Raw genomic sequence first — 55,459 nt, forward strand, 5'->3', positions numbered from 1 at the left:
TGCTCGGCGCGACGCTCGTCGGTCCGGACCGTGACTTCGCGGGCGTCTCCACGGATACGCGCGCCCTCGAGCCCGGCCAGCTGTTCGTGGCCCTGCGCGGGCCGAACTTCGACGGGCATGCCTTCGTCGCGGAGGCCCAGCGGCGGGGGGCTGCGGGCGCCGTCGTCGATACGGCGCCGTCGGCTGAACTGCCGTGGCTGGGCGTGGCCGACACGCTCGCGGCCCTGGGCGGAATCGCCGCCGACTGGCGCAGCCGCTTCGACGTGCCGGTAGTGGCCGTGACGGGCAGCTACGGCAAGACCACCGTCAAGGAGATGATGGCGGCCATCGCCCGGTCGCGCGGTGAGATCCTGGCGACCCGCGGCAACATGAATAACGAGATCGGCCTGCCGCTGACACTGTTCCGCCTGGATCGCCAGCATCGTGCCGCGATTCTCGAGCTGGGCGCCAACCATGGCGGCGAGATCGCGCGCATGGCGGCGATCTGTCGTCCTTCGGTGTCGATCGTGACCGCCGCCGGTCCCGTCCACCTCGAGGGCTTCGGCAGCGTGGAGGGCGTGGCGCGGGGCAAGGGCGAGATATTCGCCGGCCTGCCGGAGGACGGCGTGGCTGTGATCAACGCCGACGATCCGTTCGCCTCCCTGTGGCGCGAAATCGCCGGGTCGCGCCGCCAACTCACGTTCGGTCTCACGCCGGACGCGGAGTTCCGTGCGGAGGCCGTGCGCCAGTCGCTGGACGCCGCCGGCCCGGTGCTCGAGTTCCGCATGGTGACGCCCGACGGCACGGCAGACGTGCGCATTGCGCTCCCCGGACGGCACAACGCGTTCAATGCGCTCGCGGCTGCCGCCGCGACCTGGGCGGCCGGCTGGTCGCTGGACGAGATCGTCGCGGGGCTGGCGGCCGTGGCCGGGACGAAGGGCCGGATGAGCCTGCGCAAGGCGCGCAGCGGCGCGTTGCTGATCGACGACACCTACAACGCCAATCCGACCGCGCTCGAGGCAGCGATCGATTACGCCACGGCGTTGCCCGGCGACACCTGGCTGGTGCTCGGCGACATGCTCGAGCTGGGGCCGGAGGCGGCCCAGTTGCATGCCGCCGCGGGCCGGTACGCGCGAGACCGGGGAGTCGCGCGCCTCTATGCGCTCGGCCCGGAATCGGCCGCCGCGGTGGAGGCGTTCGGGGCGGGTCGGCACTTCGAAGATGCGGAGGCCCTGGCGGACGCCCTCGAGGAAGACCTGCCAGGCGATGTGAACCTGCTGGTGAAGGGCTCGCGTTCCATGCGCCTGGAAGCCGTCGTCGAGCGCCTGGCCGCCGAGGAGGTCCGCTAGATGTTGTTGTATCTCGCAGAGTACCTGGCGCGCTTCGAAAGCGGCTTCAACGTGTTCCAGTACCTCACCTTCCGCGCCATTCTCGGTGCGCTGACGGCGCTGGCGATCTCCCTGCTGGTCGGTCCCTGGATGATCCGCCGGCTGACCTTCCACCAGATCGGCCAGCAGGTGCGCAGCTACGGACCCGAATCCCACCTGCCCAAGGCGGGCACGCCGACCATGGGCGGCGCGCTGATCCTGGTGTCGATCACGATATCGACCCTGCTCTGGGCGGATCTCGCCAATCGTTTCGTGTGGATCGTGCTCGGCGTGATGATCGGCTTCGGCATGATCGGTTTCGTCGACGACTACAAGAAACTGGTGGTCGGCGACAGCCGCGGGCTCGCGGCGCGCTGGAAGTACCTGTGGCAGTCGGTCGGGGCACTGCTCGCGGGGATCGCGTTCCTCTCCACCGCGGTGGATCCGTCGGTCGAGCAGGCCCTGATCTTCCCCTTCTTCAAGAACCTGGTCCTGCCGCTCGGCGTGGTCGGCTACCTGGTGCTGGTCTATTTCGTCATCGTCGGCTCGAGCAACGCCGTGAACCTCACGGACGGGCTGGACGGTCTCGCGATCATGCCCACCGTGCTGATCGGCGGCGCGCTCGGGCTGTTCGCCTGGGTCACCGGCAACGCGGTGTTCTCCAGCTACCTCGGCATTCCCTTCGTGCCGGGCACCGGCGAGCTGCTGGTCTTCTGCACCGCGCTCACCGGGGCCGGGCTCGGTTTCCTCTGGTTCAACACCTACCCCGCGCAGGTCTTCATGGGCGACATCGGCGCATTGTCGCTCGGTGCGGCGCTCGGGACCGTCGCCGTGGCCGTGCGGCAGGAACTGGTGTTCTTCGTCATGGCCGGAGTGTTCGTGCTCGAGACGGTCTCGGTGATCCTGCAGGTCGCGTCTTTCAAGCTGACCGGGCGACGCATCTTCCGCATGGCGCCCATCCATCACCACTTCGAACTCAAGGGCTGGGCCGAGCCGAAAGTCATCGTGCGCTTCTGGATCATCACGGTGGTGCTCGTCCTGTTCGGCCTCGCGACGCTGAAGGTCCGATGAACACGCGCACCGCCACCCGCTCCTCCGCGAAGCCTTCCGCCGGCGCGCCCGTGCTGCTGGTCGGGCTCGGCGCGACGGGTGCGTCGTGTGCGCGTTACCTGGCCGGGCTCGGGCAATCGGTCCGCGTGGTGGACAGCCGCGCGACGCCGCCCGGACTGGCCGGGCTGGGCGAGCTCAGGGAAAGACTCGACCTGCGGCTCGGGAGCTTCGATCCGCGTGCCCTCGACGGCGTGGCCGAGGTGGTCGTGTCGCCGGGCGTTTCGCTGCAGGAGCCGCTGCTCGTGGAGGCGCGCAAGCGGGGGCTGTCGCTGCTCGGCGATATCGAGATGTTCGCCCGCGTGGCGCCCGCACCGATTGCGGCGATCACCGGCTCCAACGGCAAGAGCACCGTCACGACGCTGGTCGCGGCGCTGGCCGCGGCCGGGGGACTGGACGTGCAGGCGGGCGGCAACCTCGGCATCCCCGCGCTGGACCTGCTGGCGGACGAGGTGCCCGACCTGTATGTCCTGGAGCTGTCCAGCTTCCAGCTCGAGACCACCGACTCGCTGCGCCCGCGTGCCGCCTGCGTGCTCAACCTCTCCGCCGATCACATCGATCGCCACGGCAGCATGGCGGCTTACGCGAGCGCCAAGGCCCGCATTCTCGTCGGCGCGAGCACGGTGGTGCTGAACCGGGACGATCGCCTCGTCATGGCGATGTGGGACGGGCGCACGCCCTGCATCCGCTTCGGTCTCGGGGCGCCGGCCGAGGGCGAATACGGCCTCGTCGAGACCGCGGCGGGCGCGGTGCTGGCACGCGGCGAGCGGCTGTTGATCCCCGCCGAGCGCCTGCGGATCCGCGGACGGCACAACCTGGCGAACGCGCTGGCCGCGCTCGCCATGGTCGAGGCGCTGGGCATCGAGCCGGGCGACGTGCTCGAGGCCCTCGCCGGGTTTCCCGGGTTGCCGCATCGGGCCCAATGGGTGGCCGAGCGGCGCGGCGTGGCCTTCGTCAACGACTCGAAGGCGACCAATGTCGGCGCCGCCGTCGCGGCCATCACGGGGACCGAAGGCCCGGTGGTGTTGATCGCCGGCGGCGACGGCAAGGGGGCGGACTTCAGCCCGCTGCTGGACGCGGTCGAGGGCCGGGCGCGCGCCGTGGTGCTCCTGGGTCGCGATGCGCCGCAACTCGAGCGCCTGCTGGCCCCGGCCTGCCCGGTCGTGCATGCGGACGGCATCGAGGCTGCGGTGACGGCGGCGGCGGAGCTGGCCGAGCCGGGCGACACGGTGCTGCTGTCGCCGGCCTGCGCCAGCACCGACATGTATCGCGACTACACGGAGCGCGGCGACCGCTTCGCGGCCGCCGCCCGGGCCTTGCCGTCATGAGCGCCGTCATGACACATGCCGCGCCCCCGGGGCTGCGCACCGATCCCTGGCTGGCGGGCAGCGCGCTGGTCCTCGCCCTGCTCGGCGTGGTGATGGTGGCGTCCGCCTCGATCACGATGGCCGACCAGGTGCACGGCCAGCCGTTCTATTTCCTCGTGCGCCAGTCGATCTATCTCGCGCTCGGCCTGTGCGTCGCGGCCTTCTGCATGCTGGTGCCGATGCGCGCCTGGGAGCAGGGCTCGCCGCTCCTGCTGGCGCTGGGGATGCTGCTGCTGGTCGTCGTGCTGCTGCCCGGCATCGGCCACGAGGTCAACGGCGCCACGCGCTGGTTGCGCATCGGGCCGCTCAACCTGCAGGCCTCGGAGCCCGCACGGCTGTTGCTGTTGATGTACCTGTGCGGCTACGTGGCGCGGCGTCGCGGCGCGCTCGAGTCCGGTCTCAAGGGGCTGCTGTTCCCGATGGCGGTGGTGACGCTGGCGGGCGTGCTGCTCATGCTGCAGCCGGATTTCGGCGCCACGGCCGTGCTGTTCGCCACCGCGATCGGCGTGTTGTTCGTAGGCGGCATGCGCTTCGGTTACCTGATGCTCATCGGGGTGGCGGGCTTCACATCGCTCGCGCTGCTGGTGCTCACCTCCGAGTACCGCATGCGTCGGTTGACGGCCTTCCTGGATCCGTGGGCGGATCCGTGGAATTCCGGCTTCCAGCTCACCCAGTCGCTCATCGCGATCGCCCGCGGCGAATGGCTGGGTGTCGGGCTGGGCGGCAGCGTGCAGAAACTGTTCTACCTGCCGGAGGCGCACACCGACTTCGTGTTCGCGGTGTTCGCCGAGGAGTTCGGCCTCGTCGGCGTGTTCCTGATCGTGGCGCTGTTTGCGGTGCTGGTGGTGCGCGCCTATGCCATCAGCGCGGCCGCGGCGGCCGCGGAACGCGTGTTCGCGGCGTGCCTGGCCTTCGGCATCGGCACCTGGATCGGCCTGCAGGCCTTCATCAACATGGCGGTGAACATGGGCCTGCTGCCGACCAAGGGGCTGACATTGCCCCTGGTCAGCTACGGCGGCAGCAGCCTGCTGGTCACCGGGGCAGCCATCGGCCTGCTGCTGCGCATCCATTACGAACTCCAGGCGGACGGCTATGCCGGACGCCGCAAGCGGCGGTCCAGGTCATGAGCGGCCGGGTGCTGATCATGGCGGGCGGCACGGGCGGACACGTGTTCCCGGCGCTGGCCGTGGCCGACGCCTTGCGGGCGCGCGGCATCGAAGTGGTGTGGATGGGCACCCGTCTCGGGCTCGAGGCGCGCGTGGTGCCGGAGGCGGGGATCCGGGTCGAGTGGATCGCCATCGCCGGCCTGCGCGGCAAGAATCTCCTCACGCGGCTCGCCGCGCCGTTCCGCATCCTGCTGGCGGTGGCGCAGGCCTTGCGCATCATGTTGCGCGTCAAGCCGGCCGTGGTGCTCGGCATGGGCGGCTACGCGGCGGGTCCGGGGGGAGTCGCCGCCTGGCTGACGCGCCGGCCGCTGGTGATCCACGAGCAGAATGCGATCGCCGGGACCACCAACCAGATCCTCGCGCGCCTCTCGAGTCGCGTCCTCGCCGCGTTTCCCGGCGCGTTCCCCGGCGGGGTCTCGAGCATGGTCGTCGGTAACCCGGTGCGCGCGTCGATCGCCGCGCTGCCCGGTCCGGACCGGCGCCTCGCGGACCGCACGGGGCCCGTGCACCTGCTGGTGCTGGGTGGCAGCCAGGGGGCCCTGGCCCTGAACCAGACCGTGCCCGAAGCGCTCGCGCACCTGCCGGAAGAGCAGCGCCCGCTGGTCCGCCACCAGGCGGGGCGCAACACGCTGGAGGTCGCTCGCGCAGCCTATGCACGTTTCGGGGTCGCCGCGGAGGTGAGCGAGTTCATCGACGACATGGCGGCGGCCTATGGCTGGGCCGATCTCGCGATCTGTCGTTCGGGTGCGCTGACCGTTTCCGAGCTGGCGGCGGCCGGCGTCCCCGCCGTCCTCGTGCCGTTCCCGGCCGCGGTGGACGACCACCAGACCCTGAACGGCGGCTACCTGGTGGCGGCCGGCGCCGCGGTGCTGGTGCCGGAGTCCCAGCTCGATCCCGACCGTCTCTCGCATGTGCTGGCGGGCCTCTTGGGCGACCGCGGGCGGCGCCTGGACATGGCGCGGCGCGCACGCGGCGCGGCGCGTACCGAGGCGCTCAGCACCATCGAGCGGGTATTGCTCGACGTCGGCGGGCTGGCCGCGGAGGAGGCGCGATGAAAAACCGCATGCGCCGCGTCAATCGTATCCATTTCGTCGGCATCGGCGGCTCGGGCATGGGCGGCATCGCCGAGGTGCTGCTCAACCTCGGCTACGACGTGCAGGGTTCGGACCTGAAGTCCGGCCCGGTCGTGGAGCGCCTGGCTTCGCTCGGCGCGCGCGTGATGATCGGCCACAGTGCGGCGCACCTGGAGAACGTGGACGTCGTGGTGGTGTCCAGCGCGGTATCCGCCGACAACCCCGAGGTCACGGCGGCCCAAGAGCGCCGCATCCCGGTGGTGAAACGCGCCGAGATGCTCGCCGAGCTGATGCGCTTCCGTTACGGGATCGCGGTCGCGGGAACCCACGGCAAGACCACGACCACGAGCCTGGTCGCGAGCGTCCTCGCCGAGGCGGGCTTCGACCCGACCTTCGTCATCGGCGGCCGGCTGAACAGCGCCAACACGCACGCGCGCCTCGGCGCCGGCCGTTTCCTCGTCGCCGAGGCCGACGAGAGCGATGCCTCCTTCGTCCACCTGCAACCCATGCTCGCCGTGGTGACCAACGTCGAGGCCGACCACATGGCGACCTACGGCGGCGACCTCGAGCAGCTCCACCAGACCTTCGTGGATTTCCTGCACAACCTGCCGTTCTACGGCCTGGCCATCGTGTGCGTGGACGACCCCGGTGCGGCCTCGCTGCTGGCGCGTGTGCCGCGCGCCGTGCTGACTTACGGCTTCGATGAGCGCGCCGATCTGCGCGCCACGAATTTTCGCCAGGAAGGCCGCGTGTCGCGTTTCACCGTGACGCGTCCGGGCGGGGCCGCGCCGCTGGAGGTCGAGCTCAAGCTCGCCGGGCGGCACAACGCGCAGAATGCGCTCGCGGCGATCGCGGTGGCCCAGGAGCTGGAGGTCGAGGACGCCGCGTTGCTGCGCGCGCTCGCCGGCTTCGGGGGGATCGACCGGCGCATGCAGGAACTCGGCGAGATCGCTGCGGGCGAGGGCACGGCCCTGCTGGTGGACGATTACGGTCACCATCCGACCGAGCTCGAGAAGACGCTCGAAGCGATCCACGGCGCCTGGCCGGGTCGCCGCGTCGTCGTGGCTTTCCAGCCGCATCGCTACAGCCGCACCCGCGACCTCATGGATGACTTTGCGCGCGTGCTCTCCGGCACCGACGCGCTGTTGCTCTGCGAGGTCTATGCCGCGGGCGAGGATCCGGTGTCGAATGCCGACGGCCGGGCGCTGGCCCGCGCGATCCGCTCGCGCGGCAAGGTCGAGCCGGTGTTCGTCGAGCGGGTCGAAGACCTTCCCGAGGCGCTGGTCGGGGTGCTTCGCGCGGATGACCTGCTGGTGACCTTCGGCGCCGGCAGCATCGGCGCGGTTGCAGCGCGGCTGCCGGAGCAGCTGCCGCCGGGAGCCTCGTCGTGATGGCCGTGTTGCGCACGCCACCGCCCCATGCGCCACGCGGCGAGCTGCGCCATGGCGAGCCGATGTCCCGGCACACGTCCTGGCGGGTGGGCGGACCGGCCGACACCTGGTTCCGTCCCGCCGACCTCGACGACCTGGCGGCCTTTCTTGCCGCGCTCGATCCTGCCACGCCCGTTCACCTGGTCGGCCTCGGCAGCAACCTGCTGGTGCGCGACGGCGGGGTGCGCGGCGTCGTGATCGGCACGCACGGCGTGTTGTCCGGAATGGCGCGCTCCGGGGAACGGGGGATTCGCGCGGAGGCGGGCGTGCCCTGCGCGAAGATCGCGCGCAGCTGCGCGCGCTGGGGGCTCGGCGCCGGGGAGTTTTTCGCCGGCATCCCGGGGACGCTCGGCGGCGCCCTGGCGATGAACGCCGGCGCATTCGGCGGCGAGACCTGGGACTACGTGGTGGCCGTGGAGACGCTGGATCGTGCCGGGGTCCGCCGCCGGCGGGCACGCGACGAGTACGCGACCGGTTATCGCAGCGTGCAGGGGCCGGCCGGCGAATGGTTCATCGCCGCGGAGCTCGCATTCCCCGCGGGGCGCCCGACCACCCAGGCCTCCATCCGCGAACTGCTGGTGAAGCGCAAGGCCACCCAGCCGATCGGCGAGCCGAGCTGCGGTTCCGTGTTCACCAACCCGCCCGGCGACCATGCCGCGCGGCTGATCGAGGCCGCGGGGTTGAAGGGCTGTCGCATCGGCGGCGCCGAGGTGTCGCCCAAGCATGCCAACTTCATCATCAACACCGGGACGGCCACCGCCGCCGATATCGAACGGCTGATGGCGCATGTCGCCGCCGAGGTGGAGCGGCTGCATGGCGTGCGGCTCGAGACCGAGGTGCGCGTGATCGGCGAACCCGCGACCGATGCGCCCGGCACGCCTGCCGCGCCGCGCGCCGCGGCCGGCAAGATCGGCGCGTCCGGGGAGGGCTCGTCATGAGCCGGGTCCCGGTTACCGCAGCCGCGGACTTCGGGCGCGTCGCCGTCCTGCTGGGCGGGACCTCCGCGGAGCGCGAGATCTCGCTGCTCACCGGCGAGGCGGTGCTCGCCGCGTTGCGCAGACGCGGCGTGGATGCCGAGGGGGTCGATCCCGCGTCGGGCCTCGAGCCGCTCTTGAGCGGCGGTTTCGATCGCGCCTGGATTGCGCTGCACGGCCGCGGCGGCGAGGACGGCCTGATGCAGGGCGCGCTCGAGACCCTCGGCATGCCCTACACCGGCAGCGGCGTGCTCGGCTCGTCGCTGGCGATGGACAAGCTGCGCAGCAAGCAGCTGTTCGTCGCCTGGGCGCTCGCCACGCCGCGCTGGCGGGTGATGCGCGCGGCCGACGAAGCGGCCTCCGTGGTGGCGGAATTCGGCCTGCCGTTGATCGTCAAGCCGGCCGGCGAGGGGTCGAGCGTCGGCATGAGCAAGGTGACGGAAGCCGCCCGGCTGCCTGCGGCATGGGCCGAGGCAAATCGTTGGGCGGGCCCGGTGCTGGTCGAGGAGTGGGTGTCGGGCGAGGAATACTCGGTGGGCGTGCTGCAGGGAGACACGCTGCCGGCCGTGCGCATCGAGACGCCGCGCGCCTTCTACGACTACGAGGCGAAGTACTTCTCCGACGAGACGCGTTACCACTGCCCCTGCGGGCTCGATCCGGCGCGCGAAGCGGATTTCGCGCGACTCGCGCGGCTGGCGTTCGAAGCCGTCGGCGCGAGCGGCTGGGGTCGCGTCGATTTCCTGCTGCCGGCCGACGGCGTGCCGCGATTCCTGGAGGTCAACACGATCCCGGGCATGACCAGCCACAGCCTCGTGCCGATGGGCGCGCGGCAGGCCGGTATCGATTTCGACGAACTGGCCTGGCGCGTGCTGGAAACCAGTTTTGGCCGGGCGACGGCCGGGGAGGGGACGCATGGCACGCGCGGCTAAGTCCACCCGCCGGTCCCGGCGCACCGCCAGGCCCCGTTTCGAGTGGCGGTGGCCGGCCCTGCCCGCGTGGCCGTGGCGCCGGCTCGCAGGCGGCACCGTTATCGCGGCCGCGCTCGTGGCCGGGACCTGGGGCCTGGCGCTGTTGCTGGACCGTCCCATCCGCGCGGTGACCGTGCACGGACCGTTCGAGCGGGTCAGCGTGCTGCAGGTCGAAGCGGCGGTCGGCAGCCTGCGCACGGCAGGGTTCCTCGGCGTGCGGCTCGAGCAGTTGCGCGAACAGATCGTCGCCATCGACTGGGTGGACGACGCGATCGTGCGCCGTCGCTGGCCGGCGGAAATCGAGATCACCGTCATCGAACAGGCCCCCGCGGCGCGCTGGGGCGACAGCGGCCTGCTGAACACACGCGGCGAGCTGTTCGTGCAGGACGCGCGGCATGTCCCGGCGGAATTGCCGCGCCTCTCCGGGCCGGAGGGCAGCGAGGCCAGTGTGGCGCGGAAATATCTCGATGCCCGGGCGACGCTGGCCGCGACCGGCTTCCGGCTGCGGGTGCTGGAGCTGGACGAGCGCGGCTCATGGCGCATCGAGCTGAGCAACGGTGTGGAGCTGCGCCTCGGACGGCAGTCCTTCGAGACACGATTGCGGCGCTTCGCCCGCGTGGCCGCGCCATTGCTCACACCCCGGGTGGCCGAAGTCGGCTACGTGGACCTGCGCTACAGCCGCGGCTTCGCCGTCGGCTGGCGCGAGCGCGGCGCCGCGGCCGCAAGCAGCGAGGGACCTACGCACGATGGCTAAGCGCAACGCCAGGGAAACGATCGTCGGACTGGATATCGGCACCTCCAAGGTGGTCGCGATCGTCGGTGAACTCATGGAGGAAGGCGGGCTGGAGATCATCGGCATCGGCAGTCACCCCTCGCGCGGGCTGAAGAAGGGCGTGGTGGTCAATATCGAGTCCACCGTGCTGTCGATCCAGCGCGCGGTGGAGGAGGCCGAGCTGATGGCCGGCTGCGAGATCTCCGAGGTCTACGCGGGGATCGCGGGGAGCCACGTGCGCAGCCTCAACTCGCACGGCATCGTCGCCATCCGCGAGCGCGAAGTGACGCCGGGCGACGTGGACCGGGTGATCGACGCCGCGCGGGCGGTGGCCATTCCGGCCGACCAGAAGATCCTGCACATCATCCCGCAGGAATTCCTCATCGATCACCAGGAAGGGATCCGCGAGCCGATCGGCATGTCGGGCGTGCGCCTCGAGGCGAAGGTGCACATGGTCACCGGCGCCGAGTCCGCCGCGCAGAACATCATCAAGTGCGTGCAGCGCTGCGGCCTGACCGTCGTGGATATCGTGCTCGAACAGCTCGCCTCCAGCCACGCGGTGCTGTCCGAGGACGAGAAAGAACTCGGCGTCTGCCTGGTGGACATCGGCGGCGGCACCACCGACATCGCGGTGTTCTCCGGCGGCGCGATCCGCCACACGGCGGTGATCCCGATCGCCGGCGACCAGGTGACCAACGACATCGCGGTGTCCATGCGCACGCCGACGCAGTACGCCGAGGAAATCAAGATCCGCTATGCCTGCGCGCTGTCGCAGCTGGCGAACCCGGACGAGACCATCGAGGTGCCGAGCGTGGGCGACCGGCCGCCGCGGCGCCTCGCGCGCCAGACGCTGGCCGAGATCGTCGAGCCTCGCTACGAGGAGCTGTTCACGCTGATCCGCAACGAGGTCGCGCGCAGCGGCTTCGACGACATGATCGCGGCCGGCGTGGTGCTCACCGGCGGCAGTTCGAAGATGGAAGGCGCCATCGAGCTGGCGGAGGAAGTGTTCCACCTGCCGGTGCGCCTCGGCGTGCCGCACGGCGTGACCGGGCTGGCCGACGTGGTGCGCAACCCGATCCACGCGACCGGCGTCGGGCTGTTGAAGTACGCGCTGCACGAGATGCAGCACAAGCAAGGAGAGTCGCCGATGAGCGGCGGAATCAAGGACGTCTGGGCCCGCATGAAAGCGTGGTTCCAGGGCAATTTCTAAGTAACACAGGGGCGGGGTTCATCCCCGAGGAGAGCGGTAATGTTCGAACTGGTAGACGGATACAACACGAACGCGATCATCAAGGTGATCGGCGTGGGCGGAGGCGGCGGCAACGCCGTGTCCTACATGATGGAATGCGGCATCGACGGCGTGGAGTTCATCTGCGCCAACACGGACTCGCAGGCGCTGAAGAACTCGCGGGTGAAGTCCGCGATCCAGATCGGCTGCAACATCACCAAGGGGCTTGGCGCGGGGGCGAACCCGGACCTCGGGCGCCAGGCGGCGATGGAGGATCGCGATCGCATCCAGGAAGCCATCGAGGGCAGCGACATGCTGTTCATCACGGCGGGCATGGGCGGCGGCACCGGCACGGGCGCGGCGCCGATCGTCGCGCAGGTGGCCAAGGAGCTCGGCATCCTGACGGTGGCGGTCGTGACCAAGCCCTTCGGCATGGAGGGCCGCAAGCGCCTGGACATCGCGGAGAACGGCATCACCGAGTTGTCCAAGTACGTGGACTCGCTGATCACGATCCCGAACCAGAAGCTGCTCACGGTGCTGGGCAAGCAGACCACGCTGCTGGACGCCTTCAAGTCGGCCAACCAGGTGCTGCAGGGGGCGGTGCAGGGTATCGCCGAGCTGATCACCCGGCCCGGCCTGATCAACGTCGACTTCGCCGACGTGCGCACCGTGATGTCCGAGATGGGCATGGCGATGATGGGCACGGGGCGCGGCACCGGCGAGGACCGGGCGCGCGAGGCCGCCGAAGCGGCGATTTCCAGCCCGCTGCTGGAGGACATCAACCTCGAGGGTGCCAAGGGCATCCTGGTGAACGTCACGGCGGGGATGGACCTGTCGATCGGTGAGTTCGACGAGGTCGGCAACGTGGTCAAGGAAAGGGCCTCCGACGACGCCACGGTGGTGATCGGTACGGTCATCGATCCGTCCATGGAGGGCGAGGTGCGCGTCACGGTCGTCGCCACGGGGCTCGGCGGGGTGGTGCGCCAGCGCGAACCCGAGTTGCGCGTGGCCAGCAGCACCCGCCGCCAGCCGCGTGTGCGGCAGGGCGTCGGCATCGGACCCGTGAACTACAACGAGCTGGACGCGCCGCCGGTGGTGAGGCGGCGTGCCGAGGAGGTCGAAGAGCAGGAAGTCGAGGCGCCGAAGCGGGCCGTCGGCCAGAGCTTCGACTACCGGGCCGACCCCGAGATGCTCGATATCCCGGCTTTCCTGCGCCGCCAGGCCGACTGAGACCGGTACGATGCCTCCCGGGGGAGCCCCGCTCTTCCTCCCCCGGGAGGCGTCCGTTTTAGCATTTTGTGAAAATTATGTTACCTTGTCTCGTTAGTTTGCCCTGAGAAGCGTAACGGCTGGCTGCCTTACGCTCCTTTCATGTGGGCGCACCGAACACGACGGGGCCGTAGCGGCCCCGGCGCTCCGGCCGGGCCGGGCGCGACACGGAGAGGCGTGATGCTGAAACAGCGGACCCTGAAAAACACTATCCGGGCGACGGGCGTCGGCCTGCACACCGGCGAGAAAGTCCTCATGACGCTGGGACCGGCCCCGGTCAATTCCGGCATCGTGTTTCGCCGCAGCGACCTGGACCCGGCCCCGCAGATTCGCGCGGACGGCATGCTGGTCGGCGAGACCACCCTCGGGACGACCCTCGTGCAGGACGGCGTGCGCGTGGCCACGGTCGAGCACCTGATGTCGGCTTTCGCCGGCCTCGGCATCGACAACGCGACGGTCGAACTGTCCGCGACGGAAGTGCCGATCATGGATGGCAGCGCCGGGCCGTTCGTGTTCCTGATCCAGTCCGCCGGGATCGCGGAACAGTCCGCCGCCAAGCGTTTCATCCGCATCCGCCGGCCGGTGGAGGTCCACGAGGGCGACAAGTGGGCGCGTTTCACCCCCTTCGACGGCTTCAAGGTCAATTTCGAGATCGAATTCGATCACCCGGTGTTCAAGCGCCATGCCCAGACTGCCTCGATGGACTTCGGCACGACCTCGTTTCTCCGCGAGATCAGCCGCGCGCGCACCTTCGGCTTCATGCGCGACATGGAGTTCCTGCGCTCGATGAACCTCGGTCGCGGCGGCAGCCTCGACAACGCCATCGTGCTCGACGACTACCGGATCCTCAACGACGACGGGCTGCGCTACGAGAACGAGTTCGTGCGCCACAAGATTCTCGACGCCATCGGCGACCTCTACCTGCTCGGTCACAGCATCATCGGCGAGTTCAGCGGCTACAAGTCCGGGCACGGCCTGAACAACCAGTTGCTGCGCGAACTGGTGCGCAACGAATCCGCCTGGGAAGAAGTGACCTATGCGGACGAGCGCGACGCGCCCTTGAGCTTTGCCGCCGCCGCGGCCTGAGCCTGATCGCCGCGGCTCGGCGGGCGGGCCGGACCTCGATCGCCGCAGCTCAGCGCGTCGGCCGGACCTTGACGTGCACGCGGGTCACGGCGCCGTCGTAACGCGGCGCGAGGCGCGCGACGAGCTCCGGGGCATGAAAACGAATGCGGGTCGCCCAGGCGGCGCTGTCGGCCAGGATCACGACGGTATGCTCGTGCAGGACGGCGCCGGTGACGTGGGCCGCCAGTTCATCCGGCAACAGGGTACGCACGCGGGCATCGAGCTCGCCCGCCTCCCGGGCCCTCAGGACGAGCTGCGACAGGTCGTTTCCGGCCAGCAAGTCCTTGAGCTGCTTGGGTTCTCCGCGAGTGATGTGGTTTTCCCCGAGTTGAGTGAGCGGTGATTTTGCGGCATAGTGGCTAAGCTTGTAAAAGGCAAAGGCGTCGAGAGGCGCCGGCGCAAAGCCACCGGTCTGAGGTTTCCGGTCCTGGTGGGCCGGACTGGCGACAGCGGAGCTGCCGAGCATGACTGAACGAAAAACCAGCAACATACCTGGCCGAAACCGGTTCGCCGGACGCCCGTTGCCTGTCGTCCCGTCCCCCGGGAGGCGGTCGTGAACCTGCTGGTATTCACTTCCCGCACCGGACGCACCCGCCAGGTTCCCCTGAGCCCGCGACCCGTGCTGCTGGTTTCCCTGGCTGTTCTCGCGCTCGTGTTCGTGGCGGGCCTCCTGGCCGGCCGCATTTCCCAGCCCGAAGAAGAGCCGGCGATCATCGCCGAGCTGCGCGCCACCCTCGAGGCCCAGCAGGACGAACTCGCCGCCATCCGCGACCAGTCCGGACGCAATCTCGACGCGCTGGCCATCCGCCTCGGCCAGCTGTCCGCCCACATCACCCGCCTGGACGCCCTCGGGCAGCGCCTCGTGACCATGGCGGATCTCGAGGACGGCGAGTTCAATTTCGGCTCCATGCCGCCGCAGGGCGGGCCCGACCCGGTCGAGGACGCGGCCTCGCTGCGCTCCGGCGAGATCTCCGTGCTGCTCGACGAGCTCGAGTACCAGATCGCGGATCGCACCCGCCAGCTCGACGTACTCGAGGCGCTGCTGTTCAACCGCCGCCTCAACGATGAAGTCCGCCTCGAGGGGCGTCCCATTCGCGGCGGCTGGACCTCTTCGGGCTACGGCTATCGCACCGATCCGTTCACCGGCAAGCGCGCCTTCCACAGCGGGCTCGATTTCGTCAGCCCGGCGGGCAGTGACGTGCTGGCGATCGCCGCGGGCGTCGTCACTTTCTCCGGCAAGCGCGCCAACTACGGTTACCTGATCGAGATCGATCACGGCAACGGCCTCGTCACCCGCTACGGCCATAACACCGAAAACCTGGTGACGGTCGGCGACGCCGTGAAGAAGGGCGAGGTGATCGCCCTGGTGGGTTCGACCGGCCGCTCGACCGCGCCCCACGTTCACCTGGAAGTGATCGAGAACGGCCGGCACGTCAATCCGCGCCAGTACCTGAAGTGACGCCGCGAGGCGCCGACGCGCGCGGTTTCGGCGGCCGGCAGTTTCCCCCTTGGGCTCGAGGCCGTAAAATACGCGGTCTTTGAGCGTCGGCGGCGCCCGTCGCCGCCAGCCACAGAATCTTTTCACGGGCGCCCGCGCCGCGAGCGTGCCCCGAGGTATCCAGCAGTGCGCAATCTGTTCGCAGGGATTTTCGGCAGCCGTAACCAGCGACTGCTCAAGAGCTATTCGAAAAACGTCAAGCAGATCAACGCGCTGGAGGAGACCGTCAGCGCCCTGTCGCCGGAGGACATGAAGGCCCGCACCGCCGAGCTGAAGGCCGAGGTCGAGGCCGGCAAGACGCTCGACGCCGTGCTGCCGGAAGCCTTCGCCCTGGCCCGCGAGGCGGCGAAACGGGCCCTGGGCATGCGCCATTTCGACGTCCAGCTGATCGGCGGCATGGCGCTGCACGAGGGCAAGATCTCGGAAATGCGCACCGGCGAAGGCAAGACGCTGGTCGCGACCCTGCCGGCCTACCTGAACGCCCTGTCCGGCAAGGGCGTGCACATCGTCACCGTCAACGAGTACCTCGCGCAGCGCGACGCCGAGTGGATGGGACCGGTGTACGAGACGCTCGGCCTCACGGTCGGCGTCATCCGCTCCAACCAGGATCCGGCCGAGAAGCATGCGGCCTACGGCGCCGACATCACCTACGGCACGAACAACGAGTTCGGTTTCGACTACCTGCGCGACAACCTCGCCTTCAGCCTCGAGCAGCGCTCGCAGCGCGGCCTGAACTTCGCGATCGTCGACGAGGTCGACTCGATCCTCATCGACGAGGCGCGCACCCCGCTGATCATTTCCGGTCCGGCCGAGGACAGCACCGAGACCTACCTGAGGGTGAACCAGCTCGTGCCGCAGCTCGAGCCGCAGGTCGAGAAGGAAGGGCCCGGCGATTTCAGCGTCGATGAGAAAGCCAAGCAGGCCTTTCTCACCGAAGAGGGCCACGCCAAGGTGGAGGCCCTGATGGCCTCGGCCGGGCTGATCCAGCCGGGCGAAAGCCTTTACGACGCGCGCAACATCATGCTGATGCAGCACCTGGCCGCCGCCCTGCGCGCGCATTTCATCTATCGCCGCGACGTCGAGTACATCGTCAAGGACGGCGAGGTCATCATCGTGGACGAGTTCACCGGCCGCACCATGCCGGGACGCCGCTGGTCGGACGGCCTGCACCAGGCAATCGAGGCCAAGGAAGGGGTCAAGGTCCGCCAGGAGAACCAGACGCTCGCCTCGATCACTTTCCAGAACTTCTTCCGCATGTACGAGACCCTGTCCGGCATGACGGGCACGGCCGACACGGAGGCCTTCGAGTTCCAGCAGATCTACGGTCTCGAGGTCGTGGTGATCCCGACCCACCGCCCCATGATCCGCGCCGACCACGCGGACCTGGTCTACCTGACGAAGAAAGACAAGTTCGACGCCATCCTCGACGACATCCGCGACTGCCGTGAACGCGGCCAGCCGGTGCTCGTGGGCACGACGTCCATCGAGACCTCCGAGCTGTTGTCCAGCGTCATGACCAAGGAGAAGATCGGCCACGAGGTGCTCAACGCCAAGCAGCACGCCCGCGAGGCGGAAATCGTGGCGCAGGCGGGGCGGCCCGGCGCGGTGACCATCGCCACCAACATGGCGGGGCGCGGCACCGACATCGTGCTCGGCGGCAGCATCGTCGCGGACCTGGACGCGGCCGGGGACGACCCGGAGAAGCAGGCGAAGGTCAAGGAAGAATGGCAGGCGCGTCACCAGCAGGTGATCGACGCCGGCGGGCTGCACATCATCGGCACCGAGCGCCACGAGTCGCGGCGCATCGACAACCAGCTGCGCGGCCGCTCAGGGCGCCAGGGCGACCCGGGTTCGAGCCGCTTCTACCTGTCGATGGAAGACAACCTCATGCGCATCTTCGGCGAGCCGGAGAAGACCAAGGCGTTGCTCTCGCGCGTCGGCATGAAGGAAGGCGAGGTCATCGAGAGCCGCATGCTGAGCCGCCAGATCGAGCGGGCCCAGCGCAAGGTCGAGGCGCACAACTTCGACATCCGCAAGCAGCTGCTCAAGTACGACGACGTCGCCAACGACCAGCGGCGCGTGATCTACGGCCAGCGCACGGAGCTGATGGAAGCCGAGGAGATCGGCGATTCCATCGCGGGGATCCGCGAGGAGGTCGTCAACGATCTCGTCGAGCGTTTCGTGCCCGCGAACAGCGTCGAGGAGCAGTGGGATATCGAAGGCCTGGAGAAGCAGCTCGACATCGACTTCGGCTTCACCCTCGACCTCGCGGCCTGGATCAAGGAGGACCCGGACGCGGATCCCGAGCGCATCGCCGCGCGCGTGCTCGAGGAGGCGGACCGCCGCTACGAGGAGAAGGTCGAGAAGATCGGGGACAAGGTCATGCGGCAATTCGAGAAGGCCGTGATGCTGCAGCAGCTCGACGTGCAGTGGAAGGAGCATCTCGCGGCGATGGACTACCTCCGCCAGGGCATCCACCTGCGCGGCTACGCGCAGAAGAACCCCGAGCAGGAGTACAAGCGCGAAGCCTTCCAGATGTTCAGCGACATGCTCGACCGCGTGAAGCGCGACGTCATCAGCATCGTGTCGCGCGTGCAGATCCGCAGCCAGGAAGAAGTGGACGCCATCGAGCGCCAGCGTCGCGAGGCGGCCGCCATGAAGCTGCAGCTGCAGCATGGCGAAGCGCAGTCCGCCACCGGCGGCCCCGGCCCAGGTTCGGCCCCTGGCGCTGGCCCCGGTCCCGTCGCCCAGCGGGCCCGCCCGCCGGCGGCCGGCGCCGAGGCGGCCGAACCCTTCGTCCGCCCGGAACGCAAGGTGGGCCGCAACGAGCCGTGCCCCTGTGGCTCGGGCAAAAAGTACAAGCACTGCCACGGGCAGCTGAACTGAGCTCCGCGCGACCGCGTATCCACGTGGTGGCTGCCGTCCTGGCCAGGGCGGACGGCCGCGTGCTGATCGCCCAACGGCCGGCCGGCAAGCCCATGGCCGGCGCCTGGGAGTTTCCCGGCGGCAAGCTCGATCCCGGCGAGGAGCGCTTCGCCGGGCTCGCGCGCGAGCTCGACGAGGAGCTCGGCGTGCAGGTCGAGGCTGCGCGCCCCCTGATCCGCTACGTGCACAGTTACCCGGAGCGGGACGTCGATCTCGACACCTGGCGGGTGACGCGCTGGCACGGCGAGCCGCGTGGGCTCGAGGGCCAGGCGCTGGACTGGCGCGCGCCGGACACGCTGGCGGCTAGGGACACGCTGGGCGCCGGGGACACGCTGGCCACGATGGGACTGCTGCCGGCGGACGCGGCAATCGTCTCGGCGCTGCGCCTGCCCAGCCTGCTGTCCGTCACGCCCCCGGCCGCGCCCGATGGGGAGGCGGCGTTCCTCGACGCGCTGGAGACGGCAGCGGGAAGCGCGCCGTTGATCTGCCTGCGCCGCCCGGACCTGGAGCCCGCGGCCCTGCTCGAACTGGCGGCCGGTGCGGCATGCCGGATCGAGGACACGGGCGCCCGGTTGCTGCTGCACGGCGAGCCGGCGGCGCTCGCGCCGCTGTTGCTGGAGCCACCGGCGGCGTTGCGCGCGCGGCTCGGCGACGCGATCGCGGGCTTGCACGTCCCCGCGCGCAGCCTGGCAGGCCTGTCCGCGCGGCCCGTGCCGGCTTCGTTGTGGTTCGGCGCCTCCTGCCACGACGCAGCGGAGCTGGAAGCGGCCCGGAGTGCGGGCGCCGATTACGCGTTCCTCGGGCCCGTGCAGCCGACGGCCAGCCATCCCGGCGCTCCGGGGATCGGCTGGCCGGCATTCACGGCCGCCGTGGAGCCGCTGGCGATGCCGGTCTACGCGATCGGGGGGCTAGGGCCGCAGGATCTCGACGAGGCCTGGCAGGGTGGTGCGCAGGGAGTAGCGGCGATCCGGGGCTTGTGGCCGGGGAGGCCTGCAGATTCATAGTCGGTCTCGGCCCTGGCGAGAACGTCACCGAGGAATCGAACGCCGCGAAGCGGCCCGTCAATCCCGTCGGCGATCGTCCGGCAGGTCGAGCTCGCCCTCGATGTCGCTGCCGCCGTCCCCATGGGCGTCGCCGGGAATGGCGTGCTCCTCGCTGAACCACTGGCCCAGGTCGATGAGCCGGCAGCGCTCGCTGCAGAACGGCCGCCAGCGCGCCGCCGGCGACCAGGTGACACGCTTGCCGCAATGCGGACAGGAGACTTCGTGCATGACGCGGCTCAGCAGCAGGTCAGGTCGAAGCTGACGTTCTCGGTGACCTGCACGGGCCGCTGCTCCGGGCCCGACCAGGTCAGGAAGCGCACGGTGACGCGGTGCTGGCCGCCGCTGATCTCCGGGTAACAGCCCGTGCCGGCGGGCAGCGTGATGCGCACCAGCTGGCAACCCATCGAGCGGTCGATCTGGTGCTGGAACATGCCGCCCGGGGCCGTCTCGGGACGGCCCGGCGAAGATTCGCGCGTGAGCCAGAGCAGCTGGCCGATGGCGTCGCACAGCGGCTTGAGATGACGGAACCAGGCCTGGAAGTCCTCGTAGCGCTGCGTCTCGGGCAGGTTCAGCCAGTGCTTGAAGTCCGGCAGGTCGAATTCGCAGGTGCCGCCGGGAATCGCGCTGCGATGACGGATCGAGGCGAGGAACTCGGAGTCCTTGAGCGGCTGGGTGTAGTTGGCGCCGCAGGTGCCGAGTTGTGCGCGCAGCTGCGAAATGCGCTCCAGCAAGGCATCGAGCCGGCTGCGATCCACGCCCGGGCGGCTGGCGAAGCCGGTGAGCAGGGTCGCGTGGCGCTCGAGGTCCTTCAGCGCCTCGCCGCGCACGTCGCCGCGGGTGACGATCGCGAGGATCTCGATGAGGCTGCCCATGGCCGCGCGGCTCGCCCAGGCGGAGGGCTGGCGCGCATGATGCTGGGCCTGGCGCGCAAGAAACTCGATGCGCAGGAAAGTCCGCATCCGCTCGGTGAGCGGCTGTTCATAGACGATCGTGTCCCGGGCGGGCTGCGAGGCCGGGGCATTCGCCGTGCCTTGGTTCATCGCGCGATTCTGTACGATGCTGCGCGGCACCGCAAACGTTGCGTGGCCAACGCGGCGCCGTCAACGGGTCCCGGGCTCAAGGCAGGCGCAGCCCCGGCGGGTCGTGCTCTGCGCCGGCGGCCATTTCGCGGTACAGGGCGTCGAGCGTGTCCACGGCGGCGGCCAGGCGCTCCGGCGGACCGTCGTTGACGATGACGTCGTCGGCCGCCGCGAGGCGCTGTTCCCGCGTCGCCTGGCTGGCCAGGATCGCGCGCGCCAGGGTCTCGTCCCCGCCGTCGCGCGCCAGCAGGCGCTCCAGCTGGGTTTCGGCCGGGCAATCCACCACGAGCACACGGTCCGGCCAGTCGGCGAGGCCGAACTCCACGAGCAGGGGCGCGACGATGACCTGGTACGGCCCGCCGGCGGCTTCGGCGTGCGCCACGGCCGCGGCGAAAATCCGCGGATGCAGCATGGCCTCGAGCCGCTTGCGCGCCGGCGGGTCGTGAAACACCCGCGCGCGCAGCCGCGCCCGGTCCAGCGTCCCGTCGGCGGCCAGCACCTCGGTGCCGAAGGCCGCGACGATCTCCGCGAGGCCCGGTTCCCCCGGCGCCACGACTTCGCGCGCCACCTGGTCGAGGTCGATGACCGGCACGCCGTGCGCGCCGAACAGCCGGGCCACGGTCGATTTACCGCTGGCGATGCCGCCCGTCAGGCCGATGCGGATGCGCTGGTCACGGAACTCCGGTGCGCGCATCAGTTCAACCGGCGCCGGCGTAGCTCAGCCACGCCCCGGTCAGGGCCGGGCCCCAGATCATGGCGATCCAGCCGGCGGCCGCGAGGTACGGGCCGAAGGGGATCGGCACCTGGCGATCGCGCCCCAGCAGCAGGATCATGGCGATGCCGACCACCGCGCCCACCAGTGCAGAAAGCAGGATCACCAGGGGGAGCATCTGCCAGCCCAGCCACGCGCCGAGCGCGGCGAGCAGCTTGAAGTCGCCGTAACCCATACCCTCGCGCCCGGTGGCGAGCTTGAAGCCCTGGTACACCAGCCAAAGCGCCAGGTAGCCGGCCACCGCGCCGATCAGCGCGTCCTCGATGGCGACGAAGGCATGCTCGCCGGCGAAGAGGTTGAACAGCAGCCCGGCCCAGAGCAGCGGCAGGGTGATGCTGTCGGGCAACAGTTGCTCGTCGATGTCGATGAAGGTCAGGGCGATCAGCGTCCCGGTCAGGCCGATACCCGCCAGCGCAGTCCAGGGCCACGGCAACAGCCAGGCCGTGGCGGCGAACATGAGCCCGGTCAGCAGCTCCACCGCCGGGTAGCGCGGCGAGATTCGCTGCTTGCAGCCGGCGCAGCGGCCGCGGAGTGCCAGCCAGCTGAACACGGGGACGTTCTCGATCGCGCGGATGGGGCGGTTGCAGCCCGGACAGCGCGAGCGCGGCGCCACCAGGTCGAAGCGACCCTCGGGAAGCTCGGGCGCCGGCTGCGCCATCTCCTCGGCACACTGTGCGCGCCACTCGGCCCGCATCATGATCGGGAGGCGGTGCACTACGACATTGAGAAAGCTGCCCACCAGCAACCCGAACAGCAGCGCGATCCCGGCAAGCACGGCGGGCGGCAGGGTCGCGAGTGACTCCACGTCGGCGGCGGCCTTCGCGGCGCCGGCGCTAGACGACCGCGCCGAGCTTGAAGATCGGCAGGTACATGGCGATGACCAGGCCGCCGACCAGGATGCCGAGGATCGCCATGATCATCGGTTCCAGCAGCGCGGAGAGGTTGTCCACGGCATCGTCCACGTCACGCTCGTAGAAGTCCGCTACCTTGGCGCACATCTCGTCCAGCGAGCCGGACTCCTCGCCGACCGCCACCATCTGGATCACCATGTTGGGGAACAGTTCGGTGGCCTCCATGGCGCGCTGCAGGCGCTGGCCCGTGGCGACCTCCGTGCGGATCTCCATGGTCGCCTTCTCGTAGACGATGTTGCCCGTGGCGCCGGCGACCGACTCCAGGGCTTCGACCAGTGGCACGCCGGCGGCGAACATGGTGGAGAGGGTGCGGGTGAAACGGGCGATGGCGGCCTTGCGGATGATCTCGCCGAGGACCGGGGTCTTGAGCAGGGCGCGGTCGAGGAATTCGTTCATGCGCTTGGACCGGCGCTTGAAGTACATGAAGACCGTCGCGATTCCGACGACGCCGAGGATGATCAGTACTCCGTTTCCACGTACGAAGCGCGAAATGCCCACTACGAACTGCGTGAATGCCGGCAGGTCGGCGCCGAAGCCCTGGAAGATGCTTTCGAACTGCGGGATGACAAACACTAGGAGCACGGCGGTCACTATGACGGCCACCGCCAATACTGCGATCGGGTAGGTCAATGCCTTCTTGATTTTCTTCTTGATTGCCTCGGTCTTTTCCTTGTACGTGGCAATCTTGTCGAGCAGGTTCTCCAAGGCGCCCGATTGCTCGCCGGAGTTCACCAGGTTGACGAACAGCTTGTCGAAATAGAGCGGGTGCTTGGCCAGCGCCTCGGCCAGCGTGGTGCCGCTCTCCAGGTCCACCTTGATGGCGGAGAGCAGTTTTTGCATGCTGGGGTTCTCGTGGCCGTTGGCGACGATATCGAACGCCTGAACCAAGGGGATGCCGGCCTGCAACATGGTGGCCAGCTGGCGGCTGAAGATCGCGATGTCTTCCGTCGTTATCTTGGCGCGCTTCTGGAAGAGAGTGCTCTGGCGGCGGATCTGTGTCGGCACGAGGCCCTGTCGCCGCAAGCTGGCGCGCACGGCCGCCTCGTTGACGGCCACCACCGTGCCCTTGAGGACGGTGCCGCGCGGGTCCTTGCCCTGCCAGGAGAACGGATACTGTTTTGCGGCTTGTGCCATGGCGATTTACTCGTCGGGTTCGTTGTCGGTCCAGGGAGCGGCTAGTCGATAGTGACGCGATTGACTTCCTCGAGGCTGGTCACGCCGTTCTTGACCTTGAAAAGCCCGGCGCGGCGCAGGTCCCATATGCCTTCCTTGTCGGCCTCCGAGGCGATCTGCATCGCGTTGCCACCTTCCATGATGATCCGGCCGATGGTCTCTGAGATTGGCATCACTTGGAAGATGCCCGCCCGGCCCTTGTAGCCGTCGTTGCACTTGTTGCAGCCGACGGGACCGTAGATCGTAAGGCCTTCGTCCACCTCGGCTTCCGAGAAACCCTCCCGCAGCAGGGCCTCGCGCGGGATGTCGCGGGCTTCCTTGCAGTTGTCGCAAAGCCGCCGCGCCAGGCGTTGGGCGATGATCAGGCTGACCGATGAGGCGATGGCGTAGGGCGCCACGCCCATGTCCACCATGCGCGTGAGGGTCTTGGGTGCGTCGTTGGTGTGCAGTGTGGAGAGCACGAGATGGCCTGTCTGCGCGGCCTTGATGGCGATCTCCGCCGTCTCGAGATCACGAATCTCGCCGACCATGATGATGTCCGGGTCCTGGCGCAGGAAGGCGCGCAGGGCCGAGGCGAAGGTCAGGCCCACCTTGGGATTAACATTGACCTGGTTGACGCCGGGGAGGTTGATTTCGGCCGGGTCCTCCGCGGTCGAGATGTTGCGATCCTCTGTGTTTAGGATATTCAAGCCCGTGTACAGGGAGACGGTCTTGCCGCTGCCGGTCGGGCCGGTGACGAGGATCATGCCGTAGGGCTTCGACAATGCATCAAGGTAAAGCTGTTTCTGGAAATCCTCGTAGCCTAGTGCGTCGATGCCGAGCTTCGCCTGGCTCGGGTCGAGGATACGCATGACGACTTTTTCGCCGTAAAGCGTCGGCAGCGTATTGACACGGAAGTCGATCGCGCGGTTCGCTGAAAGCTTCAGCTTGATACGCCCATCCTGCGGCACGCGGCGCTCGGCGATGTCCATCCGCGCCATGACCTTGATGCGTGCCGTGACTTTGTTCGCCAGCGCCACCGGCGGCTTGGTGATTTCCTTCAGTACGCCGTCGAGCCGCGTGCGCACCCGGTAGAACTTCTCGTAGGGCTCAAAGTGAATATCCGACGCACCCTTGTGGATCGCGTCGATGAGGATCTTGTTGACGAAACGCACGATGGGCGCGTCATCGATCTCGTCCCGGCTCAGTTCGCCGCCCGAGTCTTCCTGTTCGTGGGTGACATCGATGTTATCGAGATCAAGGTCGTCGCCACCCAGTGCCTCGAAGGTCGTGTCGAGCGCCTCGGCGAGCTTCGCCAGCACGGCGTCGAGCTTGTTGTCCTCGACGACGATCGCCTCGATGCTCATGCCCGTGGCGAATTTGATCTCGTCGATCGCCTGCAGGCGCGTCGGGTCGGAGACGCCGACGAACACCTTTCGTCCGCGGCGGAAAAGCGGCAGGACACGGTGGCGATGGATCAGCTTGTCGTCGATCAGGCGCGCCGTCTCGAGATCCACCTCGATGGCGTCGAGATCCAGCACAGGCACGCCGAACTCATGGCAGGCCGCGCCAGCGATCTCGCGCGCGTCGGCGAGGTTCTTCTCCACGAGATAAGTCACGATCGAATTGCTCGAGGACTTCTGAGCCTCGACCTCGGCTTCGGCCGCGATCGACTCATTGATGATGCCTTCCTGGACCAAGCGTCGCGGGAGGCCGGAGAGTCTGGGTTGTATCGACGCTGCCATCGGAGAGCCTGTGTGGCGGGGTCCGGCAAGCCGGCCCATGGATGAGCCAGTTTCCAGCCAGCGCCGCGGGGAGGCTGCCGACTGGTTCACATAATCACCGGGAGTCTATCGCATGGCGAGTTGCTAACCAACACAATGAAAGAAGGGCGCTGTCCGATGGACAGCGCCCCCGCCGAGTTAACGGACTATCGTTTTCGTGCAACGCAGGTGATTAGTTATCTCGAAGAATCCTGTTACACGAGGTTAATTTACGTTACGGAGTAGGAGCAGCGCGGCGGCATTCTGCAGGAACAAACTTGTAGTTTGCTTCTGCGGCCGAACACGCCCAGGAAATGTTGCCGTCGCCGGTCAGATCAGGAGTATACGTGAGGACAACAGCGCGAGCAGCATCTGTCCCGGTTACAGTTATAGTCCCACTTGCATCGTCGCATGTGCTGGAAGCCACATTGGTTGTGGCGTCCGCAGCGACCGTAACACCAGCGCAGTTGCCAGCGCCAGGAATCGCAGCGCCACCAGCGTTGGCGATATTCTCGCCGACAGTTGCCTTGTAGCTCGACGCCAGCACGGCGAGTTCAGAAACGCGCGAGCGCACGGTGTAGTCCTGGTAAGCCGGCAGCGCGATGGCGGCCAGAATGCCGATGATCGCTACCACGATCATCAACTCGATGAGGGTGAAACCCGTCTGGCGGTGCACGTTGAGGTGCTGAAGTTGCTTATGCATTCGAATACTCCTTCGGAGTGGTCTGTAAAAAACCGGGTGCGGAATACACCGCGTGTATGAAGGAGAATGCAATTGGCGTGCCAAGCACTGCCGATGGTATCTAACTAGTTGATTTACATAGAGTCGATTGCCCTATGGAGGTGGCGGCGGCACAGCGTCACCCCGCTCCTGCATCCCTTCCACGTCCAAACGTGACGCGGGACGTCACTCCCGGCACGTCACTCGATCCCAAGTTTCTTGATGCGATACCGCAGCGCCCGAAACGTGATGCCCAGCTGACGGGCGGCCTGGGTCTTGTTGTAGCGGGTCTGCTCGAGGGCCTGGATGATGGCCGCACGCTCGAGTTCCTCGACCTGGTCGCCGAGCCCGTTCTCTCCACCTGGCGACACCCGTGGCCGAACCGGGTTCTGCCCCGGCTCGGGCTGGCGCAGCTGGATGTCCTCGGCCTCGATGCGGCCGTCCTCGCACAGTGCAATCGCCCGCTCCAGCACGTTCTCCAGCTCGCGGACGTTGCCGGGGAAGGAATGCGCCAGCAGCGCCTTCTTCGCCCCGGCTGAGAGCTCCCGGCACTCCACCCCGAGCTGGGCCGCGAGGCGGTCCAGGATGTGCTCGGCCAGCTCGAGAATATCGTCGCCGCGGTCGCGTAGCGGCGGAACGACCAGCTCGATGACGTTGATGCGGTAGTAGAGATCCTCTCGGAAGCGCCCGTCGGCGACCAGCGCGCCGAGGTCCTGGTGGGTCGCGGAAAGGAACCGGACGTCCACCGGGATTTCCTGGTTGCCGCCCACCGGGCGGACAGCGCGCTCCTGGATGACGCGCAGCAGCTTGACCTGCATGAGCAGCGGCAGCTCGGCGATCTCGTCGAGCAGCACGGTGCCGCCCTCGGCGCTGCGGATCAGGCCCTCGTGGTCGGCGGTGGCGCCCGTGAAGCTGCCCTTGAGGTGGCCGAACAGCTCGCTTTCCATCAGCTCGGACGGAATGGCGCCGCAGTTGACCGCGACGAAGGGGCCGCCGGCGCGGGGCCCGGAATCATGAATAAGCCGCGCGACGAGTTCCTTGCCGGTGCCGGAATCGCCGACGATGTGTACCGGCGCCTGGCTGCGCGCGACCTTGGAGATCATCTTGCGCAGCCGTTCCATGGGCGGCGAATCCCCCAGCAGAGGCTGGCGGTTGCCGCGCATGGCCGTCGAATCGACGTCCCGCTGCTCCACCTCGCGCAGCTTCAGCGCGGTGGTCACCAGCTTGCGCAGGTCCTTGACGCGCACCGGCTTGGAGACGAAGTCGTAGGCGCCCAGCTTGAGTGCACGCACGGCCGTTTCGACGTTGCCGTGGGCGGTGATCACCGCGACCGGGACGCCGGGCCGCTGGCTCTGCATCCACTGCACCAGCTCGAGGCCGTCGCCGTCGGGCAGGCGCATGTCGGTGAGGCAGAAGTGGAAATCGCCCAGTTGCAGCTTCTGGCGGGCCTCGGCGAGGTCGGCGGCCGTGTCCGGGGCGATATCCATGCCCTCGAGCGTCATGGACAACAGCTCGCGGATATCGGGTTCGTCGTCGACGATCAGGACGGTGGGGCGTGACACTCAGGTCTCCCAGCGTTGCGGATCCGCGAAGATAATACGAAATATGGTGCCGCCACCGTGACGCGGTTCGTAAACCAGCGCAGCGCGGTTCACCTCGCACAGTTCCCGTGAGATGAACAACCCGAGCCCGCTGCCGTCGCGGTGTTCCAGCTGGTTCGGCGCGCGGAAGAACGGCTCGAAGACCCGGTCGGCCAGCTCCGGCGCGATGCCCTGGCCGCGGTCGCGGACCTCGAGGTAGGGCCGGTCGGTCCCGGCGCGGCGGCCGATGGCCAGCTCGACGCGGAACTTCTCCCCCGCCCCCTGGCCGTAGCGCAGCGCGTTCTCGGCGAGGTTGGTCACGACCTGGTGCAGGTGGCCGGGGTCCATGCGCACCTCGACGGGTGCGCCTGAGATGTCGAGGTCGATGGCGGAGGTCGGGAGATCCGCCGAGCCCGCGAATTCCTCGACGAACTGCTTGCACCATTCCACCAGGTCGATGCGCTGCGGGTTGAGTTGCTCGCGCCGCGACAGCTGGAGGATGTTCTCCACGATGTTGCTGACGCGCACCGTGTTGTTCTCGATGATCGCGGTGAGCCGCTTCTGCGGGTCGTCCAGGTTCTCGGCCTCGCCGAGCAGCTGGGCGGCGTGGCTCAGCGCCCCGACCGGGTTGCGGATCTCGTGCGCCACGCTGGCGGAGAGCCGCCCGAGGGCGGCGAGCTTGGCCTGCTGGGCTTTCTCGGACTGGATCGTCGTGTCCTCGAGAAACACGAGCAAAGCACCGCTCTTCGGCCGGCCGATGGGGGCGAAAATGGGCGCGATGAGGGTCGTGCCGTCCGCCGAGGGGAAGGCGCCGGCCTGGTCCGTGTTCATCCCGGCTTCGCGCCAGCCGGCCACCGCCTGGTCGAGGCGCGGCGACACCTCGCCGATGCGGATGCCCCGCCAGCCGGGCCCGATGCCCAGGTACTTGGCGGCGGCCTCGTTCATGAGGCGGATCCGGTTGTCGCCGTCCAGCACCACGATGCTCTCGCGCAGGTTCTGCACGATGTACTCGTTGAGCTGGTTGAGGTTTTCGAGATCCACGCCGCGCTGCCGCGCGAGGGCCTCGCTCTCGTGGATGCGCCGCGCCAGCGGCGCCGCGGCGAAGGCCAGCATCATCAGCAGCGCACCGAACAGGCCGGCGGGCGCCACGTCGCCGACCGTGATGGTCCCGCGCGCGATGCCGAAGATCTGCAGGCCGAGCATGGCGAGGGTGGCCATGGACGCGTAAGCCAGGGCGCGCACGCGGGTGGAGATGAAGGACAGCGCGCCGATGGTGATGATCAAAAGGTTGCCGAGGCCGCTGGCCAGGCCGCCGCTGGCCCAGGTCAGCGCGCTGACGACGGCGATGTCCATGAGCCCCTGGGCCAGCGCCTGGGCCCGGACCGAGGGCCAGTGCTGGTTGGCCGCGAAGTCGTTGACCGCGGCGAACACGAAGCCCGACAGGATGGCGGCGAGAAACAGCTCGGGATTGGCGTCGCCGACGAAGCGCGGCTCCGAGGGATAGATGAACAGCGCGAACAAAAAGGCGCAGTACAACAGCCGGAAGGCGTTCAGCAGCCGCAGGGTCCGCCAGGAGAACTCCGGTGCCAGCGCTTCGGGACGGGTCGAATTCATGGCGAGGCCGTGGTCATTGTTGTTGGTTCCGTTGCCGGGCGGGCCGCCCGCGGCGACGCCCGGCCCTTTGCCTGCGGGGCGTCGATGGGACAGAATACCGGCCTTTCTCGCCGAAGGGCACACTCCCCATGAATCTCCACGAATACCAGGCCAAGCAACTGTTCGCCGAGTACGGCATTCCCGTGTCGCGCGGCATTCCGGCGCGCAGCGCCGAGGACGCGGCCAAGGCCGCGGAGGAAATCGGCGGCAGCAGCTGGGTCGTGAAGGCCCAGGTGCATGCCGGCGGGCGCGGCAAGGCGGGCGGGGTGAAGCTCACCGAGACGCCGGACCAGGTCCGCGACGCGGCGGGCAAGATGTTCGGCCAGCAGCTGGTGACCCACCAGACCGGCCCCGAGGGCCTGCCCATCAACATCGTCTATGTGGAGGCCGGCTCCTCCATCGAGCGCGAGCTGTATCTCAGCCTCCTGGTGGACCGGGGCCGTGAGCGCATCGTGGTCATGGCTTCCGCCGCCGGCGGCATGGACATCGAGGAGGTCGCCGCCAAGACCCCCGAGCAGATCCTCACCGTCGCGGTGCATCCGGCCGCCGGCCTGCAGCCCTACCAGGCGCGCCAGCTGGCCTTCGGCCTGGAGCTCGAGGGCGACCAGGTGAAGGAGTTCACCAAGCTGCTGCTGAACCTTTACCGCTTGTTCGTGGAGCGCGACTGCGGCCTGCTCGAGGTCAACCCGCTGATCGTCAACGGCGAGGGCCACCTGCACGCGCTGGACGCCAAGATCGGCATCGAGGAGAACGCGCTGTTCCGCCAGTCGCGGCTCATGGAGTGGCGCGATCCCTCGCAGGAAGACGAGATGGAGAACCGCGCCTCCGCGCACGGCCTGAACTACGTGTCGCTGGACGGCCAGATCGCCTGCATGGTGAACGGTGCGGGGCTCGCGATGGCGACCATGGACCTGATCAAGCTGCACGGCGGGGCGCCGGCCAACTTCCTCGACGTCGGCGGCGGCGCCACGGCCGAGCGGGTCTCGGAAGCGTTCAAGCTGATCCTTTCGAACAAGAACGTGGCCGCCATCCTGGTCAACATCTTCGGCGGGATCGTGCGCTGCGACCTGATCGCCGAGGGCATCATCCAGGCGGTCAAGGAGGTCGGCGTCGAGGTGCCGGTGGTGGTGCGTCTCGAAGGCACCAACGTGGAACGGGGGCGCGAACTGCTGGAAAGCAGCGACGTGGCCATCATCGCCGCCGAAGACCTGACCGACGCGGCGAAGAAGGCCGTGGCGGCCGCCGGCAAGTAACGGGACGAACCATCATGAGTATTCTCGTAGACCGCAACAGCAAGGTCATCTGCCAGGGCTTCACCGGCCGCCAGGGCACTTTTCACTCGGAGCAGTGCATCGAGTACGGCACGCAGATGGTCGGCGGCGTCACGCCCGGCCGCGGCGGCGAGACGCACCTCGGCCTGCCGGTGTTCGACACCGTGCATGACGCCGTAAAAGAGACCGGCGCGGACGTCAGCATGATCTACGTCCCCGCGCCGTTCGCCGCCGACGCCATCCTCGAGGCGGCCGACGCGGGCATCGGCCTCGTGGTGTGCATCACCGAGGGCATCCCGGTGCTCGACATGGTCAAGGTCAAGGCGGCGCTGAAGGATTACAGCTGCCGGCTGATCGGGCCGAACTGCCCCGGCATCATCACCCCCGGCGAGGCGAAGATCGGCATCATGCCCGGCTTCATCCACAAGCCCGGCAAGGTCGGCATCGTGTCGCGCTCCGGCACACTGACCTACGAGGCGGTGTACCAGACGACCAAAAACGGCCTCGGCCAGTCCACCTGCGTCGGGATCGGCGGCGATCCTGTGCGGGGCATGAACTTCATCGACTGCCTGGCCCTGTTCGAGATGGACGAGCAGACCGAGGGCGTGCTGATGGTCGGCGAGATCGGCGGCAGCGACGAGGAAGCCGCGGCCGAGTTCATCGCGGAACACATGTCCAAGCCGGTGGTCGCCTACATCGCCGGCGTCACCGCCCCGCCCGGCAAGCGCATGGGCCATGCCGGCGCCATCGTCTCCGGCGGCAAGGGCACGGCCGACGAGAAATTCCGCGCGCTCGAAGCGGCGGGTGTGAAGACCGTGCGTTCGCCGGCGGAGCTCGGCAGCGCGATCCTCGAGCGACTCGGCTGAGCACGGCGCACGGCGCCCGCGCCGTGGCTGTCACACGCATGACCGACCGGCTTCGCATCGCCCTGGCCCAGACCAATCCCGTCGTCGGCGACGTGGAAACGAACGTCACGCGGATGCTCGAGGTCTGCAGGCGGGCCCACGACGCCCTGCGCGCGGACCTCGTGATGTTCCCGGAACTCGCCCTGTGCGGTTACCCGCCGGAAGACCTGTTGTTTCACCGCGGCTTCGCGCGCGACGTGGCCGAGGCGCTGGACCGGCTGGCGCGCAACCTCGACGGCATGTCGGTGCTGGTGGGGTACCCTGAGTACGACGGCGAGAAGCTGCACAACAGCGCGATCCTGCTGCGCCCGGACGGCCCGCCGGTCATCTATCGCAAGCAGGTGCTGCCCAACTACGGTGTGTTCGATGAGAAGCGCTACTTCGAGCCGGGCACCGAGACCTGCGTGGTCGAAGTGAAGGGCGTGCGCCTCGGCATCACGATCTGCGAGGATCTCTGGGATCCCGAGGTCGCGCGGCGGACCGCGGCGGCGGGCGCCGAGGTGCTCCTGTCGATCAACGGCTCGCCCTACGACACCGGCAAGCTCGCGCGCCGCCAGGGCGTGCTCGAGGCGCGCGTGGCCGAGACGGGCCTGCCGATCCTCTACGTGAACATTGCGGGCGGCCAGGACGAGCTGATCTTCGATGGCGGGTCCATGGCGCTCAGCCGCGAAGGCGAGCTCGTGTACCGCGCGCCGTTCTTCACCGAGGCCCTGGAGCTCGTGGAGATCGAGCACGGCGGGCGGGTGGTCCCGGCGCAGGTGTCACGGACGCCTGAATTCGTCGAAGGCGTATACCGCGCGCTGGTGCTGGGCGTCGCCGATTACGTCAACAAGCACAACTTCCCCGGCGTGGTGCTGGGCTTGTCGGGGGGGATCGATTCCGCGCTGACGCTCGCCGTCGCGGTCGATGCGCTCGGGCCGGAACGGGTGCGCGCGGTGATGATGCCGTCGCGCTACACCTCGCAGATGAGCCGCGACGATGCCGAGCGCCAGGCCCGCACGCTGGGCGTGCGCTACGACGTGGTGTCCATCGAGCCGATCTTCGAGGGCGCCCGCGCGGCGCTCGCGGAGGTGTTCGCCGGCATGCCGGAGGACGTGACCGAGGAGAACATCCAGGCGCGTTGCCGGGGGATGATCCTCATGGCCCTGTCGAACAAGTTCGGCGTCATGCTGCTCACGACCGGCAACAAGAGCGAGATGGCGGTCGGCTATGCGACGCTGTACGGCGACATGGCCGGCGGATTCGCCCCCCTGAAGGACTGCAGCAAGACGCTGGTCTACCGGCTGGCCGAGTACCGCAATCGCCACGTCGAAGTGATTCCGCGCCGCGTCATCGAGCGGCCGCCGTCGGCCGAATTGCGGCCGGACCAGAAGGACACCGATGCGCTGCCGCCCTATGACGTGCTCGATCCGATCCTCGAGGCATTCATCGAGGACGACGCCTCGGTGGACCAGATCGTCGCGCGGGGTTTCGAGCGCGCGGTGGTCGGCCGCATCCTCGGGATGGTCAAGCGCAACGAGTACAAGCGGCGCCAGGCGCCGCCCGGCATTCGCATCAGCAGGCGCGCCTTCGGCCGCGACTGGCGCTATCCGATCACTTCGGGTTTCGCGGCCCGTTGACGAGGCCGGTCGCCGGGATGCGCCGGTGTCGCCCCCTGGCGCCTGGTGTCCGTCGCCCGGCCGCGCCGCGGGACTCGGGACTCGGCAGGCTCAGCGGTTGGCGGCGAGGATCTGGCGCGCGTCGGCGGCGAGGTCCGGCAAGCCGAGGGCGTCGTAGCCCTCGGCCATGATCTCCAGCGCCGGGATCACCGACGGCGTCTCCTGGAAACTCTGCAGCACGTGGCGGGCCCGGTTGATCGCGGCCACGTAGGCGGAGCGCGCCATGTAGAACTCGGCGACGCTGATCTCGTGGGCCGCCATGCGGTTGCGCAGGTAGATCATGCGCTGGCGCGCGTCCGCCACGTACTCGCTGTCGGGGTGCTGCTGGATGAGCTGCGCGAACACGTTGAAAGCGTTCTGCATTTCCCCGGTAGGCCGCTTGTCCATATCGACCCGGAACAGCCGCTCCAGCGGCCCCGCGTCGCCGGGGAAACGTGCGACCCCTTTCATGTAGAGCGCGTAATCCACCCGCGGATGGGTCGGGTTCTCGAGGATGAAGCGGTCGGCCGCGGTGATCGCCGCCTCCATCTGGTCGTTCTGCCAGTAGGCGTAGACCAGGTTCAACTGGGCCTGGCGCGCCTCCTCGCTGAACGGATAGATCGCGGTCAGGTTCTCCAGGGCCCCGATGGCACCCGTGTAGTTGCCCGTGCGCATCGCCCGCTCGGCATCGCTGAACAGCCGCTTCGCGTTCGTGTCCGGGTCCATCTCGTCGCCGTCGCGCGAGGAGGCGCAGCCGACGCTGGCGGCGAGGGCGAGAACGAGCAACAGGCTGGCGATACGTTGGATCATCGGGGGCTTCCATGAGGCGAGAGACCGTCCGCCCGGCCGGCGGGTCGAAGCGCCGGCAAGCACGCGGGTGGCGATTATAACGCTTACACTGCAGGCTTCGACTCACACGCGGGGAATCTGTTGATGCACACCGTCGAGCACCGGGCCGTCGTGCCCGCGGAATCGGCCGGCCAGCGGCTCGACCAGGCGCTCGCCACGCTGTTCCCGGATTACTCGCGCAGCCGCCTGCAGGCCTGGATCCGCGCGGGCCACGTGCGCATCGACGGGCGCCAGCTGCGCCCCCGCGACAAGGTCGACGGCGGCGAGGAGGTGGTGCTGAACGCCGTGCTGGAGGACGAGACCGACGCCGCTGCGGAACCGATGCAGCTCGCGATCCTCCACGAGGACGAAGAGATCCTGGTGCTCGACAAGCCCGCCGGGCTGGTGGTCCACCCGGGCGCCGGGAACCCGGCCGGCACGCTCGTCAACGCGCTGCTGCATCATCGGCCCGACCTGCGGGCGCTGCCGCGTGCGGGCATCGTCCACCGGCTGGACAAGGACACCACCGGCGCCATGGTGGTGGCCTGCACGCCGGCCGCGCACGCCGCCCTGGTGCGCCAGCTGGAGGAGCGCAGTGTGCGCCGCGAGTACCAGGCCGTGACGGTCGGCGTGATGACCGGCGGGGGCACCGTGGATGCGCCGATCGGGCGGCACCCCGTGGATCGGGTGCGCATGGCGATCCGCGAGGGCGGGCGGGAAGCCGTGACCCACTATCGAGTTTTGGCGCGCTTCCGTGGCCACACGCATGTCCTGTGCAAGCTGGAAACCGGCCGCACCCACCAGATCCGCGTGCACCTGGCCTCCATCCGCAACCCGATCGTGGGCGATCCCGTCTACGGCGGGCGCCTGGCGGTGCCCAAGGGGGCGAGTGCGGCGCTGATCGAGGCCCTGCGCGGCTTCCGTCGCCAGGCGCTGCATGCGGCACGGCTCGAACTGGTGCACCCGGGCCACGGCGAGACCGTCGCGTTCGAGGCGCCGCTGCCGGCGGATTTCGCGGCCCTGCTCGAGGCACTGCAGGCGGACCTCGAGGCATGAGTCCCGCCTGGATCGTGCCGGACTGGCCGGCGCCCGCCAACGTCCATGCCGCCAGCACGCTGCGGGTCGGCGGGGTCAGCCCGCCACCATGGCACGCTCTCAACCTGGGCACGCACGTCGGCGATGACGAGGCGCGGGTGGCGGAAAATCGCCGTCTCCTTGCGCTGGCCCTCGGCCTGCCGGCCGAACCCGCCTGGCTGGAACAGGTGCATGGCCGCACGGTCCTGCAACTCGATGCCGAGACCCTGCCGGCAGTGCGGGTCGCGGACGCGGCCGTGACGTCCCGGCCGGAGCGGGTGCTGGCGGTGCTGACCGCGGATTGCCTGCCGGTGCTGCTGTGTCGCGAGGATGGGACGCGGATCGGCGTGGCGCATGCCGGCTGGCGCGGTCTCGCCGGGGGCGTGCTCGAAGCTGGCTGCGCCGCGATGGACACGCCGCCCGGCGAGCTGCTGGCCTGGATCGGTCCGGGCATCGGCGCGGCGGCCTACGAGGTGGGTCCGGAGGTGCGCGCGGCCTGCCTGGACGCGGACCCGGGGGCGGAGGCCGGCTTCATGCCCGGGCGCCCGGGGCACTGGCAGTGCGACCTGGCATACCTGGCGCGCCGGCGGCTGGAGGCGCTCGGCCTGGCCGGCGTGCATGGCGGTCACTGGTGCACGCACGCCGATGCAGGGCGTTTCTTTTCTCACCGGCGCGACGGTGCGCAACATCCGACCGGGCGCATGGCCACCCTCATCTGGCGCGGTTGACGCACGGTTGAAAAGCGCTCCCTGGCCCCCCACTTAAGGGTGAGCCGAATCTTTCCGGGACGATCGCCATGCGCATGGACAAGCTGACCAGTAAATTCCAGATGGCCCTCGCCGACGCCCAGTCGCTGGCAGTCGGGCGGGACCACCAGTACATGGAGCCGGTGCACCTGATGGTCGCGCTGCTCGACCAGCAGGGCGGCGGCCTGCGCCACCTGCTCGACAAGGCCGGGGTCAACGTGGACCGGCTGCGCTCGCGGCTGGGCGAGGCGCTCGATCGTGTGCCCACCGTGCAGGGCACGCCCGGTGAGGTGCACCTGTCGCGCGATCTCGACCGGCTGTTGAATGTCACCGACAAGGAGGCGCAACAGCGCGGCGACCAGTATGTGTCCAGCGAGCTGTTCGCGCTCGCGGCGCTCGACGACAAGGGGCCGCTGGGCCAGGCGCTGCGCGACTCGGGCGCGGTGAAGGGCGCGCTCGAGCAGGCGATCCAGGACATCCGCGGCGGCAAGCAGGTGGACGACCCCTCCGCCGAGGAGACCCGCCAGGCGCTCGAGAAGTACACGATCGACCTGACCGAGCGCGCCGAGCAGGGCAAGCTCGACCCGGTCATCGGCCGCGACGACGAGATCCGCCGCACCGTCCAGGTGCTGCAGCGGCGCACCAAGAACAACCCGGTGCTGATCGGCGAACCCGGGGTGGGCAAGACGGCCATCGCCGAGGGCCTCGCGCAGCGCATCATCGACGGCGAGGTGCCCGAAGGCCTGAAAGACAAGCGCATCCTGTCGCTCGACATGGGTTCGCTGATCGCGGGCGCGAAGTTCCGCGGCGAGTTCGAGGAGCGCCTCAAGGCGGTGCTCAACGACCTGGCGCGCCAGGAAGGCCGCGTCATCCTGTTCATCGACGAGCTGCACACCGTGGTCGGCGCGGGCAAGGCCGAGGGTTCGCTGGACGCCGGCAACATGTTGAAGCCGGCGCTGGCGCGCGGCGAACTGCACTGCGTCGGCGCGACCACGCTGGACGAGTACCGCAAGTACATCGAGAAGGACGCCGCGCTGGAGCGGCGCTTCCAGAAGGTGCTGATCGGCGAGCCGACCGTCGAGGAAACCATCGCCATCCTGCGCGGCCTGAAGGAGCGCTACGAAGTGCATCACGGCGTCGAGATCACCGATCCGGCGATCGTCGCGGCCGCCACCCTCTCGCATCGCTACATCAGCGACCGCCAGCTGCCGGACAAGGCCATCGACCTGGTGGACGAGGCGGCGTCCCGCATCCGCATGGAGATCGACTCGAAGCCGGAGGAGCTCGACCGGCTCGAGCGGCGCGTCATCCAGCTCAAGATCGAGCGTGAGGCGCTGAAGAAGGAATCGGACGAGGCCTCGAAAAAGCGCTTGCAGACGCTCGAGACCGAGCTCGAGTCGCTGGAGCGCCAGTACTCGGATCTCGAGGAGATATGGAAGGCGGAGAAAGCCGAGGTGCAGGGCGCCTCGCAGATCAAGGAAGAGCTGGAACGCGCGCGGGTCGAGCTCGAGACGGCGCGGCGCGCCGGCGACCTGGGCCGCATGTCGGAGCTGCAGTACGGGCGCATACCCGAGCTGGAGAAGCGCCTCGCGAGCGCGGGTGAGCAGGCCCCCCGCGAGACGCGCCTGCTGCGCAACCGCGTCACGGACGAGGAAGTCGCCGAGGTGGTGTCGAAATGGACTGGGATCCCGGTGTCGCGCATGCTCGAAAGCGAGCGGGACAAGCTGCTGCGCATGGAGGAGGCGCTGGAGAAGCGCGTCGTCGGCCAGGCCGAGGCGTTGCTGGCGGTATCCAACGCCATTCGCCGCTCGCGCGCCGGGCTTTCGGACCCGAACCGCCCGATCGGCTCCTTCCTGTTCCTCGGCCCGACCGGCGTCGGCAAGACCGAGCTGTGCAAGGCGCTGGCCGAGTTCATGTTCGATACCGAGGAAGCGATGGTGCGCATCGACATGTCGGAGTTCATGGAGAAGCACTCCGTGGCGCGGCTGATCGGCGCGCCGCCGGGCTACGTGGGCTACGAGGAAGGTGGCTACCTGACCGAAGCCGTGCGGCGCCGGCCCTACTCGGTGATCCTGCTCGACGAGGTCGAGAAGGCGCATCCGGATACGTTCAACGTGCTGCTGCAGATCCTGGACGACGGCCGCCTCACCGACGGCCACGGCCGCACGGTGGATTTCAAGAACGCGGTCATCGTCATGACCTCGAACCTCGGTTCGCAGCGCATCCAGGAACTCGGCCCGGGCGCCGACTACGACCGGATGAAAGACGCGGTGATGGAGGTGGTGACGCAGCATTTCCGCCCCGAGTTCATCAACCGCGTGGACGACGTGGTGGTGTTCCACGCCCTCGGACGCGAGCAGATCCGCGTGATCGTCGATATCCAGCTGGCGCACCTGCACCGGCGCCTGGCCGAGCGGGACATGCGCCTAGAGCTGACCGACGCGGCGGTGGACCGGCTCGCCGAGGCCGGCTTCGACCCGGTGTACGGGGCACGGCCGCTGAAGCGCGCCATCCAGCAGCAGGTGGAGAACCCGCTGGCGCAGCGCATCCTGCGCGGCGAGTTCGTCCCCGGGGTGACGGTGCAAGTGGACGCCGGGCCGGACGGACTGGAGTTCGGCGTCGCGGGCTAAGCGGGCCAAAACGGGTGCGCGCCCGTATACTCTTGAGTTTTGCGGCGCCAGCCCCATGAAGCATCGACTCGGGCCCCGGTGGCCCGGCGACGAGGACCCGGAACATGCCGATCTATGAATACGCCTGTGCGGCGTGCGGCCATCAGCTCGACGCCCTGCAGAGGCTGGCGGACGCCCCCCTGGTGGACTGTCCCGCCTGCGGCGCGCCGCAGCTGAAGCGCCAGATGTCCGCGCCCAGTTTCCGTCTCAAGGGCGGCGGCTGGTACGAGACCGATTTCAAGAACGACAAGCGGCGCAACATCGCCGAGTCCGACAGCAAGGGCGACGGGGGCGCAGCGGCGGAGGGCAAGGGCGCCGAAGCGAAGCCCGCTGCCAGTGGCGAGCAATCGAGCGGCGAAAAAGGCGGCGGCAAGAGCGGCCCGGAGGCCGGAAAGAGCAGCGAGAAGAGCGGCGCCAAAGAGGGCGGCAAGGGTTCCGGGAAGGCCGGGCCGACGCCGGCCGCGGCGAAAAAGCCCGGCTCGGACGCGTCCAAAGCGGGTGCCGGCAAGGCGGGCGGCGTTGCTTAAGACGTTCCGGAAGTATCTCGTCACGGGGCTGATCCTGTGGATCCCCCTGCTCGTCACGTTCCTCGTGGTGCGCTTTCTGATCCGCTTCGTGGACCAGTTGTTGTTGTTCCTCCCGGAGCCATGGCGCCCGGAGGCGCTGCTGGGCTTCAGCATCCCCGGCCTCGGACTGTTGCTGGCGCTCGGCATCCTGGTCGTCACGGGGTTGTTCGCGGCGAACTTCGCCGGGCGCCGCCTGGTGGAGCTCGGCGACCAGATCGTGACCCGCATCCCGCTGATCAACGGCATCTATTCGGGCGCCAAGCAGGTGGCCGAGACGGTGTTTTCGGATCGCAGCACGGCCTTCAAGCGGGTGCTGCTGGTCGAGTTCCCGCGCAAGGGCGTCTGGAGCATGTGCTTCCAGACCTCGGAACTGGTCGGCGAAGTGCAGGCCCGCACGGACGAGGACGTGGTGTGCGTGTTCCTGCCGACCACGCCGAACCCCACTTCCGGCTACCTCCTGTTCGTCCCGTCCAGGGAACTCGTGCCGCTGGACATGCGGGTCGACGAGGGCCTGCGCATGATCATCTCGCTCGGCGTGGCGGTGCCGCGCTGGACCAGTCCGGACGCCGCGAAGGCCAGCCTTGCGCCGCCCCGGGAGGGTCTTTAACATCCCGCTCCCTTCAGCGTCTTCCCGCGGCGGCGGCGGGCGCAGCCCTCGAGGAACCGAATCTCATGCGTAGCCACTACTGCGGCGAAGTCAACGAGTCGCTGATCGGCCGGGAAGCCACCGTGGTGGGCTGGGTCCACCGGCGGCGCGACCATGGCGGCGTGATTTTCATCGACCTGCGGGACCGCGAGGGGCTGTTGCAGGTCGTGTTCAACCCGGACGACGCGGCGACCTTCGCCCTCGCGGAGAGCGCCCGCTCGGAGTTCGTCCTGCAGGTCCGCGGCGAGATCCGCGCGCGGCCGGAGGGCACGGTGAACCCGTCGCTGGCTTCCGGCCAGGTGGAGCTGGTGGCGCGTCGGCTGACCGTGCTCAACCGCAGCGAGACGCCGCCGTTTCACCACGACGAACCCGCCGGCGAGGACCTGCGCCTGCGCTATCGCTACCTGGACCTGCGCCGCCCGGAGATGCTCGACAATCTCCGCCTCCGGCACCGGGTCACGCGGGCATTGCGCGCCTTCCTCGATGCGCACGGTTTCGTCGATGTCGAGACGCCCATCCTGACCAAGGCCACGCCGGAGGGCGCGCGCGACTACCTCGTCCCGGCGCGCAACTTCGCCGGCAAGTTCTACGCCTTGCCGCAGTCGCCGCAGCTGTTCAAGCAGCTGCTGATGATGTCGGGCCTCGATCGCTACTACCAGATCGCGCGCTGCTTCCGCGACGAGGACCTGCGCGCCGATCGCCAGCCGGAATTCACCCAGCTCGACGTCGAGACCTCGTTCATGGACGAGGCGGGCATCACCGACCTGATGGAATCGATGGTGCGGGAGTTGTTCCGCGACGTGCTGGACGTGGCGCTGCCGGAGTCTTTTCCGCGCATGGCGTGGGCGGAGGCCATGGAGCGTTTCGGCACCGACCGGCCGGACCTGCGCAACCCGCTGGAGCTGGTGGAAGTCGCCGACCTGGTTGCGAACGTGGAGTTCAAGGTCTTCGCCGGGCCGGCGGTTGATCCGAAGGGACGCGTGGCGGCGCTGCGCGTGCCGGGCGGCGGCAGCCTGACGCGCAAGGAGATCGACGAGTACACCGCTTTCGTCGGCCGCTACGGTGCGCGCGGCCTCGCCTACATCAAGGTCAACGACGCCGCGGCGGGGCGCGACGGCCTGCAGTCGCCGATCCTGAAGTTCCTGCCCGACGAGGCCATCTCCGGGATCATGTCCCGCACCGGCGCCGAGACCGGTGACCTGGTGTTCTTCGGCGCCGACAAGGCGAAGGTGGTGAACGATGCGCTCGGCGCGCTGCGCGACAAGCTCGGCATGGACCTCGGCCTGCTCGCGGCCGGCTGGCGGCCGCTGTGGGTGGTCGATTTCCCCATGTTCGAGTGGGACGAGGGCGAGAAGCGCTGGTTCGCCCTGCACCATCCCTTCACCGCGCCCGCGGTGGACGATTACGCGGCGCTGGCGGCGGACCCGGGCAACGCCCTGTCGCGCGCCTACGACATGGTCCTCAACGGCTCCGAGATCGGCGGGGGTTCCATCCGTATCCATGACCGCGCCATGCAGCAGGCCGTGTTCCAGCTCCTCGGCATCGAGGAAGAAGAGGCGCGTGCCAAGTTCGGCTTCCTGCTGGACGCCTTGAAGTACGGCTGCCCGCCGCACGGCGGCATCGCCTTCGGCATCGACCGCATGGTGATGCTGATGGCCGGCGCATCCAGCATCCGCGAAGTCATCGCCTTCCCGAAGACCCAGACGGCGAGCTGTCCGCTGACCGATGCGCCGAGCGAAGTGCCGGACAAGCAGCTGCGCGAGCTGTCCATCCGGGTGCGCAAGCCGGCGGCCGAGTAGGACCGGCGCGACGCCCGGTCCGGCGGTTCCACGGCATGGCGGAAAACGGATCCCAGCCTTCCGGCACGGCGCACAAGCGGCCCGAGTCCGTGCTGGTGGTGGTCTACACCGCGGACCTCGAAGTGCTGCTGCTGGAACGGCATGTCCCGGCCGGCTGGTGGCAGTCCGTGACCGGCAGCCTCGAGGTAGATGAACAACCCTGGGAAGCCGCGGTGCGCGAGCTGCGCGAGGAAACCGGCTTGAGCGCGCACGGCCTGCTGGACCTCGGGGTCAACGAGCGCTTCACGATCGCGCCGGCCTGGCGCGAGCGGTTCGCGCCGGGCGTCACCGAGAACCTGGAGCATGCCTTCGCCCTGCGGTTACCGGAGCGCGTCGAGATCGCGCTCGATTCCACCGAGCATGTGCGTTACGAGTGGCTGCCGCTGCAGGCGGCCATGGAGCGCGCCACGTCGCCGACCAACCGCGCCGCGATCGAGCTCATCGGCCGCTTCGCCGCCAGCTGCTGAGGCGATGGCTCAGGAACCGCGCTTGAGCTGTTTTTGGCGCGCCTCCCAGCGTTCCCGCGCAACGCGCCGCAGATCGGCCACCGCATCCTTCTCGTCCAGGATCTCGATTCCCAGCAGGGTCTCGAGCAGGTCTTCCACCGTGAGGACCCCGGCCGTGACACCGTACTCGTCCACGACGATGGCCAGCTGCTGACGCCGCTCGAGCAGTTGCGGCAACACGGTCGCCAGCGACAGGCTCTCAGGCACGAACAAAGCTTCCCGCTCGAGCTCCGCGAGCGTGCGATGCCCCTCGCCGGTGCCCATGGCGGCGAGCAGGTCGTCCTTGAACACGATGCCGGTGACCTTGTCGATCTCCTCCTCGAAAACCGGGATACGCGAATGCGGCAAATCAGGATGCTCGGCCAGGAATTCCGCCACCGTGTCGGCCTGGTCGCCGGCCACCACTACCGGACGGGGGGTCATCACGTCGTGCACCCGCAGCCGGTTGAGGCTCAGCAGGTTGTTGATCACCGCCGCCTCGCGCTCGTCCAGCTGGCCCTCGGCCCGGCCCATCTCCGTCATCGCGAGAAACTCGGCATGGCTGAAGACCGGCAGCGACTTGTCTTTCTTCAGGTGGCGCGTGATCACCTGGCTCATCCACACCAGCGGCCAGAGCACGAAGATCAGGACCTTGAGACTCGCGACCGTCATCGGCGCGAGGCGCTCCCAGTTGTTCGCCCCGATGGTTTTCGGAATGATCTCCGAGAGCACCAGGATGGCCAGCGTCGTCACGGCGGCGACGATGGCCTCGAAGCCGATCACGATGCCGAAGACGTCGAACCCTTCGCTGCTCCAGATCCGGCTGGCCTGGGCCCCGACGCCGATGGCGCCGACCGTATGCGCGATGGTGTTGAGCGTGAGGATGGCCGACAGGGGCCGGTCGATGTCCTGCTTGAACTCCATCAGCAGGCGCCCCGTGGCGGTGCCGTCAGCATTGGCCCGCGTCACGTAGCTCGGCGTGATGGAGAGCAGCACCGATTCCCACATCGAGCAGGCGAAAGAGACGATGATGGCCAGGCAGAAAAACACGATCAGCAGGGTCATGGTTTTGTCAGCGCCTTCAGTTCGTAGAGGAGTGCCTGCGCCTCCCGCGGCGTCAGGGTGTCGGGATCGATCGGCTCGAGACGGGCGCGAAGGGCGTCGGCGCGCTCTTCGGCCACGGCGTCGGCGGGTGCGGGATCGAACAGGGGCAACTCGGCCTGGGGCCCGCTGGCCGCCGCGCGATCCTGTTCCAGTTCGCGCAGGTAGTCGCGCGCGCGGCGGATGACGTCGGGCGGCACCCCGGCCAGCGCCGCCACCTGCAGGCCGTAGCTCTGGTTGGCGGGACCTTCCCGCACGCTGTGGAGGAACACCAGCTTGCCGGCATGCTCGGTCGCGTCGAGGTGCACGTTCGCGCAGGCGGGCAACTCCCGGGCCAGCGCGGTCAGCTCGAAGTAATGGGTCGCGAACAGCGTGAACGCGCCGATCTCCGCGCCGATGTGATGCGCGCAGGCCCAGGCCAGCGACAGGCCGTCGAAGGTGCTCGTGCCGCGCCCGATCTCGTCCATCAGCACGAGACTGTGGTCCGTCGCGTTGTTCAGGATATTGGCCGCCTCGGTCATTTCCACCATGAACGTGGACCGCCCGCCGGCGAGATCGTCCGAGGCCCCGATGCGGGTGAAGATCCGGTCCACGGGCCCCAGCTCGGCCGCCGCGGCCGGCACGAAGCTGCCCGCGTAGGCCAGGATCACGATCAGCGCGGCCTGGCGCATGTAGGTGGACTTGCCGCCCATGTTGGGTCCGGTGATGACCAGCATGCGGCGCTGCCCGTCGAGTGCCAGGTCGTTCGGGATGAAGGGCTCGCTGGAGACCCGTTCCACCACCAGGTGACGCCCGCCGCGAATCTCCAGCCGCGGCTGGTCGAGCAGCCTGGGGCGGCTGAGATCCAGCGCGGCGGCGCGCTCGGCGAGGTTCGCCAGCACGTCCAGCTCGGCGACCGCGAGGGCCATCAGCTGCAGCGGCCCGAGTCGCTCCACGAGGGTCTCGACAAGGGCATCGTAAAGCGCCTTCTCGCGGGCCAGGGCGCGCTCGCGGGCGGACAGAACCTTGTCCTCGAAGTCCTTCAACTCCGGCGTGATGAAGCGCTCGGCCGCCTTCAGCGTCTGGCGGCGGGTGTAATCCGCCGGCGCGTTTTTCGCCTGCGCCCGGCCGATCTCGATGTAATAGCCGTGCACGCGGTTGTAGCCGACCTTGAGCGAGGGCAGGCCGGTGCGTTCGCGTTCGCGCGTCTCCAGGTCGGCAAGAAAGCCGTCGGCCTCGGTGGACAGGGCGCGCAGTTCGTCGAGTTGGGCATCCCAGCCCGGCGCGATGACGCCGCCGTCGCGGATCAGCACGGGCGGGTTGTCGATGACGGCACGCTCCAGCAGCTCGTGCGTATCGCCGTGCTCGCCGCATTCCGCCGCGAGTGTGTCCAGCCTGGGGGCATGCGTTCCGGCGAGCGCCGTGCGCAATGCGGGCAGGCGGGCCAGGCCCTCGCGCAAACCCGCCAGGTCGCGCGGCCGGGCCGAGCGCAGCGCGACGCGGGCGAGAATGCGCTCCAGGTCGCCGATCCCCCGGAGCACCTCGCGCATCCCCGGCGGGTCGCCGTCGAGCAGCAATCGCTCGATGGCTTCGTGGCGGCCTTCGAGGATTTCACGATCGCGCAGCGGCCGGGTCAGCCAGCGGCGCAGCAGGCGACTGCCCATCGGCGTGACCGTCTCGTCGAGCACGCCGAGAAGGGTGTGCTCGTGGCGCCCCGAGAGGTTGCGGTCGATCTCCAGGTTGCGCCGGGTCGCCGCGTCCATGACCAGCGCCTGGTCGCGGGTCTCGGTGGCGAGTCCGCGCAGGTGGGGCAGGGCGCCGCACTGGGTGTCATGCACGTACTGCAACAGGCAGCCGGCGGCCTGCACGGCCTCCGGCAGGTCCGCGCAGCCGAAGCCTTCCAGGTCCGCGACGCCGAACTGCCGGCACAGCAGGCGCGTGGCCGCGTCCAGGTCGAAATGCCACGGCGGCCGGGTGCGCACCCCCGGCAGCGTGCCGACCGCCGCCGGCAGCGGCTGGTCCTCGCCGACCAGGATCTCGGCCAGCTGCAGCCGCTCGAGTTCCGCGGCGAGCGCCTCCGCACCCTCGACGCGCGTCACGCGGAAGCGGCCCGCCGCCAGGTCCAGCCAGGCGATGCCGATGCCCCCGGGGCCGGCGTGCACGCAGCCGAGCAGCACTTCGCGACGCGCCTCGAGCAGGCTCTCGTCGGTAACCGTGCCGGGCGTCACCACGCGCACGACCTGGCGCTCCACGGGCCCCTTCGAGGTCGCGGGATCGCCGATCTGCTCGCAGATGGCGATCGACTCGCCCTTGCGCACCAGCTTCGCGAGATAACCCTCGACGCTGTGCACCGGAACGCCGGCCATCGGGATCGGCCGGCCGGCGCTATGGCCGCGGGTCGTCAGGGTGATGTCGATGAGCTTCGCCGCGCGCCGCGCATCGTCGTAGAACAGCTCGTAGAAATCGCCCATCCTGTAGAACAGCAGGATGTCGGGATACTCGGCCTTGATGCGCAGGAACTGCCGCATCATCGGGGTGTGCTGTTCGAGGTGCTCTGCGCTCATGAAGATTCCGCCGCGAGGCCCCGCATGCTAGCAGGTCGGGCGCGCCGGCTCACCGGCGATCGCTCACCCGCGACAGCCCTGTCACAGAGCGGCGCCTGCCACCCTGGTTGCGGCGCCTCCGGGGACCTCTTTTGCTCGGCCGCGGTTGGTGGCAGGCTAGGTCAACCACAGAGAGGGGGTCCCGCATGATTCCTGACGACACGCGCCTCTTGAAGCTCTCCCGCGAAGTCGGCGTGTGGCTGGTGGCGCGCGGCGAGAAGCTGGCCACGGCCGAGTCCTGCACGGCCGGCTGGATCGCCAAGGCGGTGACGGATATTCCCGGCAGTTCGGAATGGTTTCTGGCGGGCATCGCGAGCTACGCCGATGCGGCGAAGACGGCCCTGCTGGGCGTGCCGGGCGAGCTGCTCGAGAGCGAAGGTGCCGTGAGCAAGGCCGTGGTCGAGGCCATGGCCCAGGGCGCGCTGGCGCGCACCGGGGCGGATCGCGCCGTGGCCGTGAGCGGGGTGGCCGGCCCGGGCGGCGGCACGCCGGACAAGCCCGTGGGCACCGTGTGGTTCGCCTGGGCGCGAGCCGACGGTGACGGCGTGATCTACAAGACGCGCCTCGAGCACTTCCAGGGCGATCGGGACGCCATCCGGCGCCAGGCCGTCAACCGGGCGCTGGCAGGGGTCATGATGAGTTGAGCTTGCGGCTGTTCTTCGCCCTCTGGCCGGCGCCGCCGGTCCGCAAGGCGCTCTCGGCCGCGGCTGCGCCTCTTCTCGAGGCCTGCGAAGGCCGCCCCGTGGCGGCACGGAACTACCATCTCACGCTGGCTTTCCTCGGGAAAGTCGAGGCATCGCGGCTCGATCCGCTGCGTGCTGCGGCCGGCTCGGTGCATGCCACCGCTTTCGAGCTGGCGCTGGACACCTTCGGCCACTGGCCGCGTGCCGGGGTCGCCTGGCTGGGAAGCAGCCGGCCGACGCCCGCGGCGACGGCACTCGCCGCTGCGCTGTGGGCGGCCCTGGAACCGCTCGGTTTTCCGCCGGAGACGCGTCCCTTCGTGCCGCATCTCACGCTGCTGCGGCGCTGTCGGCACTGCGAGCTGCCCGCGGTGCCGCAGCCGGTCCGCTGGCCGGTGCGCGAATTCGTGCTGGTCCGCTCCGAGACGCGACCCGAAGGCGCCGATTACGAAATTCTCGATCGCTGGGAACTGGCCTAAACCCCGCCGGACAAGGGCCGGGGCGCGAAATCCGTCGCTTCGTCCCGAAATCGCCGCTGCCCCGTGCCCCCGGATGTGGAATAATCGGACCCTTATTCATGCCACCCGGAAGCGACACACAGCCCATGGACGATAACCGCAAGAAAGCCCTGGCCGCCGCCCTCGGCCAGATCGAGAAACAGTTTGGCAAGGGCTCCGTGATGCGCCTCGGCGACTCCGCGATCGTGCGCGACGTCCCGGTCGTCTCCACCGGGTCCCTCGGCCTCGACGTGGCGCTGGGCATCGGCGGCCTGCCGCGCGGCCGGGTGGTGGAAATCTACGGGCCGGAATCCTCCGGCAAGACGACGCTCACGCTGCAGGTCATCGCCGAATGCCAGAAGGCCGGCGGCACCGCGGCCTTCGTGGACGCCGAACACGCGCTGGACCCGACCTATGCCGAGAAGCTCGGCGTGAACCTCGACGACCTGCTGGTGTCGCAGCCCGACACGGGCGAGCAGGCGCTGGAGATCACCGACATGCTGGTGCGCTCGGGCGCCGTGGACGTGATCGTGGTCGACTCGGTCGCGGCGCTGACGCCGAAGGCGGAGATCGAGGGCGAGATGGGCGACTCGCACGTGGGCCTGCAGGCGCGCCTCATGTCGCAGGCGCTGCGCAAGCTGACCGGCACCATCAAGCGCACCAACGCCATGGTGATCTTCATCAACCAGATCCGCATGAAGATCGGCGTTATGTTCGGCAGCCCGGAGACCACCACCGGCGGCAACGCGCTGAAGTTCTATTCCTCCGTGCGGCTCGACATCCGCCGCATCGGCGCATTGAAGAAGGGCGACGAGGTGATCGGCAACCAGACGCGCGTCAAGGTGGTGAAGAACAAGGTCGCACCGCCGTTCCGCCAGGCCGAGTTCGAGATCCTGTACGGCTCGGGGATCAGCCGCGAGGGCGAGATCATCGACCTCGGCGCGCAGCACAACATCATCGACAAGTCGGGCTCCTGGTACAGCTACAACGGCGACCGGATCGGCCAGGGCAAGGACAACGTCCGGCAGTTCCTGGTGGAACATCCGGAGGTCGCGGCCGACATCGAGGGCCAGCTGCGCGAGTTGCTGTTGCCGAAGAAGGCCGGCGCCGCGCAGGAGACCGATGCGGGCGAAACGGTCGGGTGACGGCAAGGCCGACGACTGGACCGCGGCCAGCGTCGAGGCCGCGGCGGTCGGGCTGCTGGCGCGACGCGAGCACAGCCGCGCGGAGCTGAGCCGCAAGCTTGGGGACCGCGGTGTCCCGGCAGAGCTCATGGAGACGGTGCTGGACGCGCTTGCCGAGCGCGGCCTGCAGAGCGATGCCCGCTACGCCGAGGCGCTGTTCACCAGCCGGATCGGGCGGCGCCACGGCCCCGCGCGGATCCGCCGCGAACTCCAGGAGCGCGGGGTCTCGGCAACGATCGTCGAGGCGGCCCTCGAGGCGGCCGAGGTGGACTGGTTCGAGCTGGCCCGCGAGGCCCGACGGCGCCGTTTCGGCGACACGCCGCCTGCCGAATGGAACGAGCGAGTCCGCCAGTCGCGCTTCCTCGAGTACCGCGGCTTCACCAGCGACCAGGTCCGCTTCGCCCTCGCGCGCGAGCACGACTGATCCGCGCATGGCCCCGGCATCTTGGCCCCGGTGCCTGCCGTGACGCACAATGACGGGCTACACGCCAAGGATCACGACCCAATCCCATGAAAAGCGCAGAGATTCGCCAGAGCTTCCTCGACTTCTTCGCGGCCCGCGGCCACGAGGTCGTGCCGTCGAGCCCGCTGGTGCCGGGCAACGACCCGACGCTGTTGTTCACCAACGCCGGCATGGTCCAGTTCAAGGACGTGTTCCTCGGCCAGGACAAGCGTCCCTACCGGCGTGCCGCATCCGCGCAGCGCTGCGTGCGCGCGGGCGGCAAGCACAACGACCTGGAGAACGTCGGTTACACGGCGCGCCACCACACCTTCTTCGAGATGCTCGGCAACTTCAGCTTCGGCGACTATTTCAAGGAAGACGCCATCCGCTACGCGTGGGACTACGTGACCGGCACGCTCGGCCTGCCTGCGGAGAAGCTCTGGGTGACGGTGTACGAGGAGGATGACGAAGCCGCCGCGATCTGGACCGAGCAGATCGGCCTCGAACCGGGTCGCGTCACGCGCCTGGGCGCCGACTCGAATTTCTGGTCGATGGGCGATACCGGGCCCTGCGGCCCCTGTTCGGAGATCTTCTACGACCATGGCCCGGAGGTCCCCGGCGGCCCGCCCGGCTCCCCGGACGAGGACGGCGACCGCTACGTCGAGATCTGGAACCTGGTGTTCATGCAGTTCAACCGCACCACGGACGGTGTCATGACGCCGTTGCCGAAGCCCTCGGTGGACACGGGCATGGGCCTGGAGCGACTCGCCGCCGTCCTGCAGGGCGTGCACTCGAACTACGACATCGACCTGTTCCGCGCCCTCGTGGAACGGGCCGCCGAGCTGACCGGCTGCGAGGATCGCAGCAGCGCCTCGTTGCGGGTCATCGCCGACCATATCCGCGCCTGTGCCTTCCTCGTCGTGGACGGCGTGCTGCCGTCCAACGAGGGGCGCGGCTACGTGTTGCGCCGGATCATCCGCCGCGCCATCCGTCACGGCTACCAGCTCGGCATGGAGCAGCCGTTTTTCTGGCGCCTCGTGGAGACGCTGGAGGCGCAGATGGGCGCGGCGTACCCCGAGCTCAGCAAGTCGCGCGGCCATGTCGAGCGTGTCCTCAGCCAGGAAGAGGCGCGCTTCGCCGAGACGCTGGACCAGGGCATGCGCCTGCTGGACACGGCCATCGCCGGGCTCACCGACAAGGTCATCCCCGGCGAAACAGCGTTTCGCCTCTACGATACCTATGGCTTTCCGCTCGACCTGACCGCCGACATCGCGCGTGAGCGCGGCCTCGCCGTCGACACCGAGGGCTTCGAACAGGCCATGGCCGCGCAGCGCGAGCGGGCGCGGGCCGCGAGCCGCTTCGACGTGGATTACGGCCCGTCGAGCGAGACCGGGCTCGAGTCGAAGTTCGTCGGCTATGACTCGTTGCTCGCCTCCGGCGTGGTCCTCGCCCTGCACAAGGACGGCCGCGAAGTGGATGCGCTCGGCGAGGGCGACGAGGGCGTGATCATTCTCGACGAGACACCGTTCTACGCAGAATCGGGCGGCCAGGTCGGCGACGTGGGACGGATCCGCGCCGCCGCAGGCGAGTTCGAGGTCACCGACACGCGCAAGTGGGGCAAGGCCCATGCCCACCATGGCCGGATGGTCAGGGGGCGCCTCGAGGGCGGCGAATCCGTGCGCGCCGAGGTGGATGCGGCCGCGCGCCAGGCGACCGTGCTCAACCATTCGGCGACCCACCTTTTGCATGCCGCGCTGCGCCGGGTCCTCGGCGAACATGTGCAGCAGAAGGGTTCGCTGGTCGCGCCGGACCGACTGCGGTTCGACTTTTCCCACTACGAACCCGTCACGCGCGAGCAGCTGGCCGAGATCGAGGCGCTGGTCAACGCCCAGGTCCGGGCGAATGCCGCGGCCGAGATCCGGGTCGTCGCCTTTGAGGAGGCCGTCGCCGAAGGCGCGCTCGCGCTGTTCGGCGAGAAATACGCCGATCGCGTGCGGGTACTGAAGCTCGGCGATTTCTCGATGGAATTGTGCGGCGGCTGTCACGTGCGGCGGGCCGGCGACATCGGCCTGTTCAAGATCGTTGCCGAGACGGGCATCGCCTCCGGCGTGCGCCGCATCGAGGCCGTGACCGGCCAGGGCGCGCTGGACTGGATCGCCCGTCACGAGGAAACCCTCGAGTCCGTGTCGCGGATGCTGAAAAGCGGCTGGGACGAGGCGGGGGACAAAGTACACCATCTCATCGAGCGCGCGCGGCACCTGGAAAAAGAAGTCCAGCAACTCCAGACACGCCTCGCCACGGGCGGCGGCGGCGAGGATCCGGCCGAACGCGCCGAGACCATCGGCGATACGAAGGTCTACATCGCGCGACTCGACGGCAGCGATCCCAAGGTCATGCGCGACGCGGTCGATCGCTTCAAGCAGAAGCTCGGCAGCGGCGTCGTGCTGCTGGGCGCGGCCGATGGCGGCAAGGTGCGGCTGGTGGCCGGCGTGACCAGGGACCGGGCCGAGCGGCTCAGCGCCGTCGAACTGGTCAATGCCGCGGCGGAACTGGTCGGCGGCAAGGGCGGCGGGCGGCCCGATCTCGCCCAGGCAGGGGGCGCCGATCCCGCACGCCTCGACGACGCCCTCGAGCAGGCACGGCGTTTCGCGCGCGAGCGGCTCGGCCAGGAGACCGCGGGCTAGGGCATCATGGCGCGGTTCATCATGAAATTCGGCGGCAGCTCCGTCGCCACGGTGGAGCACATCCGCGCGGCGGCCGGCGTGGTGGCGCGCAAGCAGCGCGAGGGCCACGAGGTCGTCGTCGTGCTTTCCGCGATGGGCGACACCACGGATGAGCTGCTCGCCAGGGCCCACGCGATCTCGACACGGCCGAGACCCCGCGAACTCGACATGCTGCTGTCCTCGGGTGAACAGGTGTCCATTTCGTTGATGGCCATGGCGCTGCGGGAACAGGGGCTGGAAGCGCGCTCCTGGCTCGGCCACCAGGTGCGGATCCGCACCGACAGCGTCCACGCGAAAGCACGGATCGAGGCGGTCGAGACCGCGGGGCTGGAAGCCGACCTCGCGGCGGGCGTCATCCCCGTCGTGGCGGGATTCCAGGGAGTGGACCGCGACGACCAGGTGACGACGCTGGGGCGCGGCGGCTCCGACACGACCGGGGTGGCGCTGGCGGCGGCGCTGGGCGCCGATGAATGCCAGATCCTCACCGACGTGGACGGCGTCTACACGACCGATCCGCGCATGGTGCCCCGGGCGCGGCGCCTGTCGCGCGTCACCTTCGAGGAAATGCTGGAGCTGTCGAGTCTCGGATCGCGCGTGCTGCAGATCCGCTCGGTGCAGTTCGCCGGCAAGTACAATGTGCCCGTCCGCGTGCTGCACAACAGCGGCGAAGGCGAGGGCACCCTGATCAGCTACGAGGAACCAGACGTGGAAGCACCCGTCGTCTCCGGAATCGCCTTCTCCCGCGACGAAGCCCAGGTGACCATCACCGGGGTGCCCGACCGGCCGGGTAACGGTTACGCGATCCTCAATCGCGTCTCCGAGTCACACATCATCGTGGACATGATCGTGATGAACGCGCCCCGCGCCGGCGTGGTGGATTTCAGCTTCAGCGTGCCGCGCGAGGAATACGACCAGGCCATGGAGCTGGTGCGCACCGCGGCCGTGGACATCGACGCGGGGGAGGTGCTGGGCAGCGCCAACGTGGCGAAGATCTCCGTGGTCGGCGTCGGCATGCGCAGCCATGCGGGCGTGGCGACCACCATGTTCGAGGTGCTGGCGCGCGAAGGGATCAACGTGCGGATGGTCTCAACGTCGGAAATCAAGATTTCCGTCCTGATCGAAGAAAAATACCTGGAGTTGGGCGTGCGCAGTCTGCATGAAGCATTCGGACTGGACCGGGAACCTGACCCAGCAAAATAGGTCGAAAATAGTCACATAACCCGCCATTCCGGCCGCATTTGGGAAAATCTTCCGATTTTCATCGGCTTGCCAACGTTGTTGGTGTGTCCGGGCGGTTAATTGTCTAACATACTGCGAAACAGCACTGCGACAGCAGGCAGGGAAACTATCATGCTGATTCTAACCAGGCGCGTTGGCGAGACGGTTGTGATCGGGGACGAGGTCCAGGTCACCGTGCTCGGCGTGAAAGGCAACCAGGTTCGCCTGGGGGTCAATGCTCCACGTGATGTCTCGGTGCACCGCCAGGAGATCTACGAGCGCATCCAGAAGGAACAGGGTGGCGACGCTGCGGTCTCCGAGCCGCAAGAGGGTGAGCGGACGGACTGAGCCCTTTACCTGTCTCCCACCCCCCGCTATCATTCGTCGCCTTTCGCCGGGAGTGCCAATCGGCGCGCCGGGCCGGAAAGTTAACAGGAGAGGTGGCTGAGTGGTCGAAAGCGCTCCCCTGCTAAGGGAGTAAGGGGCTTAAACCCCCTTCGAGGGTTCGAATCCCTCCCTCTCCGCCACAGTTTGAGAAGAGATCACAAGGGGATTCGAACCCTCGAAGTAGTACAGCCGGGGTTCGACCCGGAGCCGATCAAGAAACGCGCCCGTAGCTCAGTTGGATAGAGTGTCTGGCTACGAACCAGAAGGTCGGGAGTTCGAATCTCTCCGGGCGCGCCAATCAAATGAAAAAGGGTCCCAACGGGGCCCTTTTTTGTTTGACCGATGACTCCGGAGAGAGTCGAACTCCCGACGGATAAAGCCGAGTTCGAGCTGAGGCCGACGCAGTCGGCCGAGACAACGGAGCCGCGCAGCGGCGCCGGTCATCTCTCCGGGCGCGCCAAAAATCACCGGGTTGCGGAAGCAGCCCTTTCCTCTTGTACCTATCGAGCTCCGCCGTCCCATTGCCGAATTCCCCGCACCGCAAGGGATCGGGATTGCCAGGTCACCTGAGCTGACTGTCCTTGCTGCCGCGACGGTTGTAACCGGCAACATTGCGCTGCTTCGCGTCGCGCTCTTCCTGACAGGCGACACACAGGCGAACGCCGGGTATTGCCTTACGCCGGGCCGCTGAAATTTCCGTATCGCACGCTTCGCAGCGCTCGAGGCTTGGTCCCGTCGGCAGGCCCTGGCGAGCTCGCTCGACACCCGCCTTGATCGTGGCATCGATCTGGTCCTGCACGGCGCCGTCACGCGCCCAACCGGTTGCCATGGCTCGCCCCCTTCATCGTCGCTCGGTGTCGATCATAGACGAGAGGAAGTCGTGGTGCCGCGAATAAGGAGCTCGTGGTTTTCTAGCGAGGCCGACGTCGAGGCCGGCTAGCCGCCGCCGAGGTTGCGGCATCATGCTGCGCAGATGCGATACTCCCGCAATGCGGAGCAACAGGCAGCAATCGACGGCAACGAAGACGGGAGTGGCGGCATTGCTCTGCATCTCCCTGTGCTTCCCCGCCGTGGTGGAAGCGCAAACACGCGCCGAACGTGACGCGCAGGCTGAGCGTCGAAGCTATATCGCCAGCACGCGGCCGAAGCGGATCGAAACCTATCTCCGCAAGGAAAACATCAGCGACGAAGAAGTGCGGGAAATCCAGGACGCGGCGCGCTCGGTGCTGCCGGAGGCGATCGTCAACATCGCCGGCGTGACCTCCGAATGCCCTTGTGAAGAGGGCCCGGAATGCTCCGCGCAGGTCTGGGTAGTAGGGCACGAGCCGGGAGACACGGTCGGCCTCATGTTTTCCAGGATCGCGGGTCACTGGGGAATCGGCCTCGTGCAGGGCTGGTGGCTCAGGTATGACGAATGGCGGGCCAGCCGACCAAGCTGGGGGAATCGGGCCGAGTGGATCGCCTGGCGCAACGCGCAAGAAGCGTTATTCGCCGCCTTCCCGTCGTGTGGAATCGAATGACCTACCGGCCCCTGTATCGCAAGGTTCTCGCGGGCTCCGCCATCGCGCTCCTGCTTCTCCTCGCATTTGCCATCGGGCTGGCCTGGGCGCCGGATCGCCCCCTGGACGATCTCAAGCAGCGCTGGGCGCCGCCGCCCTCCAGCTTTGTCGAGCTCCAGGGCATGCAGGTGCACCTCCGGGACGAGGGCGCACCCGGCCGCGGGCCGCCCATCGTGTTGTTGCACGGGACGTCGGCCAGCCTGCACACGTGGGAGGGCTGGGCGCATGCATTGACGCCGCGTTACCGTGTCATCCGGGTCGATCTGCCTGGGTTTGGCCTCACTGGCCCGTTTCCGCACGATGATTACCATGTCGAACGCTACGTGGAGTTCGTGTTGGAACTCCTCGATCACCTGTCGATTCCCGAGGCGGTTATCGGCGGCAACTCGTTGGGCGGCCAGGTTGCCTGGCAGACGGCTGTGGAGGCGCCCGAGCGGGTGGCCGGCCTGGTCCTGGTGAACCCAGCCGGGTTTCCGCTGGCGCCCGATTCGGTGCCGGTTGGTTTCCGCATCGCCCGGATCCCGTGGTTGCAGCCGCTGATGACGCGCCTTCTGCCGAGAAGCATGATCGAGTCCAGCCTGCGGAGCGTGTACGGCGATCCTGCCCGCGTGACGGACGCGCTGGTCGATCGCTATTACGACCTGGCGCTTCGCGAGGGCAATCGCCGCGCCCTGGGGCTGCGCCTGGAACAGGCCACTGCGCCCGAAAGCCCCACCGAGCGTCTTGGCAGCATCAGGCAACCGACCCTGATCCTGTGGGGCGGCCGCGACCGTCTGATTCCGCCGGCCACCGCACTGGAATACGAGCGCGCCATCGACCACAGTCGGCTGGTGGTGTTCGAGGAGCTCGGGCACGTGCCGCACGAGGAAGACCCGGAGACCACCGTCGCCGTCGTCATGCAATTTCTCGAAGAACGGGTCGTCCCTCGAAAGGCCGGCGAGTCCGCGCGCGATACACCGACGCCAGAGATGGGCGCCGCCCTCAGTGGTCCGGCGGCGCCCCCGGAATCCTGAGCGGCACGGGCAGCACATCGGCCGGCGCAGCACAGCACAGCAGTAGATCGTTTTGCCTTCCTGCATCGCGCGCAGGGTAAGCACGCCCTTCGCAAACGCTCGTTGCCGACCATCGGCGCGCCGGCTGGATTAATAAATGCCAGCCGGCGCGCCCATCCTGGGCGTCCCTACCGGGCAGTGCACCCCACCAATGGTCGAGATCCAAAGAACCATTGGATGGGGTTGGGCACTCTAGAACTCCGCCCACTCCTCGCCGACGTCAGCGACGGCGGTCGGCTTGGGCGCCTTGCGGGCCGGGGCCCTGGCTGCGCTGCCGTTGCTCCCGGCCGCGCCGTTGGCCTTGGCGACGCTCGCTTTCGGCGCCGGCGCCCTGGCCGGCGTGCTGCGCGGTGCGGCGATGCCGGAGAGCTTGGCGTCGTCGATGCGGAACACGGAGACGGCCTGGGCGAGACCATGGGCCTGGTCCTCGAGGGAGGAGGCGGCCGC

Annotated in this window: 48 protein-coding genes, 2 tRNA genes, 1 pseudogene and 1 riboswitch (1 of these 52 running past the window's edge); of the genes and pseudogenes, 36 read left to right on the forward strand and 15 right to left on the reverse strand. The window is 68.7% G+C overall.

Annotated features, from left to right (window positions below; translation table 11 throughout):
• The 12 genes from murF to lpxC form a co-directional block, all read left to right on the forward strand.
• Nucleotides 1-1,328, forward strand: partial view of a UDP-N-acetylmuramoyl-tripeptide--D-alanyl-D-alanine ligase gene (gene murF / locus G6032_RS02440; protein WP_346763743.1) — the 3' portion only. The gene continues 34 nt to the left of window position 1, outside the view; only the last 1,328 of its 1,362 coding nucleotides appear in the window; its start codon lies off the left edge, out of view; the stop codon is at nucleotides 1,326-1,328.
• Nucleotides 1,329-2,417 carry a phospho-N-acetylmuramoyl-pentapeptide-transferase gene (gene mraY / locus G6032_RS02445; RefSeq protein WP_165280540.1) on the forward strand — a complete coding sequence of 363 codons (1,089 nt, stop codon included), beginning with the start codon at nucleotides 1,329-1,331 and terminating at the stop codon, nucleotides 2,415-2,417.
• The gene (gene murD / locus G6032_RS02450; RefSeq protein ID WP_165280541.1) at nucleotides 2,414-3,781 is read left to right on the forward strand and encodes a UDP-N-acetylmuramoyl-L-alanine--D-glutamate ligase; all 1,368 of its coding nucleotides are present in this window, start codon (nucleotides 2,414-2,416) and stop codon (nucleotides 3,779-3,781) included. The genes mraY and murD overlap by 4 nt, the downstream gene beginning before the upstream one ends.
• A gap of 8 nt (nucleotides 3,782-3,789) precedes the next feature.
• A complete protein-coding gene (gene ftsW / locus G6032_RS02455; protein ID WP_240901891.1) occupies nucleotides 3,790-4,947 on the forward strand; it encodes a putative lipid II flippase FtsW in 1,158 nt (385 codons plus the stop codon).
• A complete protein-coding gene (murG, locus tag G6032_RS02460; RefSeq protein ID WP_165280543.1) occupies nucleotides 4,944-6,041 on the forward strand; it encodes an undecaprenyldiphospho-muramoylpentapeptide beta-N-acetylglucosaminyltransferase in 1,098 nt (365 codons plus the stop codon). Before ftsW ends, murG begins: the two co-directional genes overlap by 4 nt.
• A complete protein-coding gene (gene murC, locus G6032_RS02465) occupies nucleotides 6,038-7,450 on the forward strand; it encodes a UDP-N-acetylmuramate--L-alanine ligase (protein WP_240901893.1) in 1,413 nt (470 codons plus the stop codon). Before murG ends, murC begins: the two co-directional genes overlap by 4 nt.
• On the forward strand, nucleotides 7,450-8,427 hold the full coding sequence (gene murB, locus G6032_RS02470) for a UDP-N-acetylmuramate dehydrogenase (RefSeq protein ID WP_165280599.1): 978 nt from the start codon (nucleotides 7,450-7,452) through the stop codon (nucleotides 8,425-8,427). Before murC ends, murB begins: the two co-directional genes overlap by 1 nt.
• Nucleotides 8,424-9,392, forward strand: a complete 969-nt coding sequence (locus tag G6032_RS02475) for a D-alanine--D-alanine ligase (RefSeq protein WP_165280544.1) — start codon at nucleotides 8,424-8,426, stop codon at nucleotides 9,390-9,392. Before murB ends, G6032_RS02475 begins: the two co-directional genes overlap by 4 nt.
• On the forward strand, nucleotides 9,376-10,185 hold the full coding sequence (locus G6032_RS02480) for a cell division protein FtsQ/DivIB (RefSeq protein ID WP_165280545.1): 810 nt from the start codon (nucleotides 9,376-9,378) through the stop codon (nucleotides 10,183-10,185). Before G6032_RS02475 ends, G6032_RS02480 begins: the two co-directional genes overlap by 17 nt.
• Nucleotides 10,178-11,413: a cell division protein FtsA gene (gene ftsA, locus G6032_RS02485; RefSeq protein ID WP_165280546.1), complete on the forward strand. Its 1,236-nt coding sequence runs from the start codon at nucleotides 10,178-10,180 to the stop codon at nucleotides 11,411-11,413. Before G6032_RS02480 ends, ftsA begins: the two co-directional genes overlap by 8 nt.
• Before the next feature lie 39 nt (nucleotides 11,414-11,452).
• The gene (gene ftsZ / locus G6032_RS02490) at nucleotides 11,453-12,661 is read left to right on the forward strand and encodes a cell division protein FtsZ (RefSeq protein ID WP_165280547.1); all 1,209 of its coding nucleotides are present in this window, start codon (nucleotides 11,453-11,455) and stop codon (nucleotides 12,659-12,661) included.
• Nucleotides 12,662-12,880: 219 nt separating this feature from the next.
• Complete coding sequence (lpxC, locus tag G6032_RS02495) at nucleotides 12,881-13,786, forward strand: UDP-3-O-acyl-N-acetylglucosamine deacetylase (RefSeq protein WP_165280548.1); 906 nt, start codon at nucleotides 12,881-12,883, stop codon at nucleotides 13,784-13,786.
• A gap of 49 nt (nucleotides 13,787-13,835) precedes the next feature.
• Here the strand turns inward: lpxC and G6032_RS02500 are convergent, their stop codons facing one another.
• On the reverse strand, nucleotides 13,836-14,105 hold the full coding sequence (locus G6032_RS02500) for a DciA family protein (protein ID WP_165280549.1): 270 nt from the start codon (nucleotides 14,103-14,105) through the stop codon (nucleotides 13,836-13,838).
• Between the two features lie 83 nt (nucleotides 14,106-14,188).
• Nucleotides 14,189-14,288, forward strand: a riboswitch (cyclic di-GMP riboswitch).
• A 90-nt stretch (nucleotides 14,289-14,378) separates the two neighbouring features.
• On the opposite strand from G6032_RS02500, the gene G6032_RS02505 reads away from it, so the two are divergent.
• The 3 genes from G6032_RS02505 to G6032_RS02515 all read left to right on the forward strand — a co-directional run bounded on the left by G6032_RS02505 (nucleotide 14,379) and on the right by G6032_RS02515 (nucleotide 19,252).
• Nucleotides 14,379-15,284: a M23 family metallopeptidase gene (locus tag G6032_RS02505; RefSeq protein ID WP_165280550.1), complete on the forward strand. Its 906-nt coding sequence runs from the start codon at nucleotides 14,379-14,381 to the stop codon at nucleotides 15,282-15,284.
• Nucleotides 15,285-15,449: 165 nt separating this feature from the next.
• Complete coding sequence (gene secA / locus G6032_RS02510; RefSeq protein ID WP_165280551.1) at nucleotides 15,450-18,209, forward strand: preprotein translocase subunit SecA; 2,760 nt, start codon at nucleotides 15,450-15,452, stop codon at nucleotides 18,207-18,209.
• A complete protein-coding gene (locus G6032_RS02515) occupies nucleotides 18,206-19,252 on the forward strand; it encodes a Nudix family hydrolase (RefSeq protein WP_206211767.1) in 1,047 nt (348 codons plus the stop codon). The genes secA and G6032_RS02515 overlap by 4 nt, the downstream gene beginning before the upstream one ends.
• Nucleotides 19,253-19,309: 57 nt before the next feature.
• Here the strand turns inward: G6032_RS02515 and G6032_RS02520 are convergent, their stop codons facing one another.
• The 9 genes from G6032_RS02520 to G6032_RS02560 all read right to left on the reverse strand — a co-directional run bounded on the left by G6032_RS02520 (nucleotide 19,310) and on the right by G6032_RS02560 (nucleotide 28,883).
• Nucleotides 19,310-19,519 carry a DNA gyrase inhibitor YacG gene (locus G6032_RS02520; protein WP_165280552.1) on the reverse strand — a complete coding sequence of 70 codons (210 nt, stop codon included), beginning with the start codon at nucleotides 19,517-19,519 and terminating at the stop codon, nucleotides 19,310-19,312.
• Between the two features lie 8 nt (nucleotides 19,520-19,527).
• Nucleotides 19,528-20,331 (reverse strand): cell division protein ZapD, encoded by an 804-nt coding sequence (gene zapD, locus G6032_RS02525; protein ID WP_165280553.1) that lies wholly within the window; start codon nucleotides 20,329-20,331, stop codon nucleotides 19,528-19,530.
• A gap of 76 nt (nucleotides 20,332-20,407) precedes the next feature.
• The gene (gene coaE, locus G6032_RS02530; protein WP_165280554.1) at nucleotides 20,408-21,064 is read right to left on the reverse strand and encodes a dephospho-CoA kinase; all 657 of its coding nucleotides are present in this window, start codon (nucleotides 21,062-21,064) and stop codon (nucleotides 20,408-20,410) included.
• Between the two features lie 4 nt (nucleotides 21,065-21,068).
• Nucleotides 21,069-21,947 (reverse strand): A24 family peptidase, encoded by an 879-nt coding sequence (locus tag G6032_RS02535; RefSeq protein WP_165280555.1) that lies wholly within the window; start codon nucleotides 21,945-21,947, stop codon nucleotides 21,069-21,071.
• A 28-nt stretch (nucleotides 21,948-21,975) separates the two neighbouring features.
• Complete coding sequence (locus G6032_RS02540; RefSeq protein WP_165280556.1) at nucleotides 21,976-23,187, reverse strand: type II secretion system F family protein; 1,212 nt, start codon at nucleotides 23,185-23,187, stop codon at nucleotides 21,976-21,978.
• A gap of 41 nt (nucleotides 23,188-23,228) precedes the next feature.
• On the reverse strand, nucleotides 23,229-24,950 hold the full coding sequence (gene pilB / locus G6032_RS02545) for a type IV-A pilus assembly ATPase PilB (RefSeq protein WP_165280557.1): 1,722 nt from the start codon (nucleotides 24,948-24,950) through the stop codon (nucleotides 23,229-23,231).
• Nucleotides 24,951-25,203: 253 nt separating this feature from the next.
• Nucleotides 25,204-25,671 (reverse strand): pilin, encoded by a 468-nt coding sequence (locus tag G6032_RS02550; protein WP_165280558.1) that lies wholly within the window; start codon nucleotides 25,669-25,671, stop codon nucleotides 25,204-25,206.
• 218 nt (nucleotides 25,672-25,889) lie between these two features.
• On the reverse strand, nucleotides 25,890-27,251 hold the full coding sequence (locus G6032_RS02555) for a sigma-54 dependent transcriptional regulator (protein ID WP_165280559.1): 1,362 nt from the start codon (nucleotides 27,249-27,251) through the stop codon (nucleotides 25,890-25,892).
• Nucleotides 27,252-28,883, reverse strand: coding sequence for an ATP-binding protein (locus G6032_RS02560; protein ID WP_165280560.1), 1,632 nt, complete (start codon nucleotides 28,881-28,883; stop codon nucleotides 27,252-27,254).
• A 128-nt stretch (nucleotides 28,884-29,011) separates the two neighbouring features.
• Here G6032_RS02560 and sucC point away from each other — a divergent pair, with 128 nt between their 5' ends.
• The 3 genes from sucC to G6032_RS02575 are packed head-to-tail and all read left to right on the forward strand — an operon-like array spanning nucleotide 29,012 to nucleotide 32,717.
• Nucleotides 29,012-30,175, forward strand: coding sequence for an ADP-forming succinate--CoA ligase subunit beta (gene sucC, locus G6032_RS02565; protein ID WP_165280561.1), 1,164 nt, complete (start codon nucleotides 29,012-29,014; stop codon nucleotides 30,173-30,175).
• Nucleotides 30,176-30,189: 14 nt separating this feature from the next.
• Nucleotides 30,190-31,059, forward strand: coding sequence for a succinate--CoA ligase subunit alpha (sucD, locus tag G6032_RS02570; protein ID WP_165280562.1), 870 nt, complete (start codon nucleotides 30,190-30,192; stop codon nucleotides 31,057-31,059).
• 38 nt (nucleotides 31,060-31,097) lie between these two features.
• A complete protein-coding gene (locus G6032_RS02575; protein WP_165280601.1) occupies nucleotides 31,098-32,717 on the forward strand; it encodes an NAD+ synthase in 1,620 nt (539 codons plus the stop codon).
• 90 nt (nucleotides 32,718-32,807) lie between these two features.
• Here the strand turns inward: G6032_RS02575 and G6032_RS02580 are convergent, their stop codons facing one another.
• Nucleotides 32,808-33,545 carry an outer membrane protein assembly factor BamD gene (locus tag G6032_RS02580; protein WP_165280563.1) on the reverse strand — a complete coding sequence of 246 codons (738 nt, stop codon included), beginning with the start codon at nucleotides 33,543-33,545 and terminating at the stop codon, nucleotides 32,808-32,810.
• 123 nt (nucleotides 33,546-33,668) lie between these two features.
• On the opposite strand from G6032_RS02580, the gene rluD reads away from it, so the two are divergent.
• The 7 genes from rluD (at nucleotide 33,669) to nudB (ending at nucleotide 41,569) form a co-directional block, all read left to right on the forward strand.
• Nucleotides 33,669-34,619 carry a 23S rRNA pseudouridine(1911/1915/1917) synthase RluD gene (gene rluD, locus G6032_RS02585; RefSeq protein ID WP_165280564.1) on the forward strand — a complete coding sequence of 317 codons (951 nt, stop codon included), beginning with the start codon at nucleotides 33,669-33,671 and terminating at the stop codon, nucleotides 34,617-34,619.
• Complete coding sequence (gene pgeF, locus G6032_RS02590; protein ID WP_165280565.1) at nucleotides 34,616-35,365, forward strand: peptidoglycan editing factor PgeF; 750 nt, start codon at nucleotides 34,616-34,618, stop codon at nucleotides 35,363-35,365. Before rluD ends, pgeF begins: the two co-directional genes overlap by 4 nt.
• 68 nt (nucleotides 35,366-35,433) lie before the next feature.
• Complete coding sequence (gene clpB / locus G6032_RS02595) at nucleotides 35,434-38,013, forward strand: ATP-dependent chaperone ClpB (RefSeq protein ID WP_165280566.1); 2,580 nt, start codon at nucleotides 35,434-35,436, stop codon at nucleotides 38,011-38,013.
• Between the two features lie 104 nt (nucleotides 38,014-38,117).
• Nucleotides 38,118-38,579, forward strand: coding sequence for a zinc ribbon domain-containing protein (locus tag G6032_RS15865; protein ID WP_165280567.1), 462 nt, complete (start codon nucleotides 38,118-38,120; stop codon nucleotides 38,577-38,579).
• Entirely contained in the window at nucleotides 38,572-39,225 is a 654-nt protein-coding gene (locus G6032_RS02605; protein WP_165280568.1) for a DUF502 domain-containing protein, read from the forward strand. Before G6032_RS15865 ends, G6032_RS02605 begins: the two co-directional genes overlap by 8 nt.
• A 65-nt stretch (nucleotides 39,226-39,290) precedes the next feature.
• The gene (gene aspS / locus G6032_RS02610) at nucleotides 39,291-41,063 is read left to right on the forward strand and encodes an aspartate--tRNA ligase (RefSeq protein WP_165280569.1); all 1,773 of its coding nucleotides are present in this window, start codon (nucleotides 39,291-39,293) and stop codon (nucleotides 41,061-41,063) included.
• A 35-nt stretch (nucleotides 41,064-41,098) separates the two neighbouring features.
• Complete coding sequence (gene nudB / locus G6032_RS02615) at nucleotides 41,099-41,569, forward strand: dihydroneopterin triphosphate diphosphatase (RefSeq protein WP_165280570.1); 471 nt, start codon at nucleotides 41,099-41,101, stop codon at nucleotides 41,567-41,569.
• Between the two features lie 9 nt (nucleotides 41,570-41,578).
• Here the strand turns inward: nudB and G6032_RS02620 are convergent, their stop codons facing one another.
• The gene (locus tag G6032_RS02620; protein WP_165280571.1) at nucleotides 41,579-42,652 is read right to left on the reverse strand and encodes a hemolysin family protein; all 1,074 of its coding nucleotides are present in this window, start codon (nucleotides 42,650-42,652) and stop codon (nucleotides 41,579-41,581) included.
• Complete coding sequence (mutS, locus tag G6032_RS02625) at nucleotides 42,649-45,231, reverse strand: DNA mismatch repair protein MutS (protein WP_165280572.1); 2,583 nt, start codon at nucleotides 45,229-45,231, stop codon at nucleotides 42,649-42,651. The genes G6032_RS02620 and mutS overlap by 4 nt, the downstream gene beginning before the upstream one ends.
• 185 nt (nucleotides 45,232-45,416) lie before the next feature.
• On the opposite strand from mutS, the gene G6032_RS02630 reads away from it, so the two are divergent.
• From G6032_RS02630 to G6032_RS02670, 9 genes are all read left to right on the forward strand, one after another.
• Nucleotides 45,417-45,914: a CinA family protein gene (locus G6032_RS02630; protein WP_165280573.1), complete on the forward strand. Its 498-nt coding sequence runs from the start codon at nucleotides 45,417-45,419 to the stop codon at nucleotides 45,912-45,914.
• Between the two features lie 2 nt (nucleotides 45,915-45,916).
• Nucleotides 45,917-46,429, forward strand: coding sequence for an RNA 2',3'-cyclic phosphodiesterase (gene thpR / locus G6032_RS02635; RefSeq protein WP_165280574.1), 513 nt, complete (start codon nucleotides 45,917-45,919; stop codon nucleotides 46,427-46,429).
• A gap of 125 nt (nucleotides 46,430-46,554) precedes the next feature.
• Entirely contained in the window at nucleotides 46,555-47,592 is a 1,038-nt protein-coding gene (gene recA / locus G6032_RS02640; protein ID WP_165280575.1) for a recombinase RecA, read from the forward strand.
• On the forward strand, nucleotides 47,570-48,055 hold the full coding sequence (locus G6032_RS02645) for a regulatory protein RecX (RefSeq protein ID WP_165280576.1): 486 nt from the start codon (nucleotides 47,570-47,572) through the stop codon (nucleotides 48,053-48,055). Before recA ends, G6032_RS02645 begins: the two co-directional genes overlap by 23 nt.
• A gap of 86 nt (nucleotides 48,056-48,141) precedes the next feature.
• Nucleotides 48,142-50,757 (forward strand): alanine--tRNA ligase, encoded by a 2,616-nt coding sequence (alaS, locus tag G6032_RS02650; protein ID WP_165280577.1) that lies wholly within the window; start codon nucleotides 48,142-48,144, stop codon nucleotides 50,755-50,757.
• A 6-nt stretch (nucleotides 50,758-50,763) separates the two neighbouring features.
• The gene (locus G6032_RS02655) at nucleotides 50,764-51,996 is read left to right on the forward strand and encodes an aspartate kinase (protein ID WP_165280578.1); all 1,233 of its coding nucleotides are present in this window, start codon (nucleotides 50,764-50,766) and stop codon (nucleotides 51,994-51,996) included.
• 150 nt (nucleotides 51,997-52,146) lie between these two features.
• Entirely contained in the window at nucleotides 52,147-52,362 is a 216-nt protein-coding gene (gene csrA, locus G6032_RS02660; protein WP_165280579.1) for a carbon storage regulator CsrA, read from the forward strand.
• A gap of 86 nt (nucleotides 52,363-52,448) precedes the next feature.
• Nucleotides 52,449-52,541: transfer RNA gene (locus G6032_RS02665), tRNA-Ser, on the forward strand.
• Between the two features lie 80 nt (nucleotides 52,542-52,621).
• Nucleotides 52,622-52,698 (forward strand) — tRNA-Arg (locus G6032_RS02670).
• A gap of 265 nt (nucleotides 52,699-52,963) precedes the next feature.
• Here the strand turns inward: G6032_RS02670 and G6032_RS02675 are convergent.
• Entirely contained in the window at nucleotides 52,964-53,230 is a 267-nt protein-coding gene (locus tag G6032_RS02675; RefSeq protein ID WP_165280580.1) for a DksA/TraR family C4-type zinc finger protein, read from the reverse strand.
• A 202-nt stretch (nucleotides 53,231-53,432) separates the two neighbouring features.
• Here G6032_RS02675 and G6032_RS02680 point away from each other — a divergent pair, with 202 nt between their 5' ends.
• Both G6032_RS02680 and G6032_RS02685 read left to right on the forward strand, forming a co-directional pair.
• Nucleotides 53,433-53,921, forward strand: coding sequence for a hypothetical protein (locus G6032_RS02680; RefSeq protein ID WP_165280581.1), 489 nt, complete (start codon nucleotides 53,433-53,435; stop codon nucleotides 53,919-53,921).
• Nucleotides 53,918-54,973, forward strand: coding sequence for an alpha/beta hydrolase (locus G6032_RS02685; RefSeq protein WP_165280582.1), 1,056 nt, complete (start codon nucleotides 53,918-53,920; stop codon nucleotides 54,971-54,973). The genes G6032_RS02680 and G6032_RS02685 overlap by 4 nt, the downstream gene beginning before the upstream one ends.
• Before the next feature lie 231 nt (nucleotides 54,974-55,204).
• Here G6032_RS02685 and G6032_RS02690 read toward each other — a convergent pair.
• Nucleotides 55,205-55,459 (reverse strand): annotated as a pseudogene (locus tag G6032_RS02690) (chemotaxis protein); the annotation flags it as partial.

The sequence above is a fragment of the Wenzhouxiangella sp. XN24 genome, assembly GCF_011064545.1.
Taxonomy (GTDB): domain Bacteria; phylum Pseudomonadota; class Gammaproteobacteria; order Steroidobacterales; family XN24; genus XN24.

What these genes read in the sequence shown, in the direction of transcription:
- mraY (WP_165280540.1), top strand. Translation starts at nt 1,329, where the DNA reads ATGTTGTTGTATCTCGCAGAGTACCTGGCGCGCTTCGAAAGCGGCTTC.
- murD (WP_165280541.1), top strand. Translation starts at nt 2,414, where the DNA reads ATGAACACGCGCACCGCCACCCGCTCCTCCGCGAAGCCTTCCGCCGGC.
- ftsW (WP_240901891.1), top strand. Translation starts at nt 3,790, where the DNA reads ATGACACATGCCGCGCCCCCGGGGCTGCGCACCGATCCCTGGCTGGCG.
- murG (WP_165280543.1), top strand. Translation starts at nt 4,944, where the DNA reads ATGAGCGGCCGGGTGCTGATCATGGCGGGCGGCACGGGCGGACACGTG.
- murC (WP_240901893.1), top strand. Translation starts at nt 6,038, where the DNA reads ATGAAAAACCGCATGCGCCGCGTCAATCGTATCCATTTCGTCGGCATC.
- murB (WP_165280599.1), top strand. Translation starts at nt 7,450, where the DNA reads ATGGCCGTGTTGCGCACGCCACCGCCCCATGCGCCACGCGGCGAGCTG.
- G6032_RS02475 (WP_165280544.1), top strand. Translation starts at nt 8,424, where the DNA reads ATGAGCCGGGTCCCGGTTACCGCAGCCGCGGACTTCGGGCGCGTCGCC.
- G6032_RS02480 (WP_165280545.1), top strand. Translation starts at nt 9,376, where the DNA reads ATGGCACGCGCGGCTAAGTCCACCCGCCGGTCCCGGCGCACCGCCAGG.
- ftsA (WP_165280546.1), top strand. Translation starts at nt 10,178, where the DNA reads ATGGCTAAGCGCAACGCCAGGGAAACGATCGTCGGACTGGATATCGGC.
- ftsZ (WP_165280547.1), top strand. Translation starts at nt 11,453, where the DNA reads ATGTTCGAACTGGTAGACGGATACAACACGAACGCGATCATCAAGGTG.
- lpxC (WP_165280548.1), top strand. Translation starts at nt 12,881, where the DNA reads ATGCTGAAACAGCGGACCCTGAAAAACACTATCCGGGCGACGGGCGTC.
- G6032_RS02520 (WP_165280552.1), bottom strand. Translation starts at nt 19,519, where the DNA reads ATGCACGAAGTCTCCTGTCCGCATTGCGGCAAGCGTGTCACCTGGTCG.
- zapD (WP_165280553.1), bottom strand. Translation starts at nt 20,331, where the DNA reads ATGAACCAAGGCACGGCGAATGCCCCGGCCTCGCAGCCCGCCCGGGAC.
- coaE (WP_165280554.1), bottom strand. Translation starts at nt 21,064, where the DNA reads ATGCGCGCACCGGAGTTCCGTGACCAGCGCATCCGCATCGGCCTGACG.
- G6032_RS02540 (WP_165280556.1), bottom strand. Translation starts at nt 23,187, where the DNA reads ATGGCACAAGCCGCAAAACAGTATCCGTTCTCCTGGCAGGGCAAGGAC.
- pilB (WP_165280557.1), bottom strand. Translation starts at nt 24,950, where the DNA reads ATGGCAGCGTCGATACAACCCAGACTCTCCGGCCTCCCGCGACGCTTG.
- G6032_RS02550 (WP_165280558.1), bottom strand. Translation starts at nt 25,671, where the DNA reads ATGCATAAGCAACTTCAGCACCTCAACGTGCACCGCCAGACGGGTTTC.
- G6032_RS02560 (WP_165280560.1), bottom strand. Translation starts at nt 28,883, where the DNA reads ATGAATTCGACCCGTCCCGAAGCGCTGGCACCGGAGTTCTCCTGGCGG.
- sucC (WP_165280561.1), top strand. Translation starts at nt 29,012, where the DNA reads ATGAATCTCCACGAATACCAGGCCAAGCAACTGTTCGCCGAGTACGGC.
- sucD (WP_165280562.1), top strand. Translation starts at nt 30,190, where the DNA reads ATGAGTATTCTCGTAGACCGCAACAGCAAGGTCATCTGCCAGGGCTTC.
- G6032_RS02575 (WP_165280601.1), top strand. Translation starts at nt 31,098, where the DNA reads ATGACCGACCGGCTTCGCATCGCCCTGGCCCAGACCAATCCCGTCGTC.
- G6032_RS02580 (WP_165280563.1), bottom strand. Translation starts at nt 33,545, where the DNA reads ATGATCCAACGTATCGCCAGCCTGTTGCTCGTTCTCGCCCTCGCCGCC.
- rluD (WP_165280564.1), top strand. Translation starts at nt 33,669, where the DNA reads ATGCACACCGTCGAGCACCGGGCCGTCGTGCCCGCGGAATCGGCCGGC.
- pgeF (WP_165280565.1), top strand. Translation starts at nt 34,616, where the DNA reads ATGAGTCCCGCCTGGATCGTGCCGGACTGGCCGGCGCCCGCCAACGTC.
- clpB (WP_165280566.1), top strand. Translation starts at nt 35,434, where the DNA reads ATGCGCATGGACAAGCTGACCAGTAAATTCCAGATGGCCCTCGCCGAC.
- G6032_RS15865 (WP_165280567.1), top strand. Translation starts at nt 38,118, where the DNA reads ATGCCGATCTATGAATACGCCTGTGCGGCGTGCGGCCATCAGCTCGAC.
- aspS (WP_165280569.1), top strand. Translation starts at nt 39,291, where the DNA reads ATGCGTAGCCACTACTGCGGCGAAGTCAACGAGTCGCTGATCGGCCGG.
- nudB (WP_165280570.1), top strand. Translation starts at nt 41,099, where the DNA reads ATGGCGGAAAACGGATCCCAGCCTTCCGGCACGGCGCACAAGCGGCCC.
- G6032_RS02620 (WP_165280571.1), bottom strand. Translation starts at nt 42,652, where the DNA reads ATGACCCTGCTGATCGTGTTTTTCTGCCTGGCCATCATCGTCTCTTTC.
- mutS (WP_165280572.1), bottom strand. Translation starts at nt 45,231, where the DNA reads ATGAGCGCAGAGCACCTCGAACAGCACACCCCGATGATGCGGCAGTTC.
- G6032_RS02630 (WP_165280573.1), top strand. Translation starts at nt 45,417, where the DNA reads ATGATTCCTGACGACACGCGCCTCTTGAAGCTCTCCCGCGAAGTCGGC.
- recA (WP_165280575.1), top strand. Translation starts at nt 46,555, where the DNA reads ATGGACGATAACCGCAAGAAAGCCCTGGCCGCCGCCCTCGGCCAGATC.
- G6032_RS02645 (WP_165280576.1), top strand. Translation starts at nt 47,570, where the DNA reads ATGCGGGCGAAACGGTCGGGTGACGGCAAGGCCGACGACTGGACCGCG.
- alaS (WP_165280577.1), top strand. Translation starts at nt 48,142, where the DNA reads ATGAAAAGCGCAGAGATTCGCCAGAGCTTCCTCGACTTCTTCGCGGCC.
- G6032_RS02655 (WP_165280578.1), top strand. Translation starts at nt 50,764, where the DNA reads ATGGCGCGGTTCATCATGAAATTCGGCGGCAGCTCCGTCGCCACGGTG.
- csrA (WP_165280579.1), top strand. Translation starts at nt 52,147, where the DNA reads ATGCTGATTCTAACCAGGCGCGTTGGCGAGACGGTTGTGATCGGGGAC.
- G6032_RS02675 (WP_165280580.1), bottom strand. Translation starts at nt 53,230, where the DNA reads ATGGCAACCGGTTGGGCGCGTGACGGCGCCGTGCAGGACCAGATCGAT.
- G6032_RS02685 (WP_165280582.1), top strand. Translation starts at nt 53,918, where the DNA reads ATGACCTACCGGCCCCTGTATCGCAAGGTTCTCGCGGGCTCCGCCATC.